Genomic DNA, 57,671 nt, shown 5'->3' with positions numbered 1-57,671 from the left:
GAGCGCGCCCGAATGCAGCCCGTTCAACACCTGCTGGAAGAAATAGAGCATGCAAAACCTCGAAGCATGCCGCCCAAAGTGTGAAGCGGTCCTGGCCAACGACATGCTCAAAACAAAGGCAACGGAGTCCGCGCCTGTAGAGAAACTGCATCGCTGAATCTAACTTGTCAAATACGATTTATCGGTTAGATTTTCGGAATGACGGTATCCTGGACCCTGCACCGCTTCACCGGCGGCCTGCTTGCGCTCGACACGGCGAACACCGTCGTGCTGCGCGGCGATCCGGAGCGAACCTTCGACCGCTTCGACGATCCGGCCGAGATTGCCCGCTTCGCCGACGCGGCGAGCCGCTTTCGCGCCGCCGAACTTGGCGACAGGCCGCTGGCGGTATCCTCGGCGGCGGCGATCGCGCCCGTCGTGCTGTCGATCCGCGAGGCGACGGACCGGCTGTTTCGTGGAGCGGCCTCGAAGGGTGCGGTCGCCACCACTGATCTGCCCGGGTTCCTGAGAGCCTGCGCCGTTGGCCTTGCCGGCAGCCGGACCGAGATCGGTGCGCCGGGAAGGCCGTTCGGTGATCCCCTGACGCCGATCGCCTTCGAGGCGGCGCTGGCGGTTTCGGCGCTATCGCTTCTGCGCGACGACACCGTCGCAAGGCTGAGGATCTGTCCCAACTGCACCTGGCTATTCGTCGACAGAAGCCGCAATTCCAGCCGCCTTTGGTGCGACATGGCGGTGTGCGGCAACCGTCAGAAGGCAAGCCGTCACTATCGCCGCCGTCGCATGGCGGAAAATGAGGTCAGGAATGCGTAGCGGCCTTTCCCGTTCGATCCTTGTTGGCGCGGCGCTCATCGTGGCCGTTGCGCTCGGCGCCTGCCGCGATACCGGCAATGACGAAGGCAAGCTGTTCGAGATTTCTGGCAAGATATTCGTCTTCAACTATCGCCTCGCGAGGGCGACTTATGTGGTGACCCTGCGGCCGCTGAAGCCGATGGGAGAGGGCCAGGTGGCGGTCGCCAGCTTCCAGGATCCCGCCGGCGGCGCACCTCTGCTGGTCGAGCAGAAGGTCTGGCCGAAGCTCGACAAGGTGACGCTGGAGAGCCCGGCACTGACCTGCGTCGTCAAGAACAAACCCTACGCGATTGCCATCAGCATCAAGGGCGCCGACGGCGCGGTCCTGCAGAAGATCGACACCACGCTGATGTCGACGGAAGACCAGTCGATCCTGCCCGACCGGCCGCTGGTTATCGACCAGCTCTACACCGCCAATCCCGATCTCGTCGGCCATCCCGACGGCAAGCTGCCGGGCGAACCGAAGCCGGATTGCTCGAAGGGCGGCTGACGCGTCGCGGCCATCCGGGCCGCAGCTGGAATTTTCGTGCGCCGGGCAATGTGCGCCGATCGGTTTCATACCCGATTCAGGATGGCCGCGGACTGTTCGTTGCGCGTTGCCTGGCATCTGCGATTTTGTTTGACCTGCCTTGCAAGGGGAGAAAGGATGCGTCATCCGACCCCGACGTTGGCTGCCTGCCCCGCGTGGCCTCCGCAGAGGAAATGCCTGATGACGCTGCACGACGTCGCGCTAGACGACAAGTTCGATCTCGCAAAGGAGCGCATCTTCCTGTCCGGCGCGCAGGCGGTCATTCGCATGCTGCTGATGCAGCGCGAGCGCGACCGTCGCGCCGGCTTGAACACGGCCGGCTTCGTCTCCGGCTATCGCGGTTCGCCGCTCGGCGGCCTCGACATGCAGCTGTGGAAGGCGAAGAAACAGCTCGCCCAAGCTGACATCGTCTTCCAGCCGGGTCTCAACGAGGAGCTTGCCGCCACCGCTTGCTGGGGGTCGCAGCAGACGGAACTGCTGGGCGAGGGCACCCATGACGGCGTCTTTTCGGTCTGGTATGGCAAAGGGCCGGGCGTCGATCGTTCCGGCGACGTGTTCCGCCATGCCAACCTCGCCGGCTCGTCGAAGCATGGCGGTGTGCTCGCCTTGATGGGCGACGACCATATGGCCGAATCCTCGACCAATGCGCACGCCACCGAATTCCTGTTCGTCGACACGATGGTGCCGATCCTCAACCCGGCTGGTGTCCAGGAGATCATCGACTACGGGCTCTACGGTTTTGCCATGTCGCGCTTTGCCGGTACCTGGGCGGCGATCAAATGCGTCAAGGACAACATCGAATCGACCGCCTCGGTCGATGCCGCGCTCGAGCGGCTGAATATCGTCGTGCCGGAGTTCGATATGCCGCCCGGCGGCCTCAACATCCGCCACGAGATCGACATGCTCGGCCAGGAGGAGCGGCTGCATGAGCACAAGCGCGCCGCGGCCTCCGCCTTCATCCTTGCCAACGGGCTGAACCGCATTGTCTATTCGGGCGGCCGCAACCCGAAGATAGGCATCATCACGCTCGGCAAGAGCTACCTCGATGTCCGCCAGGCGCTGGAGGATATCGGCATCGACGAGGCGGCCGCCAACCGCATCGGCGTGCGGCTGTTCAAGGTCGGCTGTCCCTGGCCGCTCGACCTGCATCACCTCGCCGATTTCGCCCGCGGCCTCGACACCATCGTGGTCGTCGAGGAGAAGCGCTCGCTGATCGAAGTGCAGCTGCGCGAAAGCCTTTATGGCACTGCCACCCAACCGGTCATTATCGGCAAGAAGGACGAGCGCGGCGACTGGCTGTTTCCGGCCAAGGGCGCGCTCGATCCCAACGAGATCGCCATCGCGCTTGGCGAGAGGATCGTCAGGACCATCGGTCCGTCCGAAGAGATTTCGGCGCGGGTGGCAAAACTGCGCCAGTTCCAGGCAATGCTCACCGAGGCCACCGACATCGGCTCGCGCACGCCGTTCTTCTGTTCCGGCTGCCCGCACAATTCGTCCACCAAGGTGCCGGACGGCTCGATCGCCGCGGCCGGCATCGGCTGCCACTTCATGGCGCTGTGGATGGACCGCAACACCGTCGGCTTCACGGCCATGGGCGGCGAGGGCGCGCAATGGGTCGGCCAGGCGCCGTTCTCCAAGCGCGAGCACATCTTCCAGAATCTTGGCGACGGCACCTACAACCATTCCGGTACGCTGGCGATCCGCTTCGCGCTGTCGAGCGATGCCAACATCACCTACAAGATCCTCTACAATGACGCCGTCGCCATGACCGGCGGCCAGCCGCACGAAGGCGGCCTGACCGTCGACATGATCGCCAGGCAGGTGCGCGCCGAAGGCGTAGACCGCATCGCCATCGTCACCGATGAGCCCGGCAAATATGCCGGCAAGGCCGAATTCCCGGCCGGCGCCACCATCCACCACCGCGACGACCTCGATCTCGTTCAGCGCGAGCTGCGCGACGTCAAGGGCGTTTCGGTGCTGCTCTACGACCAGACCTGCGCCGCCGAAAAGCGCCGCCGCCGCAAGCGCGGCACCTTCCCCGATCCCGACAAGCGGGTCTTCATCAACGAACTGGTCTGCGAAGGCTGCGGCGATTGCGGCGTACAGTCGAACTGCGTCTCGATCCAGCCGGTCGAGACCGAATTCGGCCGCAAGCGCAAGATCGACCAGTCGAGCTGCAACAAGGATTTCTCCTGCGTCGACGGCTTCTGCCCGTCCTTCGTCACCGTGCACGGCGCCAAGATCCGCAAGGCCGAGGGCCTGGCCGGCAAAGCCGATCCGCTGGAAGGCGTGCCCGTGCCGGCGCAATTCCCGCTCAGCGACCAGGGCTGGGCGGCGATCATCGACGGCGTCGGCGGCACCGGCGTCGTCACCGTCGGTGCGGTGCTCGGCATGGCGGCGCATCTGGAGGACAAGGGCTGCGGCATGATCGACATGGCCGGCCTCGCCCAGAAGGGCGGCTCGGTGTTCACGCATGTCCGCATCGCCCGCACCCCGGACGACATCCATGCCATCCGCGTTTCGGCCGGCAAGGCCGATCTGGTGCTTGGCTGCGATCTCGTCGTGTCGGGCGCCAAGAAGGTGCTGACCGCGGTGCGCGAGGGCCACACCATCTTTGTCGCCAATACCGCCGAGATCATGCCCGGCGAATTCGCCCGCTCGGCCGATTTTTCGTTGCCGATAGAGCGGCTGAAAAAGGCGATCCGCGCGGCGGCGGGCGACGACAAGGCGCATTTCTTCGACGCCACCCGCACCGCCACGGCGCTTTTCGGCAATTCGCTCGGCGCCAACATGTTCATGCTCGGCTTTGCCTTCCAGCATGGCGGCCTGCCATTGTCGGCCGAGGCCGTCGAGAAGGCGATCGAGCTCAATGGCGAAGCCGTGGCGATGAACATCGCCGCTTTCCGCTGGGGACGTCGCGCTGCCCATCAGCCGGATTTCGTGCGCGGGCTCGTTGCCCAGCCGGGTCCGGCCGTGGCTGGAAAGGCCGGCCAGGCCACGGATGTCGCCGAGACACTGGACGACATCGTCGCCCGCCGCGTCGCCTTCCTGACCGCCTATCAGAACGCCGCCTATGGCAGGCGTTATGCCGGAAAACTGGCCGTTTTGCGCGCCGCCGAAGCGAAGGCCGTGCCTGGGTCGACCGCGGTGTCGGAAGCTGCCGCCAGGAACCTGTTCAAGCTGATGGCGATCAAGGACGAATATGAGGTGGCGCGTCTTTACACAGACGGCTCTTTCGCCGCCGAACTCGGAAAACAGTTTCAGAGCTATGACAAACTTGAATTCCACCTCGCTCCGCCGATCATGGGCCGTCGTGGCAATGACGGCAGCCCGAGGAAATCGAGCTTCGGCCCGTGGATGATGAAGGGTTTTCGCCTGTTGACGGCGATGAAAGGTCTGCGTGGCACCGCCTTCGACCTGTTCGGCTACACCGCCGAGCGGCGCATGGAGCGGCAGCTGCTGGCGCGGTACGAGGCGGATCTGGAGCTCATCGCCGGATCGCTGGCCCCGGCCAAGGTCGATGCGGCGGTTGCGCTGGCCTCGGTGCCGGCCCTTATTCGCGGCTATGGCCACGTCCGCCAAGCCAGCGCGCAAAAGGCCGCCGGCGAACGCCAAAGGCTGCTCGAACGCCTGTCGGGCACGCCGGCGCGGCCGGAACTTCAGGCCGCCGAATGATCGATACGCCTTGTTTACCTGAACGACAGTTTCCTCACTTTCCGCTGCGTCACCCGGTTTGACGGCTGGAGCGCGAGCGGCTCTCTAAATCTTTCTTAAGGCGGATGTGACACTGCTTGGCTCCCCAGGGTTGGGATTCAGGCGTTGAATCTGAGAAAAAAGAACGAGGTTCCGGTCGACGTCTACATTCCGTTCGTGGAAACCCTGTTTCGCGACGGGCTGACGCTTTCGATAGGCATTCTCGCGCAGACTTTCCTGATCGGCCTTGTCTGGTGGAAGAACGGCGATCCGCGGTATTTGCTGGTCGCGATCTCGATGGTTCTCGTCGGCATTTTCCGCATGAGGAACTTTCGAAAATACAACAGCATGCCTTCGCCGACGACCTGGGAAGAAGCGCACAAGCGTGAGAATGACTACATTCTCTATGGCTCCCTGCATGGCTTGACACTTGGCGCCTTCTGCCTGCTCGGCATCTATTTCGCGCGCGACGGGTTCGCCGAAATCGCCTCCGTTTGCCTGACGCTGGCGACGGCGACCTCCATCGCCGGCCGCAACTACGGCTCGCCGCGCATGGTCACCATCCTGACCATTGCCTTGACCTGGCCGATCTCGGTGGGCTTCCTGCTGCGCGGCGACATCTACCATGTCCTTCTCGGGCTCCTGTCGGCGCCGTTCCTGTTCGCGATCCGGAAATTCGCCAACACCGTACGCGATGTGCTTTTTGCGGCCGTCTCGGAAGAGAAGAAGGCCAACCGCATTGCCCAGCGCTTCAACCGGGCGCTCAACACCATGTCGCATGGCCTTGTCATGCTCGGCCCGGACGGCCGAGTCGCGGTGGCCAATGCCGAGGCCGCGCATCTGATGTCGCTCAAGTCGCCCGATGCGCTGCTCGGGCGGTCGATCCATGGTCTGTTGATGCGCGGTGTCGCCGGCGGCATGCTGGCGCCCAAGGATTGCCGCTACATCGAGGCGCAGCTGACGCGTGCCCTGAGGGAGGGCCGCGACCGCAAGGTGCTGGTTTCCCTCGCCAACGGCCAGCATTACGAGTTCTCGGCTCGCGAAGGCAGCCAGGAACTGGGCGTCATCACCTTCGAGGACGTCACCGCCCGTGTCGAGGCGGAAGACAAGATCCGCTTCATGGCACGCTACGACAATCTCACCGGCCTGCCCAACCGCGCCTATTTCCATGAATTGGTGGGCGAGGCCATGGCGTCAGGCGATCGCGATCGTCTCTGCGGCCTGGCGGTGCTCGACCTCGACGATTTCAAGAGCGTCAATGACACGCTTGGCCATCCGATCGGCGACGGCTTGATCTATGCCGTTGCCGAGCGGCTTGCCGCCATTGCCAGGCAAGATATCACGGTCAGCCGTTTCGGTGGCGACGAGTTCATGATCTTCTTCGACCGCGTCGAGGATGAAAGCCATCTGACCAGCCAGCTCGACGAGATTTTCGCAGGCCTGCAGGGGGAAGTCGACGTTGCCGGTCACGGGCTGCGCATCCAGGCCAGCGGCGGCGCGGTACTGTCGCGGGTCAAGGATACCGATGTCGACGCCATGATCGTCAAGGCGGACCTGGCGCTCTACAAGGCCAAGGAGCTCGGCAAGAACGGTTGGCGGCTGTTCGAAGCCTCGATGGATGCCGCTTTCCGCAACCGTCAGCTGATGAAGGCGGATCTGCGCACAGCGGTGGAAAGCAAGAGCCTGCGGGTGGTCTATCAGCCGATCGTGGCGATGAGCACAATGCGCATCGCCAGCTGCGAGGCGCTGTGCCGGTGGGATCATCCCGATCTCGGGCCGATCTCGCCCAGCATCTTCATTCCACTGGCCGAGGAAATGGGCATCATTTCCGAGATCAGCACCTTCGTGCTGCAGGCAGCCTGCGCCGAATGCGCCAAATGGCCCGACCAGACCAGCGTCTCGGTCAATCTCTCCGCCAAGGATTTCCGCAGCCGCGACGTGATCCAGAAGGTTCGCGATGCGTTGGCCGGCACCGGCCTCGCCGCCTCCCGGCTCGAGATCGAGGTCACCGAAACGGCGCTGCTCGACGACAAGTCGCTGACGCGCCAGTATATCGAGGAGTTGAAGCAGCTTGGCGTGCGCATCGCGCTCGACGATTTCGGCACCGGCTATTCGAGCCTGAGCTACCTGCACAAGCTGCCGCTCGACAAGATCAAGATCGACCGCTCTTTCCTGATGGACGTCACCCAGAATCCCCGTTCGCTCGAGCTGCTCAAGGGCATCGTCAACCTGTCGCGGCCGCTGGGGCTTTCGGTGACCGTCGAAGGGGTCGAGACCTTCGAGCAGCTCAAGATCCTGGCGCTGCAGGTCAAGCCTGATCTTGTCCAGGGGTTCCTGTTCGGTTCGGCGCTCAGCGCTTCCGGCATCGAGACGATGTCGAACACGGTATGGCCCTTCGCCAAGGATATCAGGACCGCCAAAAAGGCGGTACGTCGCTGATTTGCGGCGCCTGGCGCATGGTGCCCAGGCACTGAGAGCCCATCCCTGTTTCCATCAGGATTGAGCAGGCTCCGAGGTTTCCTTGCTCGTCGCGGGCCATGCCAAAATTTCCGCCGCTTCCCGTCATGTTCGCGATACGCTCTTTCCCCGTTGCGGCGCAGAAAACGAAGAAAAGCACCAATTTTAGTTTTATTTTAGCAATTGTTAACCTTAACGGCTGGTAAACGGGCTGCTTCCGATTTTCATCTTTTACATCCCAGGGCCCTGTCGTAGTGTCGGATCGCGGCGGCAATGTACGGGGATTGAGTTGATGATTGTGCAGTTGAGTTCGCTTCGTCCGGTGACGGGCGAGGACGGCAAGGATGCCGCCGACACCATGTCCAGCTTCGCCCGCAACGTCTCGGCGATGCTTGAGCGGACAGAGTACCGCCGCTGCGACAAGGGCGAAGATCTCGAGGACATCTACCGCCTGCGCTACAAGTCATATCGCTCGAACGATATGGTGCCCGACAACGAAAACCATACCATTCACGATGAGCTCGACGAGGCACCGAATGTGTACCGCTTCGGGGTCTATATCGACCAGGAACTCGTCAGCACGCTGCGTATCCATCACGTCACCTTGGCGACGCCGATGTCGCCTTCCACCAAGGCCTTTGGCGACATCGTCATGCCGATGCTTCGTGACGGGCTGAGCTTCATCTGCCCCAGCCGGTTTGCGTCCGATCCCGAATGGTCGCGGGTCTACCCGCAGATTCCTTACCTGACGCTGCGGCTGGCCGGCATGGCGTGCTTCCATTTCAACGCGCCCTACTGCCTGTCGACCATTCGCGAGGATCACGCCGGCTTCTACAAGCGTATCTACTACTCGGAGAAGATCAGCGAGTCGCGCGCCTATCCGGGCGTTTTCAACAAGGTCGTGCTCTACCGCGCCGACGTCAACGCCATCCGCGAGCGGTCCTTCTCACGGTTCCCGTTCTTCCGCTCGACGCCAATGGAACAGCGCATGCTGTTCGACACGCCGCATGTCGGAGAACTCGCGCCGCTGACCATCCTGCCTACGGCAAAGTACTATCACGAGGCCGCCTGATACGGCAGGATTCGCATGATTTTGCAGGGCCGGCAGGGAGCCTTTTGGCGACTTCGGCGTTCTGGCTGAGGCCACGCGCAGCGCTTTGGGTCGATTCTGACCTCTTTGAGGGAACCCGCCATGACCATTTCCACACTTGCGCTAACCCCGCTCATCTCGCTGATCGCCGGCGTGCTGATCCTGGTCATGCCAAGGCTGTTGAACTACATCGTCGCTCTCTATCTGATCGTCGTCGGGTTGCTCGGGCTGTTTCCGCATCTGGCCGGCTGAGGGCGCCGGCTTAGGCCACGCAAAGCGTCCGCCTTCGGAGCATCTTTCCGCGTCAAGCATCATAATCCAGCGATCGGACTCCGTCGCGCGTCGGCAGCCGGCTTCAACCTTTCTTTGAGGCTGTTGTCGGTTGTTGTGCGGCAATAGCGCCATTGCTCTCGGCCCGGCTTTTCGCTATGTGCCTGAAAGATGTCTTCGAAGGGGTATTCCTATGGCTGATCACTCGCCGACCGGTCCTGTCGAACTGGGCGCGAAGATGGACTATGCCGAGCATGACCGCACCTATGCGGGCTTCCTCGCGCTGGCCAAGTACGGCTCGCTGTTTTGCGGCGCCCTGCTCGTGGCGATGGCCTTCGGCTTCTTCGCGGGCGGCTTCTTCTCGGCGACCATTCTGTTCGTGCTGATTCTGGCCGTCGGCGCCTTTATCCTCCGATAGATTTTTCCGACACCTTGTCCACGGCGCCGCCGCGAGGCCGGCCGGCGTCTTGCGGGAAATAGCTTCCGGCCGAAAGGATCATGCGGTGGGACAGACGGTTTTCATCCCTCGTGAGCTCGATGCCAACGAGCCGCGCGTCGCGGCCTCGCCCGATACGGTGAAACGGCTGGCGGCACTGGGCTTCGACGTCGTCGTCGAGGCCGGTGCCGGTCTGAAATCGCGCATCATCGATGCCGACTATGCGAGCGCCGGCGCCGACATAGGCAAGGCTTCCGATGTCGCCAAGGCCGATGTCGTGCTGAAGGTGCGTCGGCCCGGCGATGCCGAGCTGAAGAGCTACAAGCCCGGCGCGGCTGTGATCGCCATCATGGACCCCTACGGCAATGATGCCGCCGTGGCAGCCCTTGCCAAGGCCGGCGTCACCGCTTTCTCGATGGAATTCATGCCGCGCATCACCCGCGCGCAGTCGATGGACGTCTTGTCCTCGCAGGCCAATTTGGCCGGCTATCAGGCGGTGATCGACGGGGCTTCGGAATATGACCGCGCCTTGCCGATGATGATGACGGCGGCCGGCACGGTGCCGGCGGCAAAGGTCTTCATCATGGGCGTCGGCGTTGCCGGCCTGCAGGCGATCGCCACCGCGCGCCGCCTTGGTGCGGTTGTCACCGCCACCGACGTTCGCCCCGCCGCCAAGGAGCAGGTCGCCTCGCTCGGCGCCAAGTTCCTCGCGGTCGAGGACGAGGAATTCAAGGCGGCCGAAACGGCCGGCGGCTACGCCAAGGAAATGTCGAAGGAATATCAGGCCAAGCAGGCGGCACTCACATCAGAGCATATCGCCAAGCAGGACATCGTCATCACCACGGCGCTGATCCCCGGCCGGCCGGCGCCCAAGCTGGTATCTGAGGCCATGGTCGCCTCTATGAAGCCGGGTTCGGTTCTCGTCGATCTGGCGGTCGAGCGCGGCGGCAATGTCGAGGGCGCTGTACCGGGTCAAGTGGTGACAACGGCCAATGGGGTAAAAATCGTCGGCCATCTCAATGTGCCAGGCCGCATCGCGGCGTCGGCCTCGCTGCTTTATGCCAGGAACCTGTTCGCCTTTCTCGAGACGCTGGTCGACAAGACGACCAAGACGCTTGCCATCAACCGCGACGACGATCTGGTCAAGGCGACGATGCTGACCGATGGCGGCAAGGTGGTTCATCCAGCTTTCGTGAAGGCCGACCAGCAGCCGCCAAAGGGCCAATATGTCGAGCCGGCCGCGATCCCGGCCAAGACCATGGTCGCCGACGCTTCGCCCAAGAAAGCCGCGCCCAAGAAGGCGGCCGCGCCCAAGTCGCCCTCGTCGAAGCCGAAAGGGATCGCGTGATGGACCAGACCCTGCAGAAAGCACTCGACCAGCTCGACCAGGCCTCCGCCGCCGTCCGGCTGGCAGTGCACAATATGGCGACCGCACCCGGTGGTGCCGATGCCGCGGGTGATGCGGCGCACGCGCTCTCCGGCGGCGCCATCGATCCCTTCGTCTTCCGCTTCGCCATCTTCATCCTGGCGATCTTCGTCGGCTACTACGTCGTCTGGTCGGTGACCCCGGCGCTGCATACGCCGCTGATGGCCGTCACCAACGCCATCTCCTCGGTCATCGTCGTCGGCGCGCTGCTTGCCGTCGGCATCGCCGCCTCCGGCATTGCCGCGGGCTTCGGCTTCGTCGCGCTGATGCTGGTTTCGGTCAACATTTTCGGTGGCTTCCTCGTCACCCAGCGCATGCTGGCGATGTACAAGAAGAAGGACAAGTAGAGCGCCATGAACGCCAACTTCGCGTCCTTCCTCTACCTCGTCTCCGGCGTCCTGTTCATTATGGCGCTGCGCGGCCTGTCGCATCCGACCACCAGCCGCCAGGGCAATCTCTACGGCATGATCGGCATGGGCATTGCGATTGCCACCACGCTGGCGCTGGCAACCCCTTCGGCTGGCCGCTTCGGTCTCATCGTGCTCGGCCTTGCCATTGGCGGCGGCGTCGGCGCCGTCACCGCGCGCCGCATCGCCATGACCTCGATGCCGCAGCTGGTCGCCGCCTTCCACTCGCTGGTCGGCCTCGCCGCCGTCATGGTGGCGGCAGCCGCCATCTATGCGCCGGAAAGCTTCGGCATCGGCACGGATGGCGACATTCATGCCCAGGCGCTGATCGAGATGAGCCTTGGCGTCGCCATCGGCGCCATCACCTTCACCGGCTCGGTCATCGCCTTCCTCAAGCTCGATGGCCGCATGTCCGGCAAGCCGATCATGATCGGCGGACGCCACTTCATCAACGCGGCACTTGCCATCGCGCTCGTCGTGCTGATCGTGCTGCTGGTCACCACCGAGTCCAAGCTGGTCTTCTGGCTGATCGTTGCCGCCTCGCTGGTGCTCGGTATCCTGCTGATCATCCCGATCGGCGGCGCCGACATGCCGGTCGTCGTCTCGATGCTCAACTCCTATTCGGGCTGGGCGGCGGCGGCGCTGGGCTTCACGCTCGGCAATCTGGCGCTGATCATCACCGGTGCGCTGGTCGGCTCATCCGGCGCGATCCTGTCCTACATCATGTGCAAGGGCATGAACCGCAGCTTCATCTCGGTCATTCTGGGCGGCTTTGGCGGCGAGACGGCGGCAGCGGCAGACGACGGCGTCGAACGCACGGTCAAGCAGGGTTCTGCCGACGATGCCGCCTACCTCATGATGAACGCCCAGAAAGTCATCATCGTGCCGGGCTACGGCATGGCGGTTGCCCAGGCGCAGCACGCGCTGCGCGAAATGGCCGACAAGCTCAAAGCCAATGGCGTCGACGTGAAGTACGCCATTCACCCGGTCGCCGGCCGCATGCCCGGCCACATGAATGTGCTGCTCGCCGAAGCCAATGTGCCCTACGACGAAGTGTTCGAACTCGAGGACATCAACTCGGAGTTCGCGCAAGCCGATGTCGCCTATGTCATCGGTGCCAACGACGTCACCAATCCGTCCGCGCGGGACGACAAGTCGTCGCCGATCTACGGCATGCCGATCCTCGATGTCGACAAGGCCCGCACCTGCCTGTTCGTCAAGCGCTCGCTCGGTTCCGGCTATGCCGGCATCGACAACACGCTGTTCTACAAGGACGGCACCATGATGCTGCTCGGCGACGCCAAGAAGATGACCGAAGAGATCGTCAAAGCCATGGATCACTGATCCCGCCACGGCGCGACTGACCCAAACACAAAAAGCCCGGCGCAAGGCCGGGCTTTTGCTTTTCAATGGCGGAGCCGATTCAGCGGCTGGCGATAAAAACCGCCTCCTCATCGTCGCGCTGCCTGCCTCCAAGGGCCGCGGCAGCACTGGCGATGAAAGCGCCGATGGCCAGTGAGAGCGCACCAAGCAGGGCAAACGTCGCACTGGCCTTCCTGGCGGTATCGGCGGCCTGCTGCGCCTTGACTTTGGCGTCCTGAGCCCTGGCGATGATCGCATCCACCCGCGCCTTGGCATCTGCTTCTGAAAGCCCGGTGCGGGCGGCGACGAGTTGCGACAGATAGGTCTTGTCGTCTGCCGAAACCTCGCCTGCCGCCGCACCGGCGATCAGGATGCGCGAGGCCTGCCCGGTCGCGGCGGTATCGCTGTCCGGATTGGCGCCGGCCAGCCTGCCCGGATCGGCCGGACGGAACAGCGAATCCACAAGGTAGGATGTCGCATTGTCGACTGATGCGCTGCCGACATTGGCCGAAGTCCCTGCCGATGCGCCCATAGCAGCGCCAGAGGCGATGGTGGACACCGCCTGCACGCCTGAACCGATCGCTGCGGAAAGCGCGGAGCCAAGCACGCCGACGACGAGTAACGTTGCCAACGCCCAGGCAAGAAAACCGTGGGCGGTGTCACGGAAATACACCTCGTCGGTGTGAATGCCGACCCATTTGGTGCGCAGCCGCCCGGCAAGATAGCCTCCGACACCGGAGGACAGCCATTGCACGATGACAAGCCAGATCGCGGTGGACGCCGCGAAAGTGGTGACAGATGCGCCGGATCCCGACCATGGCGACACCATGGTCAATCCCAGCCCCGAACCGAGCAACATGAGGATGAAGGTCAACGTGGAAGCCGCGAAGGCACCGGCGATGATCGGTCCCCAACTGACGGCGGTGGTGGAAGACTCAGTTGAGGCGGAAACATCGACCGCCGATAGGGTGGACTGCATGGAAGCCCCCTACCTTACGAACAGCATGATCAGAATGATGATCGGGATCGGAATACCGAGCAACCAGAGCAAAATGCCGCGTCCCATGAAGGCCTCCTGTAAGAAATTGTGATCGATGTTGTCACAATGTCTCGCAGGGACTTCCGTTCCGGCGCGTTGTAAAATGATTTTGTTGCCACCGGTGGAGCAATTGGCGCGCCGCAGCGCGCCAATTCAGATTTAACGTCCAGATCAGATGTCCAGATTGGCGACCGACAGCGCGTTGTCCTGGATGAACTCGCGCCTGGGTTCGACCTCGTCACCCATCAGCCGCGAGAACAGCGAGTCCGCGTCGGTGGCGTCATTGACCTTGACCTGCAGCAGCGAGCGCACATTCGGGTCGAGCGTGGTTTCCCACAGCTGTTCGGCGTTCATCTCGCCGAGACCCTTGTAGCGCTGCATGGTCAGGCCCTTGCGGCCGGTCGCAAAGACCGCATTGAGCATCGCCAGGGGCCCCGAGATGGTTTCGGAGACATCCTTGCGGCGCAGCACCGGCGGCGACCCGTAGACCTCGCTGAGGCGCTGTGCGTAGCGGTCGAGCTGGCGTGCGTCGGCGGAATTGATCAGCGCCAGATCGAGATGCGCGTATTCCTTGACGCTGCGCACCGTGCGCTCGAACACATAGCCGCCGACACCCTCGTTCGAGGTCGACATGCGGCCGGTCCAGCCGCGCTCGGTGTCCTCGGCAATGATGTCGAGGCGTTTTGCAATCCGCTCCGCCATGTCGTTGGCGCGGCCGAGATCGGTGAACACGTCCGGGTTGAGCCCGCCGGCGATCGCCGCCTGCTCGACCACGCCTCTGTTGTAGCGCGTGTGCAGGCCGTTGATCAGCTGGCGCACCGCCAGTGCGTCGTCGATGGCTCCGCGCAGGTCCTGTCCGATGCGAACCTCGCCCGAGCCAAGCGTAAGCGATGCTTCCTCCAGTCCCGAGCCGATCAGGAACTCTTCGAACGCGCTCTCGTCCTTGATGTATTGCGAGCTCTTGCCGCGCGTCACCTTGTAGAGCGGCGGCTGGGCGATGTAGAGATGGCCGCGCTCGATCAGCTCCGGCATCTGCCGGAAGAAGAAGGTCAGCAGCAAGGTTCTGATATGGGCGCCGTCGACGTCGGCGTCGGTCATCAGGATGATCTTGTGGTAGCGCAGCTTGTCGGCGTTGAACTCGTCCTTGCCGATCGAGGTGCCGAGCGCCGTGATCAACGTGCCGATCATGTCGGAGCCGAGCATGCGGTCGAAGCGCGCCCGCTCGACATTGAGGATCTTGCCGCGCAACGGCAGGATCGCCTGGTTTTGGCGCGAACGCCCACCTTTGGCCGAGCCGCCGGCGGAATCACCCTCGACGATGAAGATTTCGGATTTCGCCGGGTCGCGTTCCTGGCAGTCAGCCAGCTTGCCGGGCAGGGAAGTGACGCCGAGCGAGCTCTTGCGGGTGATATCGCGCGCCTTGCGCGCCGCTTCGCGCGCCGCAGCCGCCTGGATCACCTTGTCGACGACCACCTTGCCTTCGCTCGGGTGTTCTTCCAGCCAGGTGCCGAGCGCTTCGTTGACGAGGCCTTCGACGACAGGACGGACTTCCGACGAAACCAGCTTGTCCTTGGTCTGCGAGGAGAATTTCGGATCTGGAACCTTGACCGACAGCACCGCCGTCAGACCTTCGCGGCAATCGTCGCCGATCAGCGAGACCTTTTCCTTCTTGGTCAGCCCGGAGGATTCGCCATAGCCGGTGATCTGACGCGTCAGCGCGCCGCGAAAGCCGGCCAGATGCGTGCCGCCATCGCGCTGCGGGATGTTGTTGGTGAAGGCCAGCACGTTCTCGTGGTAGCTGTCGTTCCACCACATCGCCACTTCGACGGTGATCCCATCGCGCTCCGCCCGGATGGCGATCGGCTTGTCGATCAGCGGTTTCTTGACCCGGTCGAGATATTTGACGAATTCTTCGAGGCCCCCATCATAGTGCAGTTCATGGCGCACGACATCGGCGTGACGGGCATCGGTCAAAATGATGCGCACGCCGGAATTGAGGAAGGCAAGCTCGCGCAGCCGGTGTTCCAGCGTGCCGAAGTCGAACTCGACCATGGTGAAGGTCTCAGACGACGGGAAGAAGGTGATCTGGCTGCCGCTGCGGCCCTCATAGGTGCCCGGCTGCTTGTCCTGCTCATAGCTGCCGGTCGCCTTCAGCGGTGCGTCGGCATTGCCATGCGTGAAACTCATCTCGAAGATCTGGCCGTTGCGGCGGATTTTCAGCTTCAGCCACGCCGACAGCGCGTTGACCACCGACACGCCGACGCCATGCAGGCCGCCCGAGACCTTGTAGGAATTCTGGTCGAACTTGCCGCCGGCATGCAGCTGCGTCATGATCACTTCGGCCGCCGAAATGCCTTCTCCGGTGTGGATATCGGTCGGAATTCCGCGGCCATTGTCGATCACAGTGACCGAACCGTCGGGGTTGAGCGTCACGGTAACGAGGTCGGCGTGACCGGCAAGCGCCTCATCGATGGCGTTGTCGACCACCTCATAGACCATGTGATGCAGGCCCGAACCGTCGTCGGTATCGCCGATGTACATTCCGGGGCGTTTGCGGACAGCGTCCAACCCCTTCAAAACCTTGATGGAATCGGCGCCGTATTCGGCTTCAGCGCCGTTGTTGTTGTCGATCTGATCGCTCATGAAAACCTGTTGTCTGGATGCCGCTTGCACAGCGCAAAAAATCCGCGCCGAATCGCGCCTCTGATATCGACTAGATATAGGCGCAAAAGGCGGTTTTTCCAAGGTTTGCGGGCATTTCACGGGAATGAGCCGTCTGTCCATGACGGGCTCTCGCCAAGCCCTATTTCACATTGGCCAGCCGGTCCTTGAGAAACTTGATCATGAACTTGTATCGCGGCGCCAGCCGCCCGCTGCGGTCGAGCTCCAGCGTCATGTCGAGCGCTTGCGAAAGCACAGCCTTGGGGTTCCTGGCGACCTGAGCGTAGTCGATCATGGCAACTACCAGGTCGCGCTGCCAGGTGGCGTTGTCCGGATCTGCCTCGGCAAGCCGCTGGCGGATATCCAGGCTGTCCTGGAAAGCCTGCCGCGCGCCTTTGACGTCGCGCTGCCTGGCCTTGAGCATGCCGATCTCGGACAGCGTGATCGACAGGTCGCGTTGCCAGTCGGCATTGGCTGGATCGAGCTTGGCCAGTCGGTCGGCGATAGCGAAACTGTCTGTATAGGCGTTGAGCGCTCCAGCACGGTCGCCCTGTATCGCCAGAATGCCGGCGACCTTCTCCAGGCTGACCGAAAGGTCGCGTTGCCAGTCGGTGTTGGCGGGGTCACCGGCCGCCAGCACGCGGGCTATCGAGAGCGCTTGCCTGTAGGCGGCGAGGGCTGCCGGCCAGTCCTCCTGGTCGCCCAGCGCATTGCCGATTTTTGCGTTGCCGACCGACAGGTCGCGCTTCAGCTCACTGTTGTCGGGGTCGCGGCCCACCAGCCGCTCGACGATCGCATGGCCCGCTTTATAGGACGCGAGTGCGCCCGCCGCATCGCCGCGCTCGCGCTTGAGGTCGCCGATCGTATCATGGCTGACCGACACATCGCGCTGCCGTTCGGCATCCTGCGGCTTCCTTTCGGCCAATGCCAATCGGATCTTCAGGCTCTCCTCGTAGGCCACCTGGGCGTTGTCCAGTTGCCCCATGACCCGGGCAAGGCCGCCGATCTCGTCATAGCTGATGGTCAGGTCACGCTGCAGCTCGGCGCGCTCCGGTTCGTTGTCGGCAAGCTGCTTCTTGATCGACAGGCTTTCCTGGTAGACCTGTGCGGCACCGGCCAGATCGCCTTGCGTCACCAGCACATTGCCGATCTTGTCGTCGGCCATAGCGAAGTCGCCGAACCATGGCAGATGATCGGGCTCGGCCGTGGTGAGATCTCGGAGCATGGTCCTGGCGGCCTGATAGTTTTCCAGCGCTTGCGGCAGGTCGCCCTGCGCCAGCTTGATGTTGCCGAGCTTGATGTGGCTGACGGCAAAATCGCGCTTGACGCTCGGGTCGGTTTCCCGGGCCGAACGCAGCTCGAGATTGGACACCAGCGCTGCAAAGGCGCGGCCTGCCGCATCGGTGTTGCCGACAAGGGTGTAGAGCTTGCCGAGCTCGTCCAGCGTTCGGATCTGGCGATCGGCCTGGTCCAGGGTCAGATCGGTTTGCCCGGCCTCGCCGTAAAGGGCCAGGACCGATTCATAATCCTTGATGGCCGTGGCATAGTCGAGGTCGGCACGCGCCGCACCGCCCGACAGGAAACGCGTCGCCGCCTCGGACAGCGTGCGGTTGACGAAATTGGCCATCAAGGCGTTGCGCGAAACATTGTCGATGTCGGCGGCTCTGGCGAGGATGGCGCGGGCGCCATCGAAGGCGCCGAGCGAAAGCTGCTCCTCGGCCTGCCGGCGCAATTCCGTCACCTGCGGATCATCGGAGGCCAGCGTCCTCATCTCGCCGCGCACCTTGACGAAAGCGTCGGCCGCCTCTCGCAGCCTGGCATTCAGGCTGTCCGCCGAAAGGTGGCTGGCGTCGGAGCTGATCAGCGCGCCATAGAGCGGCGCCAGCGGCATGTCGGCATCGCTGGCAACCTGCTCGACCTCACCGCGCATTTCCAGCGTCACATCGGCCATGGCAAGCAACAGGCGCTCGCGCTCGGGCAAGTCCTGCCTCGCCTTCGCGGCAAAGAACAGCTTCGGCAGGCCGCTCTCGACATAGGGCAGCTGCTTGCCCCGCGACAAATCGTAGACCTCCTGCTGCACCAGCGTCAGCACCGAGCGGATCTCGAGCCCGTCGGTGCCGAGATATCTGGTCAGCGCTGTGGTGAATGGCGAGTTCCGGCCGGTTCCGTCGGCGGCCGTCTCACCCGGTGCAGCGGAAAAGGCGAACAGGATGTTTTCGGCGCGGCCAGTGCGGCCGAGACCCGGCCGGGCTTTTTCCGCGACATCCTTTGCCAGCGAGGTCGCGCCGCGCCCTTCACCGCTGCTTCCCGAGAAAGGATCGCTGCGGCAAGCGTCTAGCATGATCAGGCCGACCTTGGCAGTGGCGGCCACGCTGTCACGCACCTCCTCCAGCGGCAGGCTGGTCTTCTCCAGCGCATCGAGCGAGGAGGCGTCGGCATCGACCGGCAGCAGTCGGTTGTCGCCCGAGATTTCGACACCGTGGCCGGAGAAATAGACCAGCGCCACGTCGGCGCCTTTGGCATCCTGGCGAAAATCGTCGAGGGCGCGGCGCATGCGCCGCAGGTCGCGATTGGTTTCGAGGACGACCTCGAAGCCGAGCTTCTTCAGCACCGCTGCCATCGCCTCGCCGTCATGGACCGGATTGGCAAGCGGCCGGATCAGGCGGTAGTCGTCAGCGGCGATGACCAGTGCCACGCGTCGCTCAGCCACCGCGGCAGCGGTGCTCATGAGCATCAGCAGCAAGGCAAAAAGCAAACGCAAGTCGAACCGCCCCCCCGGCTTGTCCATTTGCGCGAACATTCCACCTCTTTATGCCATGAGCAAGCCGGGCTTTTTGCTGAAGACCAGCGTCTTCAGGCAGCCCGCATCGGCTTCAAAGCCTCGCTCCAGCGCAACAGCTCGTCGAGCATGGCTTTGGCTCCGCCCTGCACCTGTTCGCCGGCGTTGAAAGCGCCGTTCTCATCGAGCAGTTTCTGGTACATCGGCAGCGCGACGCCTTCCGGGATCGGCATGACACCCACCGAGGTCAGCAGCGGCTTCAGCGCTTGCGCCGCGCGCAGGCCGCCGGAGACGCCGCCATAGCTGAAAATGGCGGCAGGCTTGTACTTCCATTCACGCGAGAGATAATCGATCGCGTTGACGATCGCCGGCGCCACGAAATAATTGTATTCCGGCGCCACGAAGACGAAGGCGTCGGCGGCATCGATCGCTTTCGACCAGGCCTTGGTATGGTCGTTCTGGTAATTGCCGAGCCTTGGATGGTGCGGTTCGTCCAGCACCGGAAGCTTGAACGCATCGATGTCGGTCAGCACAGGCTCGAATTTCCCGTGCTCGCGCGCGAACGTCTCCAGCCACTCGGCAAAAACCGGTCCTGCGCGGCCTGGCCGCGTGCTGCCGATGATGATGTTCAACTGGTGCTTCAAGCTGGGCTCCTGCGGTGGCGGTATCCATTGGTGACTGCCACCTAAGGCATGCCGCCCGGGGCAACAAGAAGGCACCTCTCGGTAACCGGTCACATTCCGGAGAGCAGGGCCTTGCCGTTCGGTCACATGGACGCCTGCTTTGCGGCCCACTACATTGGGGTATCAGCGGAGCACAGCATGGACATCCAGCCCGCCCCCTTCATTCCCCCGGCGCCGAAGCCGCGCACGACGCCGCCCTCGACGCTGGAGATGATCCGCATCGTCTACCGCAACCCGCTCGAATTGTGGGGTGAGCATACCTATAACGAGCCGTGGATCTCGGCGAGCGGCGTTGGTGGACATTTGATCGTCGCCAATGATCCGGGCCTGATCCGCCATGTGCTGGTCGACAACGCCAGGAACTACAAGATGGCGACGGTGCGCCAGAAGATCCTGCGGCCGATCCTGCGCGACGGCCTGCTGACCGCCGAGGGCGAGGTCTGGAAGCGGTCGCGCAAGGCGATGGCGCCGGTGTTCACGCCGCGCCACATCTTCGGCTTCGCCCAGCCGATGCTGAGACGCACGCTGGACTTCGTCACCCGCTATGAAGACGGCGGCACGTCCGACATCGCTCATGACATGACGCTGCTCACCTACGACATCCTGGCCGAGACGCTATTTTCCGGCGAGATATCGGGCGAGCCGGGCAGTTTCGCCAACGAGATCGACCGCCTGTTCGAGACCATGGGCCGCGTCGATCCGCTCGATCTGTTGCGCGCGCCCGACTGGCTGCCGAGGCTGACCCGCATCCGCGGCCGCAAGACCATGGCCTATTTCCGCAAGATCGTCACCGATACGGTCAAGATGCGTGAAGCGAAATTCAAACGCGATCCCGATGCCGTGCCGCAGGATTTCCTGACACTGCTGCTCAAGGCCGAGGGACCCGACGGGCTGACGCGGGCCGAGGTCGAGGACAACATCATCACCTTCATCGGCGCCGGCCATGAGACGACCGCGCGGGCTCTGGGCTGGACGCTCTATTGCCTGGCTGAATCACCGTGGGAGCGCGACCGGGTCGAGCAGGAGATCGACCAGGTGCTGGCGCGCGAGCCCGATCCGACGAAATGGCTCGATGCCATGCCGTTCACGCGTGCGGCTTTCGACGAAGCGCTCAGGCTCTATCCGCCGGCGCCATCGATCAACCGCGAGCCGATCGAACCGGAAATGTGGAAGGATCTTCATATCCCCAAGCACGCCGCGGTGCTGGTGATGCCTTGGGTCGTCCACCGCCATAGGAAGCTTTGGGACCGGCCGGGTGCCTTCCTGCCGGAGCGTTTCCACCCGGGAAATCGTGAAAAGATCGACCGCTTCCAGTATCTGCCGTTTGGCGCCGGCCCGCGTGTCTGCATCGGCGCCAGCTTCGCCATGCAGGAGGCGATCATCGCGCTGGCGATCATGCTGTCGCGCTTCCGCTTCGACACCACCGCCGAAACGAAACCCTGGCCGGTGCAGAAACTCACCACCCAGCCGCAAGGTGGCTTGCCGATGCGGGTCACGCCCCGTTAGGCGTGACACCTTCGGTCAACCGTGCTGTACTATGCTGCAGGCTTGCGCTGCTGGAACTGCCCGGCGGCGCGGTAGCGCCAGAGGTAGCTGGGCAGGATCGTCGCGATCGATTGCGGCTGGATGCCGAGCCCCGCAAGCGTCCTGTTGGTCTTGTTGGCGGCGTCCGAAACGACGTTGTGCTCGCGCAACTGCATCACCTGGTCCTTGGTCAGTAGCGGATTGGGTAAGAGGCCGAGGATCGAGGCCTGGATGTTGGCCACCCACCACGGCACCGGCACCAGCAGGCGCTTGCGCTCGATCACCTCGAGCAGCTCTTCCATGCACTCCTTGAAGGTGAGCACCTTCGGCCCGCCGAGTTCATAGATCTGGCCGCCATCGATCTTGCCGTCGACCGAGCGCGCCACCGCCTCGGCCACGTCGCCGACATAGACCGGCTGGAACTTGGTCTGGCCGCCGCCGATCAGCGGCAGCACCGGCGAATAGCGCGCCATGTTGGCGAAGCGGTTGAAGAAGCTGTCCTCAGGGCCGAAATTGATCGACGGCCGCAAGATCACGGCGTCTTTGATCGTCTCCAGCACAGCCTTTTCGCCAAGCGCCTTGGTTCGCGCGTAGTCTGATTCGGAGTCCAGATCGGCGCCAAGCGCAGAAATGTGGGTCAGGCCGGCGCCGACCGAGCGCGCGGCCTCGGCCACTGCGCGGGCGCCGAACTCGTGCACGGCGGAGAATTTCTGCCGGCCGCTCTCATGCAGGATGGCGACCAGATTGACGACATGGTCGGCGCCTTGCACGGCGCGGTCTACCGACCAGCGCACGCGCACATTGGCCTGCACCGGCTGGATCTGGCCGACATTGCCGAGCGGCTGCAGATGGCCGGCAAGATCGGGCCGCCGGCAGGCGACCCGGATGCGATAGCCGCGCTTAGCCAACGCGCGCACGACATGGCGGCCAACAAAGCCTGACCCGCCAAAGACGACGACGAGCTTTGGGGTCTGCAGGATTTCGGTCATGGCTGGCTCCGGCGCTCGCAAGCTTGGCTGAAGCCGTTTCATAATCCGTTTCGTGCCAAAGGCAAAGGGCGACGCGTCGTCGCTATCAACCTGTCAGAACGCTTTGCCGATACGGCCGTCGACCGAATGGCGGTTGCCGCCGCGAATGACGAAGAAGAGCAGGATCGCCGCCCACAGCAGCGATTTTTCCGCGCCCGAATAACCTTGGCCCATCGTGACCCAGTGGAACCAGACCGTGACCAGCAGCACGAACAGGCCGGCAAAGGCGGCCGGCCGCGTCAAAAACCCGATGGCGATGAAGATGCCGCCGAAGAATTCAGTGCAGGCCAGAAGCAACGACCACAACGCGCCCGGATAGAAGCCGAGACCCTCGACCATCTCGGCAGCGCCGAAGGGATTGGTGATCTTCTGCGAACCGTGGATGGCGAGAAACCCACCGGCGACGACGCGAAGAACGGTTTCGGCACCATCGTGCAGAGCCGCGTAAAGCCTGCCAAGGACCGGGATGACAAGGGCGTTGCGGGGATTGTCCGTGCTTGCCGACATTATAGCTCCTCTGTTTTGCTCAATTAGCGCAAACGGCCGGTCGGGTCGGCCGAAGTCAAATGAACAAAAGTTGACCAGAATAAGAATGTTTTACCATTGTTCGATCAAAACGCAGAAAACCCCGCCGAAGCGGGGTTTTCCGGGTGACATCCATGCGAAGTCAGGGGGCCTGACCTGAGACGGTATCAGGAGGGCGTGAAGCAAGTACGCCCACCCCAGCCCTGAACATCCGACATGGTGCCACCAACCTTCTTGCAGGCGGCGACGAAATCGGCGCTGCAATTGGCGAATTTTGCATGGCCGTTCTTGCAGTAGTGGTCTTCGGTGGCGCCGCCGCTCGGGGCAGTGATGACACCCGGGCTGGACGGCTTGACCGGCGCGGCCTTCAGGGTGGCTGCCTGTGTGGCACCCATGAACGAGCCGAGCAGAAGGACGGCGGTCAGCATGGTGATCTTAGTGTTGGTCATGACAATTTCCTCTGATTTGGGTTGAGTTTTCCGAGGCGCGAAGGACCGGCCTTCGCGTGATGCAGGCTTTCGATTTGGTTTGCTGCTTCCCCCCGGTGTGGATCAGGCAAGCTCGCCTTGCCCTGGACAAAGCTGGGTCGCAGCAAGGCGCGGAAAGGTTCAGCAGCGCGCAAAGAAAATCGCGCCGCGCCACGCTTAGGCGGGCAGACTTCAGATAACTATTTGAAATTCAATAGCTATTTAGGAGGAATAGCGTGCGGCGAATTCGGAAATGCGCTGCACCACCGCCTTGGATGCGGTGATGCCCCGCGCTTGCGCCTTCTCGGCCGCCTCTGCGCGGGCACGACCGGGCACATGCACGCCGAAGCGCCGCCGCAGCCGATCGAGCTGGTCCTTCATTCGTTGCTCGAAATCCGGATCGAGCAGCTTGGGTTCGATAGCAAGCACGAACAGTCCCGTGCCGGGGCTGTCCGGCCCGCCGCTGAACCATGGCGCGTCGAGCGACCAGTTGGCGCCCGACAGGCCCGCCGCCAGCACCTCGACCATCAGCGCGATGTTGGCGCCGCGCTGGCCGCCGAAGGCAAGCATGGCGCCTTTCATGGCGGCGGCCGGATCGGTGGTCGGGTTGCCGCTGGCGTCCAGCGCCCAGCCTTCGGGGATTGTCTTGCCGTCTTCGGCCGCCTTGCGGATGTTGACGAAAGCGGTGGCGCTCGACGATTGGTCGATGACCAGCGGCGCCCCGTCGGCGGCAGGCGCGGCAAACGACATCGGGTTGGTGCAGTAGACCGGCTTGACCGAGCCCGAGCCGGCAAGCACGGCCGGGCCGTTGGTGGCTGCGAACGATACCAGCCCAAGTGCTGCCAGCCTTCCGGTGAAATAGCCGAGCGCGCCGCATGTATAGGCGTTCTTCTGCGAGAAGATGGCGACGCCGAACAGCTTTGCCGCCTTGGCGAGGTCGTCGATGGTGCGGTCGAAGCCGGTATGCGCCAGCCCGCCGCGTGCATCGGAGAGATAGACCGCAAGCGCCGGCCGAGTGATCACCGGGTCGGCATTGCCGTCGATGCGTCCGGCTTCCAGCGCCTCGAGGTAATCGATGAAATGCGACAGTCCGACGGAGGAAAGCCCTTCCGCCTCGGCAGCGATGATCGAAGCGGTGAGCGATTGTGCCGCTTCCTCATTGGCGCCGGCGCCAAGTGCCGCCATCCGGCACAGTCCTTTTGCCTGGTCGAGACTGAGTTGCATCATGGCCGTCCTAGGGGAGTAAGGGAATAGTGGAGTACGGGAGTAGGGGACAGTGGGCAGTGAATAGCGAATGGGGATGGAAATGTGAATGTGGATAGTAACCTGATACTCCCCTACTCCCCTACTCCCCTACTCCCCTACTCCCCTACTCCCCTACTCCCCTACTCCCCTCTAACCAATCTTGTTCGGGATCCGCGCCTCGATCCTGCTGAAGGCGAAGACCAGAATACCGGTGATCGTCATGTAGATCAGCGCCAGCAGCAGCAGGGGCTCATAGGTGAGGTAGGTGTCCTGCCGCACCTTGGACGAAACGGCGAAGATGTCGATGACGCTGATCGTCGCCACCAGCGGCGTCGATTTCAACTGCAGCACGGTCTCGCCGGTCAGCGTCGGCAGCGCCCGGTAGATGGCTTGCGGCAGCCAGATGCGCCGGAACGCCTTCCAGCGGCTCATGCCGAAGGCACGCGCCGCTTCCAGTTGTCCCTTGGGCACGCCGGCGAAGGCGCCGCGCATCACCTCGCCCTCATAGCCGGCGAAAGACAGGGTCAATGCCAGCACGCCATAGGGCCAGGCTTGCCTGAGATATGGCCACATCCAGGATTCGCGGATCCAGGGATATTGCGGGAACAGCGAACCCAGGCCGTAATAGAGCAGCCAGAGCTGGATCAGCAGCGGCGTGCCCCGGATCACCGTGCAGAACACCTTGGCGGGTGCGGCGAACCAGAAGGAGCCGGCGGCTTGCGCCAGCCCGAGCGGCACGGCCAGCAGGAAGCCCAGCACGCAGGTGACGGCCAGGATCCACAGCGACCGCCAGATGCCGATCAAGCCCATTTCATAATATTGCGGCAGCCAGTCCCAGCGCATGAAAAAGGCGGCCGACAGAACAAGGCCCAGTGCGATCAGGATCAGCACGATGCGGTGCGGCTGCAGCCACAGCGAGGTTCGCGCGACGACGTTGATGATGGCAGCCTCGTTGGCCATCAGCGCGCCTCCTTGAGCGAAGGCATGCCGCGCCGCGACCAGGTCTCGACCCGGCCGATGACGAGGTTGGAGAACAGCGACAAAAGCAGATAGAGCACGCCCGCCGCGAAAAAGAAGGTGAAATAGGCTTTGGTGACACCCGCCGCCTGCCGCGTCGCCAGCGCCAGCTCGTAGAAGCCGACGACCGCCAATAGCGCGGTGTCCTTGGTGGCGATCAGCCAGAGATTGGCGAGGCCCGGTATGGCGAAGGGCAGCATTGACGGCAAGGTGATGCGCCGCAACATCAGGCCCGGAGACATTCCATAGGCGCGGGCGGCCTCGATCTGGCCCTGCGGAATGGCCAGGATCGCGCCACGTATCACCTCTGTCGAATAGGCGCCCTGGACGAAGCCGAGCACGGCGATGCCGGCGGCAAGGCCGCTCACATCGACGCGCTGATAGCCCATGGCCGTCAGCGCCTGGTTGATCAGGTCGGTTCCGGCATAATAGAGCAGCAGGATCAGCACCAGCTCGGGCACTGCGCGCACGATGGTGGTGTAGACTGCCAGGAGATCGCGCACCACCGGCCCGCCATAAAGCTTGCCATAGGCGCCGCCGGTGCCGATCAGAAGGCCGAGGCACGTGGCGCCCAGCGCGATCTCGATCGAATGCAGCAGGCCGACCAGAAGCGTCCCGCCCCAGCCTGGCGGGTAGGGTGAGAGAAGCTCGGTGATGCCGGCCGCGGAGGCCGAAAGAAGTGCGTCGATCAGCGTCGCCCCCGAAGTGCTGGCCAACCGCCGACGGCTGCGTCGGCGGCAAACATGCCTGGGAAAGATCGGGCAGGTGGGGCATGGCGTTGAAGCCATACCCCACCGCTCATACGAGGATCGTCAGTTCGACTGCGCGCCGCCGCCGCCGTAAATGTCGAAATCGAAGTATTTCTTCGAGATTTCGTCATATTTGCCGTTGGCGCGGATCGCCTTGATGCCGGCGTTGATTTTGCCCTTCAGTTCGGTGTCTTCCTTGCGCACGCCGGCGCCGACGCCCGGTCCGAGCACTTCGTCATCCGCAGCCACCATGCCTTTCAGGTCGCAGCAGGCTTTGCCCTGGTCAGACTTCAAGAACTCGCCAAGCGCGATGGAATCGGCCTGCACCGCGTCGAGACGGCCGGCGGCCAGATCGTTGTTGGCCTCGTCCTGAGTCTGGTATTCCTTGATCTCGGAGGCTGTGCTGCCAAAGTGCTTCTTGGCGTAGACAGCGTGCACCGTCGACACTTGCACGCCGACGATCTTGCCCTTGAGGTCGTCCGGAGCGGAGCCGAATTTCTGGTCCTTCGGGCCGATGATCGCGGTCGGGGTGTTATAGTACTTGTCCGAAAAGTCGATCGTCTTCGCGCGTTCGGCGGTGATCGACATCGAGGAGACGATGAGGTCGATCTTCTTGGTCGTCAGTGCCGGGATGATGCCGTCCCAGGCAACCGGGGTGATGACGCAATCGAGCTTCTCCTCGGCGCAGACGGCGTCGATGAAGTCGATCTCCCAGCCGACCCATTTGCCCGAAGCATCGGGCGAGGTGAAGGGCGGATAGGGTTCGGCGGCGACGCCGATCTTGACCGGATCGGCCTTGGCCACGCCCATGGCGGCGACGCCGAGCAGCAGCGCTGAGGCGAATGTCTTCAGAACAGTCTTCATGTCACGACTCCCAGTTTGTTGTTGGTTCCCGGTTTTCTTCCGTCCCGGCCTGTCCTAGCCGATGTTGCGGATGAACTGCTTCAGCCTTTCGGATTTGGGCGCGCCGAAAATCTGCTCGGGCGGTCCTTCTTCCTCGACCAATCCATTGTAGAGATAGACGACATGCGTCGCGACCTCGCGGGCGAACTTCATCTCGTGGGTGACCAGCACCATGGTGCGGCCTTCGCGCGCCAGGTCGCCGATCACCTTCAGCACCTCGCCGACCAGCTCGGGATCGAGTGCGGAGGTGGGCTCGTCGAACAGCATGACGCGCGGATTGATGGCCAGCGCCCGGGCGATCGCGGCGCGCTGCTGCTGGCCGCCCGACAGATAGGCCGGATAGACGTCGCGCTTTTCGGCCAGACCGACACGGGCGAGCAGCTTCTCGGCCTCGCCGATCGCCACATCGCGCTTGACGCCAAGCACATGCACGGGGACCTCGATGACGTTTTCGATCAGCGTCATGTGGCTCCACAGATTGAAGTTCTGGAACACCATGCCGAGCTTGGAGCGGATGCGCTCGATCTGCTTGCGGTCGGCCGGAATGGTGTGGCCGTGGCTGTCGGCCTTGAGCTTGATCTCCTCGCCATTGACGCGAATGATGCCGCTGGTCGGGTTTTCCAGGCAGTTGATGCAGCGCAGCAGGGTCGATTTGCCCGAGCCCGAGCCGCCGATGATGGCGATGACCTCGCCGTCGCGCGCCGACAGCGATACGCCCTTCAGCACGTGCAGCTCACCGAACTTCTTGTGCAGGTTCTCGACATGGATGGCTTCGGCGGCGCCGTCCTGCGCCGTATGTTTCAATGCCGGTGCTGCGCTTTGCGCTGTCATCCCGGATGCGGCGCTTGTGGCCGTCATTCCTTCGACGCTCCGCAGAGCGTTCGAGCTAGTCGCTGCTGGTATCTTTTACCCATTACCCGTCACTGGACAGAGTTCCCATGCTCAGGATGGACCGTTCCACTTGCCTCCGTCAACCATGGTTTTTGGACTATTGATCACAGCTTGCTGTAGTGGTTAGTGGCGGCAACGGACGTTTCGGGAGAATTTAGTGGGCAAATCATACGGGTCGCAGTCCATGGCCGGACCCCTGAAACGCGTGCTGATGCGGTCCGCCGCCAGCGCCATGCGTCATGCCAAGGCCCCCGAATGGCACTACGGCCCGGGCTTCGATCCGCAAAAGGCCGCGGCCCAGCATGAGCGGCTGACCAGCATGGTCGCTGCTTCCGGCGCCGAGATCGAATGGCTGACGGACGCCGATGACGGGCTGGCTGATTCCGTCTTCACCCATGATCCGTCGCTGATGACCGATCATGGCGCGATTATCCTCTCGATGGGCAAGGCGCTGCGCCGTGCCGAGCCCGGTCTGCACGAGGCAGCTTACAAGCGCATGGGGATCCCCATTCTCGGCCGGATCGATGATCCGGGCCAGGTGGAAGGCGGCGACTGCGTCTGGGTCGATGCAACCACGCTGGCCGTCGGTCGTGGCGTGCGCACCAACCAGGACGGCATCCAGCAACTGTCGAACCTGCTTTCAGCCAAGGGCATTTCGGTCTTGGGTTTCGACCTGCCGCTCTGGCACGGCGAGGAAGCCTGTCTGCATCTGATGTCGGTGATCAGCCCGCTCGCCGACGATCTGGCGCTGGTCTACGCGCCTTTGCTGCCGGCCGCCTTCTACCAGATGCTGCGGGCGCGCGGCATCGAGCTGGTCGAGGGCGATGCCGACGAGTTCTTCGCCTCCAGCGGGCTTAGCCTCAATGTGCTGCCGACCGCGCCGCGCCAGATCATTGCCGTTGCCGGCTTTCCCAGGACGGCGGCCGCCATGGAAGCGGCCGGCTGCACGGTCGCCACCTTCGACGCGGATGCGCTCTGCATCGCCTGCGAGGGCGGTCCGACCTGCCTGACGCGCCCGGTGCTGCGCCAATGATCGCCACTGGGACCATCACTGGGACGACGGTCGGCGAGGCGTTGATTTCGCTGCTCGAAGCGCATGGCGTCGACACCGTTTTCGGGATTCCGGGTGTCCACACGGTCGAACTCTACCGCGGGCTGGCGCGATCGAAGATCCGCCACGTCACGCCGCGCCACGAACAGGGCGCCGGCTTCATGGCCGATGGCTACGCACGCGCCAGCGGCAGGCCGGGCGTCGCCTTCGTCATCACCGGACCGGGGCTCACCAACACCATCACCGCCATGGGGCAGGCACGCGCCGATTCGGTGCCGATGCTGGTGATCTCCGGCGTCAACGCAACGCCGACGCTGGGCAAAGGGCTGGGCCATCTGCACGAACTGCCGGATCAGCGCGGCATGATGGAGAAGGTGGCGCTGTTTTCACGGCGCGTCACCGAGGCCGGCGAATTGCCCGGTGCCCTGGCGCAGGCCTTCGCCCTGTTTTCATCGGCGCGGCCCGGCCCGGTGCATATCGAGATCCCGACCGACGTCATGGTCAAGCCGGCGGATGGCATCGCTGCCCTGCTGAGCAATGCGGCACCGCCCGCGCCGGAAGGTGCTGCAATTGCCAGCGCGGCCAAACTCATCGGTGCCGCTCGCCGCCCGCTGATCCTGGTCGGCGGCGGCGCCAAACGCGCCGAAGCGCCACTGCGGCGTCTGGCCGAGCGGCTGGGAGCGCCGGTCGTGCAGACCACCAATGCACGCGGCCTGCTGCATGGTCATCCGCTCTGCGTCCCGGCCAGTCCCAGCCTGAAGGCGGTACGGGCGCTGATGGCCGACGCCGATCTGGTCATTGCCGCCGGCACCGAATTCGGCCCGACCGACTATGACGGCTACAGCGATGGCGGCTTCGTCCTGCCCGCCAATCTGATCCGCATCGATATCGGCGCGGACCAGCTTGCCCGCCGCCCGGCGACGGTTTCGATCCAGGCCGATTGCGCCGAGGCGCTCGACGCGCTGCTTCTGGAAACGGGCCATGTCCGGGCAAGCGAGGACGGTTCGTCGCGCGCCGCTGCTACACGAAAAGCAGCTTTTGCCGAGCTCAATCCGACACTGCAGGGGCAGGTGCGCGCGGTCGAGATGATCCGCGACGCCTTGCCGGGCGCGCTCATCGTCGGCGATTCGACGCAGCCGATCTATGCGGCCAACCTCTATTACGACCATGACCGGCCAGGCGGCTGGTTCAATGCCGCCACCGGTTTCGGCGCGCTTGGCTATGGCCCGCCGGCGGCGATTGGCGCGGCCCTTGCGATACCCGATGCGCCGGTCGTTTGCCTCACGGGTGACGGCGGCTTCCAGTTCACGCTGCCGGAAATGGGCGCCGCGCTCGATGCCGCAGCACCCGTCATCTTCGTCGTCTGGAACAACAGAGGCTACCGCGAGATCGAAACCTCGATGCTCGATGTCGGTGTCGAGCCGGTCGGCGTATCGCCGGCGCCGCCGGATTTCTGCAAGCTGGCCGAGGCCTATGGCATCGGTGCCGAACGTCTTGCCAACATCGACGCTCTCGCGGACGCGTTGAAGCGCGCCCGGGCCACCGGACTGCCGCGCGTCATCGAAATCACAGTTGACTGAAGCGCGTGTTTCCCGTCTTGGCGGGCCACGGCTGAAGTGTCGGACGCATGCAAAGACGCGACAACTGCCATGTCGAGATGTCAATTGAGTGATGGCGCAAAAGGCGCGACGCTTCGCGTCGGCGGCACAGAAACGACCTAACGATAAAAAATGACAGGAGCGTCCAAGATGACGGAAACACTTGAAGGCAAGCATATCGTCGTGACCGGTGGGACCGGTGCGCTCGGCGGTGCGGTTGTCGGCAAACTGCTGAGCGACGGCGCGATCTGCCATGTGCCCAACGCTCATGCTGCCGCCCCTACGCATTTCCCCTTTACCACGCATGACCGTGTCCAGCTGGTGCACAACGTCGATCTCTCGGACCCCGCCAAGGTCGAAGCGTTCTACAGCCAGGTTCCGGGCCTGTGGGGCTCGATCCACCTGGCCGGCGGCTTCACCGCCGCACCGGTGGAAAAGATCGAGTCGGCCTCCTTTGCCGAGATGATGGACACCAATGCGCGCACCGCCTTCCTGTGCTGCCGCGCCGCGATCCGCTCGATGCTGTCGTCGGACACGGCGGGCCGCATCGTCAACGTCACGGCGCGCGCCGGGCTCGATCCGCGGCGCGGCGCTGGCATGGTCGCTTACGTCGCCAGCAAGGCGGCGGTGGCAGCCATGACGGTGGCGATGGCCGAAGAGCTGAAGCACAGGGGCATCCTGGTCAATGCGGTGGCGCCGTCGACGCTCGATACGCCGGCAAACCGCGCCGACATGCCGGATGCCGATGTCACCAGATGGGTCAGCCTCGAAGCCGCCGCCGAAGCCATCGCCTATCTGGCATCGCCGGCCAATCTGGCGATGAGTGGTACGCTGGTGCCGCTTTACGGCAGGGCGTAACCTTCCAACCTTTACCTCGGTCAAAGAAAAACCCCGCCGGATCGCTCCGGCGGGGTTTTGTTTTCGAGCCTGTGCGAAGACTTCGCTTCGCGAAGGACTTCGCGGTGCGAAGGGCTTAGCTGCCCTGCTTCTTCAGCGCGGCACCCAGGATGTCGCCCAGCGAAGCGCCGGAGTCGGTCGACCCGTACTGAGCGACGGCTTCCTTCTCTTCGGCGATTTCCAGCGCCTTGATCGAGACCTGCAGCTTGCGGGTCTTCTTGTCGAAGGCGATGACGCGGGCATCGACCTTCTGGCCGACGGTGAAGCGCTCGGGGCGCTGCTCGTCGCGGTCACGGCTCAGATCGGAGCGCTTGATGAAGGTCTCGATGCCGCTGTCGACCAGCCGCACTTCCAGACCGCCATCCTTGACGCCGATGACCTCGCAGGTGACGACCGCGTTCTTGCGCAGTTCGCCTGAAGTCGCCGCTTCGCCGACCGTATCCTTGGCCAACTGCTTGATGCCGAGCGAGATGCGCTCCTTGTCGATGTCGACGTCGAGCACCTGCGCCTTGACCATGTCGCCGCGATTGTACTCTTCGATGACCTGCTCGCCCGGACGGGTCCAGTCGAGGTCGGAAAGGTGCACCATGCCGTCCACGTCGCCTTCGAGGCCGATGAACAGGCCGAACTCGGTCTTGTTCTTGACCTCGCCCTCGACCTGGCTGCCGACCGGATGGCTCGATGCGAAAGCCTGCCACGGATTCTCGAGCGTCTGCTTGAGGCCGAGCGAGATGCGGCGCTTGGCCGGATCGACCTCGAGCACCACCACGTCGACTTCCTGGGTCGTCGACAGGATCTTGCCGGGATGCACGTTCTTCTTCGTCCACGACATTTCCGAAACGTGGATGAGACCCTCGATGCCCGGCTCCAGCTCGACGAACGCGCCGTAGTCGGTGATGTTGGTGACGGTGCCCTTGATCTTCTTGCCGATCGGGAACTTGGTGCCGATCTCGGACCACGGATCGCTCTCGAGCTGCTTCATGCCGAGTGAGATGCGGTGGGTTTCCTGGTTGATGCGGATGATCTGCACCTTGACCGTCTGACCGATGTTGAGGATTTCGGTCGGATGGTTGACGCGGCGCCATGCCATGTCGGTGACATGCAGCAGGCCGTCGATGCCGCCGAGGTCGACGAACGCACCGTAATCGGTGATGTTCTTGACGACGCCTTCGACAACCTGGCCTTCTTCGAGGTTCTGCACGATTTCCGAACGCTGTTCGGCGCGGCTCTCCTCGAGCACCGTACGACGCGACACCACGATGTTGCCGCGGCGGCGATCCATCTTGAGGATCTCGAAGGGCTGCGGGTTGTGCATCAGCGGGGAGACATCGCGGATCGGGCGGATATCGACCTGGCTGCGCGGCAGGAAGGCCACGGCGCCGTCGAGGTCGACAGTGAAGCCGCCCTTGACCTGGTTGAAGATGACGCCTTCGACGCGCTCACCCTTGGTGAACTTCTCTTCGAGACGGACCCAGCTCTCTTCGCGGCGGGCCTTCTCACGCGAAAGCATCGCTTCGCCAAGCGCGTTTTCGATGCGCTCGACATAGACTTCGACGGTGTCACCAACCTTGAGGGTGGTGTCCTTGCCCTTGACGCCGAATTCCTTCAGCGGCACGCGGCCTTCGACCTTGAGGCCGACGTCGATGATGGCCATGTCCTTTTCGATCGCGGTGATCGTGCCCTTGACGACCTGGCCTTCGCCGGAATGGCCGGCGGTAAAAGATTCTTCGAGCAGGCTCGCGAAATCATCGCGAGTGGGATTTGCAGCTGACATTGTTTCTCCTGGAGTGCCCCGCATCTAGAAGCGGGACGGGCGCCGTGGGTTAGCGTTTCGTTGGCCTGCCGGCGTTCCGGGCTACAAAAGCCCTGGGCCGCTCTTTAAGCGGCAATTCCGGCGCATGAAGAATGCTGGCAGGCTGGTTCATGCCCGATATGGGTATTTTCTTCGCCTCCGACAACGGAAACACGAGGGAAAACCCGGATCAGGCCTTGTCTCTCTTGGCCAGCACGTCGTCGATGATCGCCATGGCTGCAAGAAACGCGGCTTCTATAGCCATTTCGCTGGTATCAAGCAAGTGCGCGTCGGCGGCCGGCTTCAAAGGTGAGTCCGCACGGCCCATGTCGCGCTCGTCGCGGCGCACGATATCGGCGAGGATCTCGATGAAATCAGCGGTCCCGCCGATGCTTTCGATCTCAGCCAGCCGGCGCTGTGCCCGCACCTCGGCGCTCGCTGTCACATAGAGTTTGATGTCGGCGTCGGGGCACACCACGGTGCCGATATCACGGCCGTCGAGCACCGCACCCGGCGGGGTCTTGGCGAAGTCACGCTGCTTTTCGACGAGGATGCGCCGCACCGTCGGATAAACCGCGACCTTAGAGGCAGCCTCGCCGACGGCATGCGCGGACAAGACCGCCCGGTCGAGCTTTGCCAGATCGACCTGACGGGCAGCGGTTTCGGCCGCCGAGACATTGTCGAGCGGCAGCGCGTGCTGGATGAGCGTATAGGCCACCGCACGGTAGGTGAGGCCGGTGTCCAGCAGGTTCAGCCGGTAGTGGTCGGCCAGCCGGCGGGCGAGGGTGCCCTTGCCGGCGCCGGCCGGACCGTCGATGGCGATGGTGAAGACATGTGTCATTTGCAGGGCACCAAAAGGGTTGGGCGCCGCGATCCTTCACGCCCCCCTCTGTCCTGCCGGACATCTCCCCCACAAGGGGGGAGATCGGCCGTTATCGCGGCCTCCGCCAATTGTCTACGTTGCAGAATTGAGCGAGGCGCAAAGCGGGCCAATCTCCCCCCTTGTGGGGGAGATGTCCGGCAGGACAGAGGGGGGCGCTGTCCCGCCAACGTACCAAGGCTATTGGTTGCCACGACCGTCACCCAATCTCCGCGCCCAGCCCCACCATCAGCCCCATGAATTCCGGAAAGCTCGTCGCGATCATCGCCTGATCGTCGATGGTCACAGGCTTTTCGGTCGCCAGCCCCATCACCAGAAAGCTCATGGCGATGCGGTGGTCGAGATGGGTCTGCACGGTCGTGTCCTGGCCGTTGGGATGACCGCCAAGGCCCTTGCCGCCCGGTTTGCCGCGCACGGCGAGCGACGCCTCGCCCTCGGTGCAATCGACGCCGTTGAGCTTCAGCCCGTTGGCGACGGCCGACAGCCGGTCGGACTCTTTCACGCGCAGTTCTTCCAGCCCCTGCATCAGCGTTTCGCCCTCGGCGAAGCTGGCGGCGACGGCGAGCACAGGATACTCATCGATCATCGATGGCGCCCGCTCGGGCGGCACGATGACGCCTTTCAGTTCGGAGTAACGCACGCGCAGATCGGCGACGTCTTCGCCGCCGGCGTTGCGCGGGTTGAGGATGTCGATCTTGCCGCCCATTTCCTGCAGCGTCAAAAGCAGGCCGGTGCGGGTCGGATTCATCAGCACGTTCTCGATGACAATGTCCGAACCCGGCACGATCAATGCCGCCACCAGTGGGAAGCCGGCCGAGGACGGGTCGCCCGGCACGGCGATCGTCTGGCCGGTCAGCTTGCCCTGGCCTTCGATGAAGATGTGGCGCACGCCGCGTTCGTCGGTTTCGACCGACAGATTGGCGCCAAACCCCTTCAGCATCTTTTCCGTGTGGTCACGTGTCATCACCGGCTCGATCACCGTGGTGATGCCGGGCGTGTTGAGGCCGGCGAGCAGCACTGCGGACTTCACCTGCGCCGAGGCCATCGGCACGCGATAGGTGATCGGGGCGGCATGCTTTGGTCCATGCAGCGTGATCGGCATGCGGTCGCCCGGCGTCGCCTTCAGCACCTGCACGCCCATCTGCCGCAAGGGTTCCAGCACGCGCCCCATCGGCCGGCCCGATAGCGAAGCGTCGCCGATGAAGGTCGTCTCCATGTCATAGGTGCCGACAAGGCCCATGGTCAGCCGCGAGCCGGTGCCGGCATTGCCGAAATCGAGCGGGCCTTCCGGCTGCAGCAGCGCCCCATTGCCGGTGCCGCGGATCACCCACTCGTCGCCGTTCTTCTCGATATGCGCGCCCATTGCCTTCATGGCCGCACCCGTGCGCATCACGTCCTCGCCTTCGAGCAGGCCGGTGATGCGGGTCTCCCCGGAGGCGAGGCCGCCGAACATGAAGGAACGGTGCGAGATCGACTTGTCGCCCGGCACGCGCGCGATGCCGGAAAGGGCTGGGGATTGGCGGGCGGTGGCCGGCTTGGGGGCGGCGGCGTGAGACATGGAATTTCCCTGGACGGAATGCCGGCAGGCCGGCGCTTTTCATTTGTTGCGGCGGTCTCGTATCACGGTGGGGCGAAATGGTCATCCCCATGGTCGTCACTTGACGCGAGGCCTTTCAATGCATGGTTTTGTGACGCCGGCTTTTCGCTTTGACAGCGCTGCAAACTGTGGTTAAGGGGACCACTCTTTTATTGACGAGGCTTGCCGTGGCAAAAACCGAACTTGGCACAAAACGTATCGACCCGGAGACGGGCCGAAAATTCTACGACCTGAACAAGGACCCGATCGTCTCGCCCTACACCGGCAAGACCTATCCGCGTTCCTATTTCGAGGAAGGCAAGATTGCCGCTCTCGAGGAGGAAGAGGAAGTGGCCGAGAAGGAAGTGGACGCCGAGGAAGAAGAAGGCGTTGAGGTCGTCTCGCTCGAAGAGGCTGATGAGGACGTCAAGGGCGACGACCTGCCGGATCTCGGCGACGATGAGGACGATGTCGATCTCGGCGACGACGAAGATGACACTTTCCTTGCCGACGAAGAGGAAGAAGACGACGATGTCGCCGACATGATCGGCGTCGGCGACGACGACGACGAGGTCTGATCGGCCTTGAAAGCGGGCGTTTGCGGGCTTTCGAGGCCTGTGAAGAAAAAGCGGCTCTCGAAGGCTTGATATCTGAGAAGGGCGGGGTTAGAAGCCGCCTGCACTAACGGCGCGGTCTCCAACCCGCGCCGGATCTCTTCGCCGGAAACGGCGCCGGTTGACTGCCGGAAGTGGGGCCATAGCTCAGTTGGGAGAGCGCTTGAATGGCATTCAAGAGGTCGTCGGTTCGATCCCGATTGGCTCCACCAAACAGTCCCTCTGCAATTCGCAGCCGTGAATGTGCCGCACTGCGGTCATCTGCGTTGGCGGCCAGTTCAGGCACCGCTGCTGAGAGCCTCTCCATCAAACGGAACGAACGAGCCATTTCTCGAGAGCAACTGCTCGCCGGACAAAGTCTTCACTGTTCCTGGAGCGCTTAGAGACTGAAAGCCAGCCCCATCACCACTCGGCGAAGGAGCCGTCCTTGTGGCGCCAGATCGGGTTGCGCCAGCGGTGGCCTTCCCTAGCGCGTTCCCTCACATACTCCTCGTCGATCTCGACACCCAGGCCCGGGCCATCGGGAATGGCCACATAGCCATCTTCGTAGCGGAAGACGTCCTTGTTGGCGGCATAATCGAGCAGGTCGTTGGCGGCGTTATAGTGGATGCCGAGGCTCTGCTCCTGGATGAAGCAGTTGTAGCTGACCGCGTCGAGCTGCAGGCAGGCTGCAAGCGCGATCGGCCCGAGCGGGCAGTGCGGCGCCACGGCCACATCATAGGCTTCGGCCATCGCCGCGATCTTGCGGCATTCTGTGATGCCGCCGGCATGCGACAGGTCGGGCTGGATGATATCGACGACGCCTTCCTCGAACACCGACTTGAAGTCCCAGCGGCTGTAGAGCCGCTCGCCGAGCGCAATCGGCGTCGAGCCAAGCGCGGCGATCTCCTTCAGCGCCTCGCGGTTTTCGCTGAGCACCGGCTCCTCGATGAACATCAGCCTGTACGGTTCCAGCTCCTTGACCAGGGCGCGCGCCATCGGCCGGTGCACGCGGCCATGAAAATCGACGGCGATGCCGATGTTGGGCCCGACGGCCTCGCGCACCACGGCGACGCGTTCGACAGCGGCGTCGATCTTGTCGTGGCTGTCGACGATCTGCAGTTCTTCCGTGCCGTTCATCTTCAACGCCAGGAAGCCGCGCGCCACCATTTCCTTGGCACCCGCCGCGACTTCCGCCGGCCGGTCGCCGCCGATCCAGGAATAGACCTTGATCGTGTCGCGCAATTTGCCGCCGAGCAGTTCATGCACCGGCACGCCGAGCGCCTTGCCCTTGATGTCCCACAGCGCCTGGTCGATGCCGGCAATGGCGCTCATCAGGATCGGCCCGCCACGGTAGAAACCGCCGCGGTGCATCACCGTCCAGTGGTCCTCGATCAGGCGGGGATCCTTGCCGATGAGGTAATCGCCAAGCTCCTTGACCGCTGCCTCGACGGTCAGTGCCCGGCCCTCGACGACCGGCTCGCCCCAGCCGGTGACGCCGGCATCGGTCTCGATCTTCAGGAACAGCCAGCGCGGCGGAACGATGTAGGTGGTGAGCGAGATGATTTTCATGCGCGGTCTCAGTTGCTCTTGAGTTTCTTGGCGCTGACGAGGTCGCGCGCCGCGAGGTCGAGGATCTTGTTTGCGGCCCCACGCGCCGCCTCGGCATTGCGCATGCGCAGCGCCTCGACCACCTCGCGGTGCGCCGCCACGGCCTCCATGCGCCGGTCGAGCGAAATCACCGCCGTCGCCTCGAGCGAGAATTTCAGCCCTGTGTCGATAAGATTGCCGATCTGGCGAAAGATCGGATTGTGGCTCGCGGCATAGACGATCTGGTGGAAAGCGATGTCGCTGCGCGAGAAGGCGGCGAGATCCTCGCCGGCGCCGGCCATACCGCGCCATGCCGCTTCGAGATCGGCGATCTCCTGCAGTGTGGCGCGGGTGGCGGCGAGTTCTGCGACCAGTGGCTCGATGGCGCGGCGCGTTTCAAGAATGGCATCGAAGAGCTTGTCGTCCAGTGCATGCGGCGCGTGCCAGGCGAGCACCTGCGGGTCGATGATGTTCCAGTCGTCCTCGTTGCAGACGATCGTGCCGATGCGTGGCCGCGACAGCACCAGCCCTTTGGCGGCCAGCACCTTCAGGGCTTCGCGGATCACGGTGCGGCTGACGCCATACTCGAGGCCAAGTTCATTTTCGGTCGGCAGTGAGGAACCAGCCGGGTAGCGCCCGGAGAAGATGTCCGAGGCTATCGCCTTGGTCACATCGGGCATCACGCGCGGGCGGCGAGTGGTCGTATCTCCCGGGGCTTTCTTCAGAATCTCGGTCACCTCAGCCCTCCTCCAAGGCGGCGAACCGCTGGTTTCGCACAACCGGTCCGCCCTTAACGGATGCGGATCGATTGCGCCAGCGATCGCTGGTCAGAGCATGTACATTAATTATCATACCAGATCAATTGACGAGTATGATAAAAGCGATTAGAGACTCCGGCATCCGGGCTGAGCGCCCGGCCTATCGCTGGGAGGTAATCATGCGACTTTTGAAGACCGCGCTCGTCGCGGGCGCGCTTGCCGTGCTGTCCGTCACGACCATCGCTGCATATGCTCAGGACACCAAGATCGGTTTCATCGTCAAACAGCCCGAGGAGCCGTGGTTCCAGGACGAATGGAAATTCGCCGACCAGGCCGCCAAGGAAAAAGGTTTTACCTTGGTCAAGATCGGCGCCGAGGACGGTGAGAAGCTGATGTCGGCGATCGACAATCTCGGTGCCCAGGGCGCCCAGGGCTTTATCGTCTGCACGCCCGACGTGAAGCTCGGACCTGGCATCGTCGCCAAGGCCGCCGCCAACAATCTCAAGCTGATGACCGTCGACGACCGTCTGGTCGGCGCCGACGGCAAGGCGCTGGAAGACGTGCCGCATATGGGCATCTCGGCCACCAAGATCGGTGAGGCTGTCGGCCAGGCGATCGTAGACGAGATGAAGGCGCGCGGCTGGAAGGCCGACGAGGTCGGCGCCATCCGCGTCTCCTACGACCAGCTGCCGACCGCGGTCGATCGCGTCGAAGGCGCCATCTCGGTGCTCAAGGCGAACGGCTTCAAGGCCGAGAACATCTTCGACGCGCCACAGGCCAAGACCGACACCGAAGCCGCCCTCAACGCCGCGACGGTCGTGCTCAACGCCCATGCCGACATCAAGAAGTGGGTCTCCTTCGGCCTCAACGACGAAGCGGTGCTGGGTGCGGTGCGTGCTTCCGAAAGCGTCGGCATCCCCGCCGATAGCGTGATCGGCGTCGGCATTGGCGGCGCGGATTCGGCGATCAACGAGTTCAAGAAGCCGACCGCCACCGGCTTCGTCGGCACCGTGATCATCTCGCCGAAGCGTCATGGCTACGAGACGGCGCTCAACATGTATGACTGGGTTGCCAACAACAAGGAACCGGAGAAGCTGATCCTGACTTCGGGTGCACTCGCCAAGCGCGACGACTACCAGAAGGTCCGCCAGGGCCTCGGCATCGAATAATCCTCCCTGTACAAACAGGCGGCGCTCATCCCGCCGCCTGTTTGTCATGGCTCAAAAGGATCGGCTCGTGTCCTTTCTCGACTTCTCGCACATCACCAAGACCTATCCGGGCGTCAAGGCGCTGTCGGACGTCTCGTTCGGCGTCGACAAGGGCGCCGTGCATGGCCTGATGGGCGAGAACGGCGCCGGCAAATCCACCCTGATCAAGATCCTCTCCGGCGACCAGCATGCCGATCAGGGCGAGATCCGCATTGACGGCAGGGTTCAGGCCTATACCTCGACCCGGGATGCCTTCGACAATGGCGTCATTGTCATTCATCAGGAACTGCAACTCGTTCCTGAACTCACCGTTGCCGAAAATCTCAGCCTCGGTCGTTTCCCCGCCAACGTCGGCATCATCGCCGGCCGCCGGATGCTGGGCGACGTCGGCGCCAAGCTGAAATCGGCCGGTATCGACATCGACATGCGCCGCAAGGTCAAGACGCTGTCGATCGGCGAACGCCAGATGGTCGAGATCGCCAAGGCGGTCATGCTCGACGCACGCGTTATTGCGCTGGACGAACCGACCTCGTCACTGTCCTCGCGCGAAAGCGAAATCCTGTTTGCCCTGATCAATCGCCTGCGCGGCGAAGGCAAGGTCATTATCTACGTCTCACACCGGCTCGACGAGGTGTTCCGTCTTTGCGACAGCCTGACCGTGCTGCGCGACGGCAAGCTCGCGGCGCACCACGCGTCGCTGAAAGGCGTCACCCGCGATCAGGTCGTCGCCGAGATGGTCGGCCGCGAGATTTCGGATATCTGGGGTTTTCGCGCACGAAAAACAGGCGATGTCCGCCTGAAGGTCGACGCTCTCAGCGGCTCCAAACTGCAGACACCGGCCAGTTTCGAGGCAAGGGCAGGCGAGATCGTCGGCTTCTTCGGCCTGATCGGCGCCGGACGCTCGGAATTGATGCGGCTGGTCTATGGCGCCGATCCGCGCTCGGGCGGCACCATCACCGTCGACGGCAAGCTGGTTCGCGCCACCGATCCGCGTGGCACGATCCGGGCCGGCATCGTGCTGTGCTCGGAGGATCGCAAGCATGACGGCATCATCCAGGGGCGCTCGGTCGAGGAGAACATCAACATCTCGTCGCGGCGCCATCACACACGCTTCGGCGTGCTCAACCGCGCCAGCGAGATCGCCACGGCCGAGACCTTTATCAAGAAGCTGAAGGTGCGCACGCCGTCGCGCAAGCAGGACATCATCAACCTCTCCGGCGGCAACCAGCAGAAGGTCATTCTTGGCCGCTGGCTGTCGGAACAGGGCGTGCGGGTGCTCATCGTCGACGAGCCGACGCGCGGCATCGATGTCGGTGCCAAGTCGGAAATCTACGAATTGCTCTACCAGCTTGCGCAGGACGGCATGGCGATCGTCGTCGTCTCGTCCGAACTGCCGGAGGTGATGGGCATCTGCGACCGTATCCTGGTGATGTGCGGCGGCCGCGTCAGCGCCGAGCTCACCCGCGACCAGTTCGCCGAAAGGGCGATCCTGGCCGCCGCTCTCCCCGATCAGAAAACTCCCGACGCGATCGCATCCTGAGGACTTTGGCATGACCGACCAGTTGAAAAAAATCCTGCTCGGCGAACAGGGCCTCGTCGTTATCTTTGTCGTCGCCTTCGCGCTGGTGTCGGCTCTGGTGCCGAACTTCCTCACCGACCGCAACATGCTCGGCCTGCTGCAGTCGGTGGTCACCGTCGGCATCGTCGCCTGCACCATGATGTTCTGCCTCGCCGCGCGCGATTTCGACCTGTCGGTCGGCTCTATCGTCGCCTTTGCCGGCATGGTCGCTGTGATGGCGTCGAATTACACCGGCTCGATCCTGCTCGGCCTGCTGGCGGCAATCGCCTGCGGCGCTTTCGTCGGCTTCATCAACGGCGTCGTCATCGCCAAATTTCGCATCAACGCGCTGATCACGACGCTGGCCACCATGCAGATCGTGCGCGGGTTTGCGCTGATCGCGTCCGACGGCCGCGCCGTCGGCATCAACAGCCCGGATTTCTATCAACTCGCGCTGTCGAAACTGCTCGGCATACCGACGCCGGTCTGGGTGCTCGCCATCCTGTTTTGCATCTTCGGCTTCGTCCTCAACCGCACCGTCTTCGGGAAGAACACGCTGGCCATCGGCGGCAATCCGGAGGCTTCGCGCCTTGCCGGCGTCAATGTCGACCGGACGCGCATCTGGATTTTTGCGCTGCAAGGCGTCGTCTGCGGCATCGCCGGCATCCTGCTGGCGTCGCGCATCACCTCGGGCCAGCCCAACGCGGCGGTCGGACTTGAACTTTCGGTCATCTCGGCCTGCGTGCTCGGCGGCGTCTCGCTCGCCGGCGGCCGCGCCACCATGTCGGGCGTCATCGTCGGCGTGCTGATCATGGGTATCGCCGAAAACGCCATGAACCTGCTCAACATCCCGGCCTTCTACCAGTACATCGTGCGCGGCGTGATCCTGCTGCTCGCCGTGCTGCTCGACAATCTGCGCTCGTCGGCACTGGGTCGGCGTTAAGCTGGAGGGACAAAAATGGCTGAGCGCCTTTCCGGCAAACGCATCTTCCTGACCGGTGCCGCGCAAGGCATCGGGCTCGCCATCGCCGAGGCCTGCCTAGCCGAGGGCGCAAGGCTGTTCCTGGTCGACCGCGACGGCGCGTTGCTGCACAAGACCGTTGCCGATCTCGCCGCACCGCAAGGCCATGTCGGACATGTAGCGGCCGACATAAGCGACAGCGCCGCGATTGCGGCTGCCGTCAGCCAAGCGGCTGCCGAGATCGGCCCGATCAACGCGCTGATCAACAATGCCGGGGTCAATGTGTTCTCGACGCCGCTCGAGGCGACCGAGGAAGAATGGAACCGCAACTTCGACGTCAACGTCAAGGGCGCCTGGAACTGCAGCAAGGCGGTGCTGCCGGGCATGATCGCGAGCGGCGGTGGCGCCATCCTCAACATCGCCTCGACGCACAGCTTCACCATCATCCCGCACACCTTCCCCTATCCGGTCGCCAAGCACGCGCTGCTTGGCCTGACCAAATCGCTGGCGCTCGAATATGCGGCGCAAGGCGTGCGCGTGAACGCGCTGGCGCCCGGCTATGTCGAGACCCAGAAGGCCATTGACTACTGGAACAGCTTTGCCGATCCGGCCGCAGCACGCGCCAACACCATGGCGCTGCATCCCGGCGGCCGCATCGCCACGGCGCACGAGATCGCGCTTGCCGCGGTGTTCATGATTTCCGACGAGTGCCCGTTGATGAACGCGGCCACGCTCGTCGTCGATGGCGGGCTGAGCCAGCTCCAGCATCCCGCCTGAACGCCGGAAAGACCATGACCAAGAGACGATCGCAGCACTGGTTCGGCGGGCAGGGCAAGGATGCCTTCATCCACCGCAGCTGGATGAAGAACAACGGCCTGCCCGACGATGCCTTCGACGGCCGCCCGGTGATCGGCATCTGCAACACATTCTCCGAATTCACGCCTTGCCACGTTCATTTCCGCGGCCTGATCGAGCACATCAAGGCGGGCGTGCTGGAAGCCGGCGGCCTGCCGCTGGAATTCCCGGTCTTCTCCTGCGGCGAGTCCAATCTGCGACCGACGGCGATGCTGTTTCGCAACCTCGCCTCGATGGATGTCGAGGAGGCGATCCGCGGCAACCCGATGGATGGCGTCGTGCTGATGGCGGGCTGCGACAAGACCACGCCGTCGCTGGTCATGGGCGCGGCCTCCTGCGACCTGCCGTCGATCGTCATCTCCGGCGGGCCGATGCTCAATGGCCGCTTTCAGGGCCGGGAGATCGGTTCCGGCACCGATGTGTGGAAGTTTTCGGAAGATGTCCGCGCCGGCGTGATGAGCGAGCAGGATTTCGCCGATGCCGAGAGCGCCATGTCGCGCTCGCCCGGACATTGCATGACCATGGGCACGGCCTCGACCATGGCCTCGATGGTCGAAGCGCTTGGCCTGGCGCTGCCGGGCAATGCCGCCTATCCGGCGGTCGATGCGCGCCGCAACCGCATCGCCCGCCTGACCGGACGGCGCATCGTCGAGATAGTCAACGAGGATCTGCGCCCGTCGGCCATCCTCAAGAAAGAAGCTTTCGCCAACGCTATCCGCGTCAATGGCGCCATCGGCGGCTCGACCAATGCGGTCGTGCATCTGCTGGCGATTGCCGGCCGCGTCGGCACCGAGCTGACGCTGGACGATTGGGACAGATATGGCCGCGATGTGCCGACCATCCTCGACCTGATGCCGTCAGGCCGCTTCCTCATGGAGGATTTCTGCTACGCTGGCGGCATTCCGGCTGTCATGAAGGAGATAGCCGATCTGCTCGATCTCGACGCGCTGACCGTCACCGGCAAGACCGTGCGCGACAACATCGCTGATGCCCAAAACTACAATCGCGAGGTGATCCGCCCGCGCGACAAAGCGCTCACGCCGCAGGGCGGCATTGCGGTGCTACGCGGCAATCTGGCGCCCGACGGCGCCATCATCAAGCCGTCAGCCGCGTCACCAGCCCTGATGAAGCATCGCGGCCGCGCCGTCGTCTTCGAGGACATCGACGACTACAAGGCGCGCATCGACGATCCCGCGCTCGACGTCGACGAAGCGTCGATCATGGTGCTGAAGAATTGCGGCCCAAAAGGTTATCCGGGGATGGCCGAGGTCGGCAACATGGCGTTGCCCCGGAAGCTGCTCAAGCAAGGCGTCCGCGACATGATCCGCATCTCCGATGCCCGCATGTCCGGCACCGCCTTCGGCACCGTCGTGCTGCACGCCGCGCCCGAAGCCGCTATCGGCGGTCCGTTGGCGCTGGTCCGCAGCGGCGACTTCATCGAGCTCGACGTCGAAGCAAGGAAGCTGCATCTCGACGTGTCGGAACAGGAATTAACGCGGCGTCGTGAAACCTGGCTACCGCCCGTCCCGGCGATGCGCGGCGGCTATCAGGGCCTCTACGTCGACCATGTCCTGCAGGCGGATCGCGGCGCCGATCTCGATTTTCTCGTCGGATGCCGTGGCCACGCCATTCCACGCGAAAGCCATTGAGGCCGACCAGCATGCCCAATTTCCAGCCTGATGATTTCCACGGCATTCACGCCATTCTCTACGCGCTCTTTGATGAGAACGAAAAACTCGACCGCGCGGCGATGCGCAGGCAGGTCCAGATCTGCCTGGCCAGCGGCGTGCACGGAATGGCCGCGCTCGGCCTAGCAACGGAAGTCGCCAAGCTGACAGAGGCCGAGCGTCGGACGATCATGGACTGGACGGCGGAAGACACCGCCGGAAAAGTGCCGCTCGCCTTCACCATCTTCGGTTCTTCGGTGGGTGAGCAGGTGGCACAGCTTCGCCATGCCGAAAGCGTGGGAGCGGATTGGGTGATCCTGCAGCCGCCGCCGGTCGGATCCTATGGTGCGCCGGAATACATCAAGTTCTTCGGCCGCGTCGCCGAAGCGACCGACCTGCCGGTGGCGATTCAGAACGCGCCGGCCTTTTTCGGGCGCGGCCTGTCATCGGACGAAATCCGCGAGCTCGTCACGCTTCATCCCAACATCAGGCTGATCAAGGGCGAAGGCCCGGTCACCGACATCGCGGGGCTGATCGAGCGCACCGAAGACCGTATACCGGTTTTCAACGGACGCGGCGGCCTGGAACTGATCGACAATTTCCGCATCGGTTGCCGCGGCATGATCCTGGCGCCGGATTGCGCCGACCATGCCGTGCGCGCCTATCATGCGTTCGGCGCCGGAGACGAAGCCACGGCTGAGGCAGAATATGCAAGAATGCTGCCGGTAGCGGTCTTCGTCATGCAAGGCATCGAAAACCTGATCTGCTATGGCAAGCGGCTGTTCGGCGCCCGCGCCGGCATCCCGGTACACGACCGGGCTCCGGCGATGCGGCCAAGCGAGCCTGGCCTCGCAATGGTGGAGCGCTTTGCGGCTGGCCTCGGCCGGTTGCCGGGCTAAACGGTAACTGAGCGGTCCGTTCGCACGCCCGACAATGTCGAGGCCGTGGTGAAGCTCCTTGAGATCGGCCATGCGACCATGGCGGCGGACCCTGGCGGCTTCAGCCGAGAAGGTCGGCTGCGACTTCCAGCGTGTTGCGCAACGACGTCTCGAGATGGCGTTCCATCGCTTGCGCGGCGCCTTCGGCGTCGTGATGCCTCAAAGCCTCGAAGATGGCTTCATGCTGCTCGATCGTCTGTTCGCCATAGCCGGGCTTCGGAATGACGAGGTGGCGGCCGCGATCCATCTGCGCCTTGGAGATGTCTACGGCTCTCCAGATCATCGGCAGGCCGCAGATTTCGGCGATGGTGCGGTGAAAGACATCGTCGAGTTGTATCGCGGTGGCATATCTGCCCTGCGATATGGCAAGCCGGTGCGCCGCCATATTGTCTTCCAGCAATTCGCCGGCTGCCGGTGAGAATTTGGCGGCCGCGCGTCGGGCGCTTTCCATCTCCAGGGCCCGGCGGATGACGTAGGCTTCTTCCAGGTCGGCCCGGCTGATCGGCGCGACATAAATGCCGGTCTGCGCCAGGATGTTGACCAGACCCTCGTCGCTGATGCGCTTGACCGCTTCGCGCACTGGGGTACGCGAAACACCGAGCGCTTCCGCGATGGCTACCTCGTTGATCACTTCCCCGGGCCTCATCTGTCCGACGACGATCAGGTTGCGAATCTGATGATAGATCTGATCGCGGAGCGGAAGAGCCCTATTGAGCGCCGAAGGATCCAGGTCCATGGGAAATCCGTGGCTTAAGTCGCCGGAAATGGTCAGTTTAGAATGAAAATCAGAAAGCCTCTAATACGAGGGGCGGCTCGGGCGTGCAACTCGCCCATGGCTTCCGGAATCCGATGCCGAGGACAACAGGCCAGCCGCCGGGGGAGGGACCTGGCCGCCCGAGGGAAGGCGTGGCAGCCAGTGAATTCGGATTTGGGCGGATGGAGAGAATTTCTAATTCCGTCAGCGGATTTGGAATAAACTAACTCTACAGAGTTTGTGGAATAAGCAATCTGCACTGGCGATCTGGTTTCCACCCGGACAGGACCACGCCATGCCCACTCTTTCGCATCAGCCACCCACCAAAGCAGGCATATCCGGCCACCTTCGGCAGGCAGCGGGAGAAAGGCCATGAGCCGGGTCGTGCCAGACCGCATCAAGGTGCTCTGGTTTCTGCCGACGCATGGCGACAGCCGCTATCTCGGCACGGCCGAGGGCGGCAGGTCGGTCGATCTGCCGTATCTGACGCAAGTGGCGAAGGCGGCCGACACGCTCGGCTACTATGGCGTGCTGTTGCCGACCGGCCGCTCGTGCGAGGATTCCTGGGTGATCGCATCGGCGCTCGTACCGATGACCGAACGCTTGCGTTTCCTTGTCGCCGTGCGGCCCGGTTTGCAGTCGCCGACGCTGGCCGCGCGCATGACTGCGACGCTGGATCGCATCTCCAATGGCCGCCTGCTGATCAACGTCGTCACCGGCGGCGATCCGCTGGAGAACAAGGGCGACGGCATTTTCCTGTCGCATGCCGAGCGCTACGAGGTGACGCAGGAATTTCTTCGCATCTACAAGCGGGTGCTGAGCGGCGAGACGGTCGAGCATCAGGGCAAGCATTTCCGCATCGAGGATGGAAGGCTGCTGTTTCCGCCGGTTCAGACGCCCTATCCGCCGCTCTATTTCGGCGGGTCGTCCGACGCTGGGTCCGTGGTGGCGGCGCAGGAGATCGACAAATACCTGACCTGGGGAGAGCCGCCAGCCGATGTCGAGCGCAAGCTGGACGGCATGCGTGAACTGGCGCAGAAGGCCGGCCGCGATCTCTCCTTCGGCATTAGGCTGCATGTCATCGCCCGCGAAACCACCGAGGAGGCCTGGGCCGCCGCCGACAGGCTGATCAGCCGGCTCGACGATGCGACGATCGCCTCGGCGCAGAAGGTCTTTGCCCGCATGGATTCGGTCGGCCAGGCACGGATGAGCGCACTGCATGGCGGCAATCGCGCCAAGCTCGAGATCGCGCCCAATCTGTGGGCCGGCGTCGGCCTGGTGCGCGGCGGCGCAGGGACCGCACTTGTCGGCGATCCCGACACGATCGCCGAGCGCATCGACGAGTACCGGCGCCTCGGCATCGATACCTTCATCCTTTCCGGCTATCCGCATCTCGAAGAAGCCTATCGCTTCGGCGAACTGGTGCTGCCGAAACTGCCGACCGACCATCCGGTCAAGGCAGCCGGCTCTTCCGTCAACACCGGTCCGTTCGGCGAAACCATCGCCGGCGACCACCGGCCGAAGTCGCTCGCCAGCGCCTCGTGAACTTGCTTCCTGCGTCCTCGCGGTTGCGCGTCGCCATCATTGGCGGCGGCTTTTCCGGTGCCGCGGTGGCGTGGCACCTGGCGCAACTGCATCGGCCGGACCGCATTTCCATTTCCGTGATCGAGCCGCGACCCTTGCTTGGCGGCGGCCTCGCCTACTCCAGCGAGGAACCGTCTCATCGGGTCAATGTCCCTGCGGTCAGGATGAGCATGGCTCCCGACGACCCGCAGCATTTTGCACGCTGGTTGACTGGCAGTGGAGAACTCGAACACGACCCGGATGCCATCTGGACGAACGGCGACGCTTTTCCGCGCCGGCGCGTGTTCGGCCGCTATGTTGCCGAGCATCTGGCGCCGCATCTCGGTTCCGGCGTTGTCCATCATGTCGAAGGTTCCGCCACACGCGTGACGCGCGATGCCAGTGGCGCGGGCTGGACCGTGCATACGTCCAGTGGGTTGGTCGCTGCCGATATCGTCGTCCTGGCAGCAACGCATCCGCAGCCTGCAATTCCAGCGGCGCTGATCCATCTGTCGGAAGCACCGGGTTTCGTCGCCGATCCGTACGCTTCCGCCGCGCTTTCAGGGATCGGGCCGGAGGCGTCGGTGCTGATCGTCGGCTCCGGGCTGACATCTGCCGACATGGTCGCCGAACTCGACCGTCGTGGCCATCGTGGCCGTATTCTCACGCTGTCGCGCCGCGGCTTACGCTCGCGCGGACACCCCGATGTCAGGGGCGAGCCTTTTGGCGATTTTGCATCCGCGCCGGCGACGACGGCGCTCGGCCTGCTCAGGGCCATTCGCGCGACGCTGACAGCTGCGAGAGCGGCCAATGTCAACTGGCAGTCGGTCTTCGACCAGCTACGCCTGCAGGGCCCGGTGCTGTGGGCCGCACTTGCCCCGCCGGAGCGGGCAAGGCTGGTCCGCCAGTTGCGCGTGTTCTGGGACGTGCATCGTTTCAGGATCGCGCCGCAGGTCGCCGCCGTGCTCGACCGGCGTCATGCCGCCGGCACAGTCGACACCATTGCCGCCAGGCTTGTCGCGTCGAACGATGAGGACGGCAGCCTGGCTGTCAGCTTTCAACGGCGCGGGCAGACCCGGATCGAGACGGCGCGCTTCGCTGCCGTCATCAACACCACTGGTCCGGCCCATGGGCGGGCGCTGCAGCAGAGCCCGGCGCTAAGCTCGCTGGCGGAAGCCGGCTTGATCAGGACGGACCAACATGGGCTTGGCATCGAGACAGGTCTCGACAGCCGCGCGATCGGCCGGGACGGCGCGGCAGTCGCGACACTCCTGGTCGCCGGCCCGCTGGCACGAGGGACTTTCGGCGAGCTCATGGGTCTGCCGGAAGTCGCCCGCCATGCCCAGACGGTCGCGGTGGAAATCGCCAAGCTGCTGGTTACGCTGCCGTCAGCGCAGGCGGTCGGCGCCCATGCCGCGCACCGCCCATTCGTGAGCTGATACCTGCGGGCCGGGTTCGGCAGCTAAAATTGGTATTTCCGTCCCAAGAGTGCCCCAAAAACGGAAAATCCTTCTTTGTATATAGATTCTATAAACATAATAAATATTGGCGAAGTCCGGCTACGGCTGGATCGATCAATGACACGGCCTGAATGGGAGACAGTTCATGGCACACGCAGAGACCGACGCGATCAAGTTTGCCTACTGGGTGCCGAATGTTTCGGGCGGCCTGGTGATTTCCAACATCGAGCAGCGCACCAACCATTCGGCCGAGTATAACCGCAAGCTGGCGCAGATCGCCGAGAAGTCCGGCTTCGATTACGCGCTCAGCCAGATCCGTTTCACCGCCGGCTACGGCGCCGACGAACAGCATGAATCGGTGGCGTTCAGCCATGATCTGCTGGCGGCGACCACCACGCTCAAGGTCATCGCGGCGATCCTGCCCGGACCATGGAACCCGGCGCTGGCGGCCAAGCAGATCGCCACCATCAGCTATCTCACCAACGGCCGTGTCGCGATCAACCTCGTCTCCGGCTGGTTCCGTGGCGAGTTCCATGCCATCGGCGAGCATTGGCTCGATCATGACGAGCGCTATCGCCGCTCGGAGGAATTCATCCGTGCGCTGCGCGGAATCTGGACTGAAGACAGCTTCACCTTCCGTGGCGATTTCTACCGTTTCAACGAATATTCGCTGAAGCCGAAGCCGCCGCAGCCGCTGCCCGAAATCTTCCAGGGCGGTTCGTCGCGGGCCGCGCGCGACATGGCATCGCGGGTTTCGGACTGGTACTTCACCAACGGCAACACGCCGGCCGAAATCGCCAAGCAGGTCGACGACCTCAGGGCCAAGGCGAAGGCCAACAACCATTCCGTCAAGGTCGGCGTCAACGCTTTCGCCGTCGTTCGCGAGACCGAGGACGAGGCGAGGGCAGTGCTCGCCGAAATCATCGCCAAAGCCAATCCCGAGGCGGTCAACGCATTTGGCCACGAGGTCAAGAATGCCGGCAAGGCCTCGCCGGAAGGCGAGGGCAATTGGGCGAAATCGTCCTTCGACGATCTAATTCAGTACAATGACGGCTTCCGCTCGAACCTGATCGGCACACCGAGGCAAGTCGCCGAGCGCGTCGTCGACCTGAAGCGCGCGGGTGCGGATCTCATCCTGCTCGGTTTCCTGCACTTCCAGGAAGAGGTCGAGTATTTCGGCAAGCATGTCATCCCGCTCGTTCGCGAACTGGAAGACGCCGAGGCGGCGGCGTCGCTGGCGGCGGAGTAGTCACCCCATAGGCACGCCGGACACGCGCCGGCCTGCACACATGAAGCTTGCCCGGCGCGCTGATCCGTCGGGCGGCAATAGGATTTTGCGCGCCTAATCGAGGACGATTGGAATGCCGTTGCCCAATTATACGCTCGGAGTGATGGACGCTTCGGTCTATGCGCCGGAAGTCTTTGCACGCGGCTTGCCGTCAGACCAGCGGCCGGAGCAGTCGTTCGAATATGCCGCCAAGCCGGCGGGGTCCATTGCCGATGCCGCCTCTCCCTTGCTCGCGCTTCAGGGCATCAGCTTGTCGTTCGGCGGCGTCGTCGCACTGGCCGATATCGACCTGTCGGTTCTGTCAGGCGAGATCCGCGCCATCATCGGACCGAACGGCGCCGGCAAGAGCTCGCTGATCAACGTCATCAGCGGCGTCTACCGACCGGATCGTGGCCATGTCCATCTCGACGGTACCTCCTATGCCCAGGTCCCGACGCAGCGGCTGGCCCATCTCGGCGTCGCCAGAACCTTCCAGAACCTTGCGCTGTTCAAGGGCCTCAGCGTCCTCGACAATGTCGCCTCTGGCCTTGCCTACAAGGTCCGCTCCAACTTTGCCGGCCAGGTGCTCGGCATCGGCCGCTCGCGTGGCGAACAGCGCGATTCACGCAGCCGTGCCGAACAGATCCTCGAATTCCTCCATCTCACCGCCATTCGCGACCGTCTTGTCGGCACCTTGCCTTACGGGCTGCAGAAGCGTGTCGAACTGGCCCGCGCGCTGGTCGCCGAGCCGCGCCTGCTTTTGCTCGACGAACCGATGGCCGGCATGACAGCGAGCGAAAAGAGCGAGATGGCGGCTTTCGTCCGTGCCGCGCGCGATCGTTTCGGCACCACCGTGGTGTTGATCGAGCACGATGTCGGCGTCGTCATGGGTCTGTCCGATCGCATCGCCGTTCTCGACTACGGCCGCAAGATCGCCGACGCCACGCCCGATGAAGTCAGGAACGACCAGCGCGTCATCGATGCCTATCTCGGCGTCGCCTCGGACAATGAGGACGGGGCAGGCATATGATCGCCGATTTCGACTACCAATTCTTCATCGAAGTGCTCGTCGGCGGCCTGCTCTCAGGTGTCATGTATTCGCTTGTCGCGATCGGCTTCGTGCTCATCTACAAGACCTCGGGCGTGCTCAATTTCGCGCAAGGGGCGATGCTGCTGTTTGCGGCACTCACCTTCGTCAGCCTTGTCGAGCGCGGCATTCCCTTCGCGCTGGCGCTGGTGGTCACCTTCGCCATCATGGTGGCGATGGGCATCGCCATCGAGCGCACGGTGCTCAGGCCACTGACCAACAAGCCGCCGATCACCCTGTTCATGGCGACGCTTGGCCTGTCCTACATCATCGAAGGCGCTGCCCAACTGATCTGGGGCACGCAGGTCCACGGCCTCGATCTCGGTATCGAGGACGTGCCGCTGGAAATCGGCGGCGTGCTGATCAGCCAGTTCGACATTTTTGCCGCGGTGGTTGCCGCCGGCATGGTTCTCCTGCTGTCGCTGTTCTTCCGCTACACCCGCATCGGCCTCTCCTTTCGGGCCGTCGCCGACGATCAGTTCGCGGCCCTTGCGGTCGGCCTCAGGCTGCCCTTGATCTGGGCCACCGTCTGGGCTGCCGCCGGCCTTGTAGCCCTGGTGGCCGGACTGCTCTGGGGCGCACGCCTCGGCGTGCAGTTCTCGCTGTCGCTGGTCGTGCTGAAGGCGCTGCCCGTGCTGGTGCTTGGCGGTTTCGATTCCATCCTCGGCGCCATCGTCGGCGGGCTGTTGATCGGCGCCAGCGAGAAGCTCGCCGAGGTCTATATCGGCGACTATTTCGGCGGCGGCATCGAGAGCTGGTTCGCCTATGTCGTCGCGCTCGTCTTCCTGCTGATCCGCCCTTCCGGCCTGTTCGGCCAGAAGCTCGTCGAGAGGATCTGAACGATGACCGCGATAACAGGCGATTTCGCCTCCGTGCCGGTGCTGCCGAAATGGCTCGCGCCCGTGCTGTTGCTCGCCTTTGCCTATGGCGTCGTGCCGTTGATCGGCTCGAGCTATCTGTTCGAAGCCATCCTGCTGCCTTTCCTGGCGCTCAGCCTCGCCGGCGTGGGCTTGAACATCCTCACCGGCTATGCCGGCCAGGTGTCGCTTGGCAGTGCCGCCTTCATGGCGGCCGGCGCCTTCGCCGCCTACAATTTCAACCTGCGCGTCGAAGGTCTGCCACTGATCGGCAGCATCTTCCTGGCCGGCATAGTGGCGGCCGCGATAGGCGTCGTTTTCGGCCTGCCCAGCCTGCGGCTGAAGGGTTTCTATCTCGCGGTCTCGACACTGGCCGCGCAATTTTTCGTGCAATGGGCGCTGACCAAATTCAGCTGGTTTTCCAACAACTCGGCGTCCGGCGTCATCGACGCGCCGAGACTGTCGATTTCAGGTTTCGCGCTCGACGGCGCCATCGGCCGCTATTTGTTCGCGCTGACCATCGTCACGGTGCTGACCTTCCTTGCCTATAGGCTGGTCTCGTCGCAGACCGGGCGCAACTTCATCGCCATCCGCGACAATGAAACCGCCGCCCGCATCATCGGCATTCCGGTCCTGAAGACCAAGCTGCTGGCCTTCGCCATCTCGTCCTTCATCATCGGCGTTGCCGGCGTCATCTGGGCCTTCGCCTATCTCAGGACGGTCGAGCCGGACGGCTTCGATCTCGACCGGTCGTTCCAGATCCTGTTCATCATCATCATCGGTGGTCTGGCTTCGATCCGCGGCGCGTTTTTCGGCGCTGCCCTCATCGTTGTCTTTCCACTCGCTCTGTCGCGCCTCGGCGGCTTCCTGCTTGGCGATCTCTTCGACTCGGGCGTGCTCGACATGAGCCAGCGCATCGTGCTGGGCGCGCTCATCATCCTGTTTCTGATCCTTGAACCCGACGGGCTGGTGGCGCTGTGGGACAGGGTCCGAAGACGGCTCCTGTTCGCCTGGCAGTCGACCTGAGCTGATGCGCCCGAAATTGAACCACATCCGAAAATGAACAAGGGCCTCAACGCGGCCCATACCGGGAGTACCCTAACCATGTCTTTCCTCAGCACAATCAAGGCGGCGGCGCTGTCCGTGGCGATGATCGTGTCGGTGGCCTTGCCCGCCGCGCACGCCGACGAACAATATTTCCCGCTGCAAAGCTATCGTGTCGGACCTTACGCTGCCGGCGGCACCGGCTTCTTCGGCGGCTTCATCGATTATCTCAACCTCATCAACATCCGCGACGGCGGCGTCAACGGCGTCAAGCTGACCTGGGACGAATGCGAGACCCAATACGAGGTTGAGCGCGGCGTTGAATGCTACGAGCGGCAGAAGAGCCATGCGGGTGCTGCCGCCTGGAACCCGCTCTCGGTCGGAATCGCCTATGCCATGATCGACCGCATCACCGCCGACAAGGTGCCGCTGATCACCGTCAACCACGGCCGCACCGACTCCACCGACGGGCGTGTCTTCCCCTACGTCTTCCCGCTGCTGCTCAATCCCTACAGCGAGACATCAGGCATCGTGAACTACATCGCCTCCAAGGAAGGCGGCATCGACAGACTGAAGGGCAAGAAGATCGTCGTGCTCTATCACGGCTCGCCCTACGGCAAGGAGACCATCCCGATCTATGAGCTGCTGGCGCAGAAATACGGCTTTACCGTGCAGCAGATCGAGGTGCCGCATCCCGGCAACGAGCAGCAGTCGCAATGGCTGACCATCCGCCGCGCCAAGCCGGACTTCGTCGTCCTGCGCGGCTGGGGGGTGATGAACCCGGTGGCGCTGAAGACGGCGGTGAAAGTCGGCTTCCCCGTCGACCATATCGTCGGCAATGTCTGGTCGAATTCCGAAGAGGACGTGATCCCCGCCGGCGACGCCGCCAAGGGCTACACCGCCATCACCACGCAGGCTTCCGGCAACTCCTACCCGGTGGTGCAGGAGATCGTGAAGACGGTCTACGGCGCCGGCAAGGGTAACCTTGGAGACAAGGCGCGCATCGGCTCGGTCTACCACAATCTCGGCATCGTCAACGGCATCCTCAATGTCGAGGCGATCCGGGTCGCGCAAGAGAAGTTCGGCCATCGCACGCTGACCGGTGACGAGGTCCGCTGGGGCTTCGAGCATCTCAAGCTCGATCCGGCCAAGGTGGAGGCACTTGGGGCCAAGGACCTGTTCCACTCGATCAATGTCAGCTGGGACAATCACGAAGGCGAAGGCTACGTGACCTTCCAGCAGTGGGACGGCAAGAAGTGGAACGTCGTCTCCGACTGGATCGCGCCGGACTGGGCGCTGCTGCGGCCGATCATCGAGAAGTCCGCCGAGGCTTATGCCACCGAGAAGGGCATCAAGCTGCGTACCGCCGACGATGCCAATGCTGTGACCACCAACTGATCAGTCAGTGCCGGGCGTCGCGGACCAGGTTTCCGTGGCGCCCGACCTGTTCGGTTTTCGAACCGCGAAAGAACAGCCTATGCCGAACGATGACGTCATTCTTGCCGTGGACGCGGTCCATGCCACCTACAACCACGCCATCACAGCGTTGCACGGCGTCAGCTTCCAGCTCAGGCGCGGCCAGATACTGGCATTGCTCGGTGCCAATGGCGCCGGCAAGACCACGACGCTGAAGGCCGTCTCCAACCTGCTGCCGGCCGAACGTGGTCAGGTCAATGCCGGCACCATTCGCTATGACGGCACGGATGTCTCGCGCCGCAAACCGGGCGATCTGGTGCGCGCCGGCCTCGTTCAGGTGCTGGAAGGCCGCCACTACTTCAAAAGCCTCACCGTCGAGGAGAATCTGATCGCCGGCGGCATCGGCCGCAGCGGCAGCCGCGCCGAGATCAATCAAGACCTCGAGCGGATCTACGGCTATTTCCCGAGGCTCAGGGAAAAGCGCCGGACATTGTCCGGCCTGACTTCGGGCGGCGAACAGCAGATGACGGCGATCGGCCGGGCGCTGATGTCGCGGCCGCGGCTGCTGGTCCTGGACGAACCGTCGATGGGGCTGGCGCCAATCATCGTCCAGGACATTTTCCAGAGCTTGAGAAAACTCAACCGCGAGACCGGCCTGTCGATTCTGGTCGCCGAGCAGAACTCGGCGGTGGCGCTGCGATATGCCGACCATGCCACGGTGCTGGAGAACGGCGTTTCCGTTCTCGCCGGCGCGGCCGCCGAGCTTCGCCAGCGCGAGGACATCAGGGCCTTCTATCTCGGTCAATCGAACCCCGGGCAACAGGCATCACCCGCCACCAGGCCCGCCCATCTCCACGCCGTTGCCTGAATCGAAATCCCAAGGAGCAGTGAAATGACCGTTTCGACCGTCAAAACCGACAAGGCTTCCGCCGCCGTGCCGCCAGTCGCAAGGCCGACCGCCCCGGCGCACATCATCAAGGACGACGCCGAGGCGATCGCGATTGCCCACGCGTTGGCCGCCGAATTCGTCAAGGACTCCTCCAAGCGCGACCGCGAGCGGATCTGGCCGGTTGCCGAGCTCGATGCCTTTTCGCAAAGCGGCCTGTGGTCGATCAATGTGCCCAAGGCATTCGGCGGGCCGGAGGTCTCCTATGCGACGCTGGCGAAGGTGATCGAAATCATCTCGGCCGCGGATTCCTCGATCGGCCAGGTCGCCCAGAACCATCTCGGTGTTGTAGCCGCCATCCGCACCGTGTCCGACGCCGATCAGCAGAAGCTGCTGTTCGCCGAAGCGCTGAAGGGCACGCGGTTCGGCAACGCCTTCTCCGAGTTCGGTTCCAAGCGCGCCGCCGATTTCGAAACCCGCTTCACCGACGCCGGCGATCATGTGGTTGTCAACGGCCGGAAATTCTATTCGTCCGGCGCGCTGCTTGCCCATCTCGTGCCGATCGTGGCGCTCGATGACGAGGGCCGCGCCTGGTATGCGATCGCCGACCGTGCCGCACCCGGGCTGACGGTCATCGACGACTGGTCGAGCTTTGGCCAGCGCACGACCCTGTCCGGCACCGTCATCATCGACAACGTCAAGGTGCCGAAGACCCATCTGGTACCCGGCTACAAGGGCTACGACAGACCGACCGCCGACGGCGCCATCTTCCAGATCATCCAGGTGGCGGTCGACACCGGCATCGCCCAGGCGGCGATCGACGAGACCGTCGAGTTCGTCAGGACCAAAAGCCGCGCCTGGATCGACAGCGGCGTCGACAACGCCTGGGACGATCCTTACACCATTCAGGCCATAGGCGACCTGACGCTGCGCCTGCACGCGGCGCAGGCGCTGCTCGAGAAGGCCGGTCATGCGATCGACCGGGCGCTGATCGATCCGACCGCCGAGACCGTCGCGCATGCCCAGATCGTTACTGCCGAGGCAAAAATCCTGTCGACCGAGATCGCCATTGCCGCAACCAACAGGCTGTTCGAACTTGCGGGAACCCGCTCAACGCTGGCCGAACACAATCTCGACCGGCATTGGCGCAATGCCCGCACGCACACGCTGCACGATCCGGTGCGCTGGAAATATTCCATCCTCGGCAAATATTTCCTCAACGGCGAGAATCCGCCGCTGCACGCCTGGAGCTGATTCCCACCGGCGGGCGGGCGGCCCGCCACGTCAAACCTTCGACCATCCAAGAGGCCCACTGCCATGTCAAATCCAACAGTCGTCGGCTTTTCCGGCAACATCACCCGGCCGTCAAAGACGCGCGCCTTCGT

General features: G+C 63.6%; 50 protein-coding genes and 1 tRNA gene (2 of these 51 only partly in view). 32 read left to right on the top strand and 19 right to left on the bottom strand.

What is annotated here, in order from left to right; all coding sequences use genetic code 11:
* Positions 1-51: the beginning of a branched-chain amino acid ABC transporter permease gene (locus MESCI2_RS0130885; protein WP_027039849.1), read on the bottom strand. Its footprint begins 855 nt before the window's first position; only the first 51 of its 906 coding nucleotides appear in the window; it begins with the start codon at positions 49-51; the stop codon falls past the left edge of the window.
* A 147-nt stretch (positions 52-198) separates the two neighbouring features.
* On the opposite strand from MESCI2_RS0130885, the gene MESCI2_RS0130880 reads away from it, so the two are divergent.
* The 10 genes from MESCI2_RS0130880 to MESCI2_RS0130835 all read left to right on the top strand — a co-directional run bounded on the left by MESCI2_RS0130880 (position 199) and on the right by MESCI2_RS0130835 (position 12,501).
* Positions 199-810: a CGNR zinc finger domain-containing protein gene (locus MESCI2_RS0130880; protein ID WP_027039848.1), complete on the top strand. Its 612-nt coding sequence runs from the start codon at positions 199-201 to the stop codon at positions 808-810.
* Complete coding sequence (locus tag MESCI2_RS1000000138635; RefSeq protein ID WP_027039847.1) at positions 803-1,339, top strand: hypothetical protein; 537 nt, start codon at positions 803-805, stop codon at positions 1,337-1,339. The genes MESCI2_RS0130880 and MESCI2_RS1000000138635 overlap by 8 nt, the downstream gene beginning before the upstream one ends.
* A gap of 219 nt (positions 1,340-1,558) precedes the next feature.
* Positions 1,559-5,053, top strand: a complete 3,495-nt coding sequence (locus MESCI2_RS0130870; protein WP_027039846.1) for an indolepyruvate ferredoxin oxidoreductase family protein — start codon at positions 1,559-1,561, stop codon at positions 5,051-5,053.
* 144 nt (positions 5,054-5,197) lie between these two features.
* Complete coding sequence (locus MESCI2_RS0130865) at positions 5,198-7,510, top strand: putative bifunctional diguanylate cyclase/phosphodiesterase (RefSeq protein WP_027039845.1); 2,313 nt, start codon at positions 5,198-5,200, stop codon at positions 7,508-7,510.
* A 310-nt stretch (positions 7,511-7,820) separates the two neighbouring features.
* Positions 7,821-8,600: an N-acyl amino acid synthase FeeM domain-containing protein gene (locus MESCI2_RS0130860; protein WP_013528206.1), complete on the top strand. Its 780-nt coding sequence runs from the start codon at positions 7,821-7,823 to the stop codon at positions 8,598-8,600.
* A gap of 120 nt (positions 8,601-8,720) precedes the next feature.
* Entirely contained in the window at positions 8,721-8,870 is a 150-nt protein-coding gene (locus MESCI2_RS1000000137650; RefSeq protein ID WP_013528205.1) for a DUF3096 domain-containing protein, read from the top strand.
* A 211-nt stretch (positions 8,871-9,081) separates the two neighbouring features.
* Positions 9,082-9,306, top strand: a complete 225-nt coding sequence (locus tag MESCI2_RS0130850) for an aa3-type cytochrome c oxidase subunit IV (protein ID WP_027039844.1) — start codon at positions 9,082-9,084, stop codon at positions 9,304-9,306.
* Positions 9,307-9,391: 85 nt separating this feature from the next.
* A complete protein-coding gene (locus MESCI2_RS0130845) occupies positions 9,392-10,672 on the top strand; it encodes a Re/Si-specific NAD(P)(+) transhydrogenase subunit alpha (RefSeq protein ID WP_027039843.1) in 1,281 nt (426 codons plus the stop codon).
* Positions 10,672-11,097, top strand: coding sequence for a proton-translocating transhydrogenase family protein (locus tag MESCI2_RS0130840; protein WP_032901432.1), 426 nt, complete (start codon positions 10,672-10,674; stop codon positions 11,095-11,097). The genes MESCI2_RS0130845 and MESCI2_RS0130840 overlap by 1 nt, the downstream gene beginning before the upstream one ends.
* Before the next feature lie 6 nt (positions 11,098-11,103).
* Positions 11,104-12,501, top strand: a complete 1,398-nt coding sequence (locus MESCI2_RS0130835) for an NAD(P)(+) transhydrogenase (Re/Si-specific) subunit beta (protein WP_027039841.1) — start codon at positions 11,104-11,106, stop codon at positions 12,499-12,501.
* A gap of 79 nt (positions 12,502-12,580) precedes the next feature.
* Here MESCI2_RS0130835 and MESCI2_RS0130830 read toward each other — a convergent pair whose 3' ends face one another.
* The 4 genes from MESCI2_RS0130830 to MESCI2_RS0130810 form a co-directional block, all read right to left on the bottom strand.
* Positions 12,581-13,498 carry a hypothetical protein gene (locus tag MESCI2_RS0130830; RefSeq protein WP_027039840.1) on the bottom strand — a complete coding sequence of 306 codons (918 nt, stop codon included), beginning with the start codon at positions 13,496-13,498 and terminating at the stop codon, positions 12,581-12,583.
* Between the two features lie 231 nt (positions 13,499-13,729).
* Positions 13,730-16,201: a DNA topoisomerase (ATP-hydrolyzing) subunit B gene (gene gyrB / locus MESCI2_RS0130820; protein ID WP_027039839.1), complete on the bottom strand. Its 2,472-nt coding sequence runs from the start codon at positions 16,199-16,201 to the stop codon at positions 13,730-13,732.
* Between the two features lie 160 nt (positions 16,202-16,361).
* Entirely contained in the window at positions 16,362-18,980 is a 2,619-nt protein-coding gene (locus MESCI2_RS0130815) for a caspase family protein (RefSeq protein WP_027039838.1), read from the bottom strand.
* 92 nt (positions 18,981-19,072) lie between these two features.
* Positions 19,073-19,642, bottom strand: a complete 570-nt coding sequence (locus tag MESCI2_RS0130810; RefSeq protein WP_027039837.1) for an NADPH-dependent FMN reductase — start codon at positions 19,640-19,642, stop codon at positions 19,073-19,075.
* A 177-nt stretch (positions 19,643-19,819) separates the two neighbouring features.
* Between MESCI2_RS0130810 and MESCI2_RS0130805 the strand changes: the two genes are divergently transcribed.
* Positions 19,820-21,187, top strand: a complete 1,368-nt coding sequence (locus MESCI2_RS0130805) for a cytochrome P450 (protein ID WP_027039836.1) — start codon at positions 19,820-19,822, stop codon at positions 21,185-21,187.
* Positions 21,188-21,216: 29 nt separating this feature from the next.
* On the opposite strand, the gene MESCI2_RS0130800 is transcribed toward MESCI2_RS0130805, so the two are convergent.
* From MESCI2_RS0130800 to MESCI2_RS0130765, 8 genes are all read right to left on the bottom strand, one after another.
* Positions 21,217-22,194, bottom strand: coding sequence for a complex I NDUFA9 subunit family protein (locus tag MESCI2_RS0130800; RefSeq protein WP_027039835.1), 978 nt, complete (start codon positions 22,192-22,194; stop codon positions 21,217-21,219).
* Between the two features lie 93 nt (positions 22,195-22,287).
* A complete protein-coding gene (locus MESCI2_RS0130795; protein WP_027039834.1) occupies positions 22,288-22,740 on the bottom strand; it encodes a DoxX family protein in 453 nt (150 codons plus the stop codon).
* Positions 22,741-22,925: 185 nt separating this feature from the next.
* Positions 22,926-23,207 (bottom strand): hypothetical protein, encoded by a 282-nt coding sequence (locus MESCI2_RS0130790; protein ID WP_027039833.1) that lies wholly within the window; start codon positions 23,205-23,207, stop codon positions 22,926-22,928.
* Between the two features lie 240 nt (positions 23,208-23,447).
* Positions 23,448-24,449, bottom strand: a complete 1,002-nt coding sequence (locus MESCI2_RS0130785; protein WP_027039832.1) for an Ldh family oxidoreductase — start codon at positions 24,447-24,449, stop codon at positions 23,448-23,450.
* Positions 24,450-24,620: 171 nt separating this feature from the next.
* Positions 24,621-25,430 (bottom strand): ABC transporter permease, encoded by an 810-nt coding sequence (locus MESCI2_RS0130780; RefSeq protein ID WP_027039831.1) that lies wholly within the window; start codon positions 25,428-25,430, stop codon positions 24,621-24,623.
* Positions 25,430-26,095, bottom strand: a complete 666-nt coding sequence (locus MESCI2_RS0130775) for an ABC transporter permease (protein ID WP_024501900.1) — start codon at positions 26,093-26,095, stop codon at positions 25,430-25,432. Before MESCI2_RS0130775 ends, MESCI2_RS0130780 begins: the two co-directional genes overlap by 1 nt.
* A gap of 204 nt (positions 26,096-26,299) precedes the next feature.
* On the bottom strand, positions 26,300-27,100 hold the full coding sequence (locus MESCI2_RS0130770) for a transporter substrate-binding domain-containing protein (RefSeq protein WP_027039829.1): 801 nt from the start codon (positions 27,098-27,100) through the stop codon (positions 26,300-26,302).
* A 54-nt stretch (positions 27,101-27,154) separates the two neighbouring features.
* Entirely contained in the window at positions 27,155-27,970 is an 816-nt protein-coding gene (locus MESCI2_RS0130765) for an ABC transporter ATP-binding protein (protein ID WP_027039828.1), read from the bottom strand.
* 244 nt (positions 27,971-28,214) lie between these two features.
* Here MESCI2_RS0130765 and MESCI2_RS0130760 point away from each other — a divergent pair, with 244 nt between their 5' ends.
* The 3 genes from MESCI2_RS0130760 (at position 28,215) to MESCI2_RS0130750 (ending at position 31,537) form a co-directional block, all read left to right on the top strand.
* A complete protein-coding gene (locus MESCI2_RS0130760; protein WP_027039827.1) occupies positions 28,215-29,063 on the top strand; it encodes a dimethylarginine dimethylaminohydrolase family protein in 849 nt (282 codons plus the stop codon).
* Entirely contained in the window at positions 29,060-30,661 is a 1,602-nt protein-coding gene (locus MESCI2_RS0130755; protein ID WP_027039826.1) for a 5-guanidino-2-oxopentanoate decarboxylase, read from the top strand. The genes MESCI2_RS0130760 and MESCI2_RS0130755 overlap by 4 nt, the downstream gene beginning before the upstream one ends.
* 168 nt (positions 30,662-30,829) lie before the next feature.
* The gene (locus MESCI2_RS0130750; RefSeq protein WP_027039825.1) at positions 30,830-31,537 is read left to right on the top strand and encodes an SDR family NAD(P)-dependent oxidoreductase; all 708 of its coding nucleotides are present in this window, start codon (positions 30,830-30,832) and stop codon (positions 31,535-31,537) included.
* 115 nt (positions 31,538-31,652) lie between these two features.
* Here the strand turns inward: MESCI2_RS0130750 and rpsA are convergent, their stop codons facing one another.
* The 3 genes from rpsA to aroA all read right to left on the bottom strand — a co-directional run bounded on the left by rpsA (position 31,653) and on the right by aroA (position 35,806).
* Complete coding sequence (gene rpsA / locus MESCI2_RS0130745) at positions 31,653-33,350, bottom strand: 30S ribosomal protein S1 (protein ID WP_008872513.1); 1,698 nt, start codon at positions 33,348-33,350, stop codon at positions 31,653-31,655.
* A 208-nt stretch (positions 33,351-33,558) separates the two neighbouring features.
* Positions 33,559-34,209, bottom strand: coding sequence for a (d)CMP kinase (gene cmk, locus MESCI2_RS0130740; protein ID WP_027039824.1), 651 nt, complete (start codon positions 34,207-34,209; stop codon positions 33,559-33,561).
* Positions 34,210-34,447: 238 nt separating this feature from the next.
* Complete coding sequence (gene aroA / locus MESCI2_RS0130735; RefSeq protein WP_027039823.1) at positions 34,448-35,806, bottom strand: 3-phosphoshikimate 1-carboxyvinyltransferase; 1,359 nt, start codon at positions 35,804-35,806, stop codon at positions 34,448-34,450.
* A gap of 206 nt (positions 35,807-36,012) precedes the next feature.
* On the opposite strand from aroA, the gene MESCI2_RS0130730 reads away from it, so the two are divergent.
* Together MESCI2_RS0130730 and MESCI2_RS0130725 are read left to right on the top strand one after the other, a co-directional pair.
* On the top strand, positions 36,013-36,402 hold the full coding sequence (locus tag MESCI2_RS0130730) for a TIGR02300 family protein (protein ID WP_013528180.1): 390 nt from the start codon (positions 36,013-36,015) through the stop codon (positions 36,400-36,402).
* Between the two features lie 172 nt (positions 36,403-36,574).
* A tRNA-Ala gene (locus MESCI2_RS0130725) sits at positions 36,575-36,650 on the top strand.
* Between the two features lie 190 nt (positions 36,651-36,840).
* Here the strand turns inward: MESCI2_RS0130725 and dgoD are convergent.
* Positions 36,841-37,989 (bottom strand): galactonate dehydratase, encoded by a 1,149-nt coding sequence (gene dgoD, locus MESCI2_RS0130720; protein ID WP_027039822.1) that lies wholly within the window; start codon positions 37,987-37,989, stop codon positions 36,841-36,843.
* 8 nt (positions 37,990-37,997) lie between these two features.
* On the bottom strand, positions 37,998-38,744 hold the full coding sequence (locus MESCI2_RS0130715) for a FadR/GntR family transcriptional regulator (protein ID WP_050596722.1): 747 nt from the start codon (positions 38,742-38,744) through the stop codon (positions 37,998-38,000).
* A gap of 200 nt (positions 38,745-38,944) precedes the next feature.
* Between MESCI2_RS0130715 and MESCI2_RS0130710 the strand changes: the two genes are divergently transcribed.
* The 6 genes from MESCI2_RS0130710 to MESCI2_RS0130685 all read left to right on the top strand — a co-directional run bounded on the left by MESCI2_RS0130710 (position 38,945) and on the right by MESCI2_RS0130685 (position 45,913).
* The gene (locus tag MESCI2_RS0130710) at positions 38,945-39,934 is read left to right on the top strand and encodes an arabinose ABC transporter substrate-binding protein (RefSeq protein WP_027039820.1); all 990 of its coding nucleotides are present in this window, start codon (positions 38,945-38,947) and stop codon (positions 39,932-39,934) included.
* A gap of 67 nt (positions 39,935-40,001) precedes the next feature.
* Positions 40,002-41,513 (top strand): L-arabinose ABC transporter ATP-binding protein AraG, encoded by a 1,512-nt coding sequence (gene araG / locus MESCI2_RS0130705; protein WP_027039819.1) that lies wholly within the window; start codon positions 40,002-40,004, stop codon positions 41,511-41,513.
* A gap of 10 nt (positions 41,514-41,523) precedes the next feature.
* Complete coding sequence (araH, locus tag MESCI2_RS0130700; protein WP_027039818.1) at positions 41,524-42,474, top strand: L-arabinose ABC transporter permease AraH; 951 nt, start codon at positions 41,524-41,526, stop codon at positions 42,472-42,474.
* A gap of 15 nt (positions 42,475-42,489) precedes the next feature.
* Positions 42,490-43,269: an SDR family oxidoreductase gene (locus tag MESCI2_RS0130695; RefSeq protein ID WP_027039817.1), complete on the top strand. Its 780-nt coding sequence runs from the start codon at positions 42,490-42,492 to the stop codon at positions 43,267-43,269.
* A 14-nt stretch (positions 43,270-43,283) separates the two neighbouring features.
* The gene (gene araD / locus MESCI2_RS0130690; RefSeq protein WP_027039816.1) at positions 43,284-44,996 is read left to right on the top strand and encodes an L-arabinonate dehydratase; all 1,713 of its coding nucleotides are present in this window, start codon (positions 43,284-43,286) and stop codon (positions 44,994-44,996) included.
* An 11-nt stretch (positions 44,997-45,007) separates the two neighbouring features.
* The gene (locus tag MESCI2_RS0130685; RefSeq protein ID WP_027039815.1) at positions 45,008-45,913 is read left to right on the top strand and encodes a dihydrodipicolinate synthase family protein; all 906 of its coding nucleotides are present in this window, start codon (positions 45,008-45,010) and stop codon (positions 45,911-45,913) included.
* Positions 45,914-46,013: 100 nt separating this feature from the next.
* Here the strand turns inward: MESCI2_RS0130685 and MESCI2_RS0130680 are convergent, their stop codons facing one another.
* The gene (locus MESCI2_RS0130680) at positions 46,014-46,688 is read right to left on the bottom strand and encodes a GntR family transcriptional regulator (protein ID WP_027039814.1); all 675 of its coding nucleotides are present in this window, start codon (positions 46,686-46,688) and stop codon (positions 46,014-46,016) included.
* 390 nt (positions 46,689-47,078) lie between these two features.
* Here MESCI2_RS0130680 and ssuD point away from each other — a divergent pair, with 390 nt between their 5' ends.
* From ssuD to msuE, 10 genes are all read left to right on the top strand, one after another.
* On the top strand, positions 47,079-48,251 hold the full coding sequence (gene ssuD / locus MESCI2_RS0130675) for an FMNH2-dependent alkanesulfonate monooxygenase (protein ID WP_027039813.1): 1,173 nt from the start codon (positions 47,079-47,081) through the stop codon (positions 48,249-48,251).
* Positions 48,248-49,708: an FAD/NAD(P)-binding protein gene (locus MESCI2_RS0130670; RefSeq protein ID WP_032901431.1), complete on the top strand. Its 1,461-nt coding sequence runs from the start codon at positions 48,248-48,250 to the stop codon at positions 49,706-49,708. The genes ssuD and MESCI2_RS0130670 overlap by 4 nt, the downstream gene beginning before the upstream one ends.
* A 166-nt stretch (positions 49,709-49,874) precedes the next feature.
* Positions 49,875-50,978 (top strand): dimethylsulfone monooxygenase SfnG, encoded by a 1,104-nt coding sequence (gene sfnG, locus MESCI2_RS0130665; protein ID WP_027039811.1) that lies wholly within the window; start codon positions 49,875-49,877, stop codon positions 50,976-50,978.
* 112 nt (positions 50,979-51,090) lie between these two features.
* On the top strand, positions 51,091-52,026 hold the full coding sequence (locus MESCI2_RS0130660) for an ABC transporter ATP-binding protein (RefSeq protein WP_027039810.1): 936 nt from the start codon (positions 51,091-51,093) through the stop codon (positions 52,024-52,026).
* On the top strand, positions 52,023-52,922 hold the full coding sequence (locus MESCI2_RS0130655) for a branched-chain amino acid ABC transporter permease (protein ID WP_032901430.1): 900 nt from the start codon (positions 52,023-52,025) through the stop codon (positions 52,920-52,922). The genes MESCI2_RS0130660 and MESCI2_RS0130655 overlap by 4 nt, the downstream gene beginning before the upstream one ends.
* 3 nt (positions 52,923-52,925) lie before the next feature.
* Positions 52,926-53,966 (top strand): branched-chain amino acid ABC transporter permease, encoded by a 1,041-nt coding sequence (locus MESCI2_RS0130650; protein WP_027039808.1) that lies wholly within the window; start codon positions 52,926-52,928, stop codon positions 53,964-53,966.
* 78 nt (positions 53,967-54,044) lie between these two features.
* Positions 54,045-55,382: an ABC transporter substrate-binding protein gene (locus MESCI2_RS0130645; protein WP_027039807.1), complete on the top strand. Its 1,338-nt coding sequence runs from the start codon at positions 54,045-54,047 to the stop codon at positions 55,380-55,382.
* 79 nt (positions 55,383-55,461) lie between these two features.
* Positions 55,462-56,268 (top strand): ABC transporter ATP-binding protein, encoded by an 807-nt coding sequence (locus MESCI2_RS0130640; protein WP_027039806.1) that lies wholly within the window; start codon positions 55,462-55,464, stop codon positions 56,266-56,268.
* Positions 56,269-56,292: 24 nt separating this feature from the next.
* Positions 56,293-57,540 (top strand): SfnB family sulfur acquisition oxidoreductase, encoded by a 1,248-nt coding sequence (locus MESCI2_RS0130635; RefSeq protein ID WP_027039805.1) that lies wholly within the window; start codon positions 56,293-56,295, stop codon positions 57,538-57,540.
* A gap of 63 nt (positions 57,541-57,603) precedes the next feature.
* On the top strand, positions 57,604-57,671 hold the beginning of the coding sequence (msuE, locus tag MESCI2_RS0130630; protein WP_027039804.1) for an FMN reductase. 493 nt of this gene lie beyond the right edge of the window; only the first 68 of its 561 coding nucleotides appear in the window; its start codon is at positions 57,604-57,606; its stop codon lies off the right edge, out of view.

The sequence above is a fragment of the Mesorhizobium ciceri WSM4083 genome (assembly GCF_000519305.1).
GTDB classification, from domain to species: Bacteria; Pseudomonadota; Alphaproteobacteria; order Rhizobiales; family Rhizobiaceae; genus Mesorhizobium; species Mesorhizobium ciceri_B.
Note: the sequence above shows the minus strand (reverse complement) of the source record. Positions and strands in the feature narration are given on the sequence as shown.

What these genes read in the sequence shown, in the direction of transcription:
- MESCI2_RS0130880 (WP_027039848.1), top strand. Translation starts at nt 199, where the DNA reads ATGACGGTATCCTGGACCCTGCACCGCTTCACCGGCGGCCTGCTTGCG.
- MESCI2_RS1000000138635 (WP_027039847.1), top strand. Translation starts at nt 803, where the DNA reads ATGCGTAGCGGCCTTTCCCGTTCGATCCTTGTTGGCGCGGCGCTCATC.
- MESCI2_RS0130870 (WP_027039846.1), top strand. Translation starts at nt 1,559, where the DNA reads ATGACGCTGCACGACGTCGCGCTAGACGACAAGTTCGATCTCGCAAAG.
- MESCI2_RS0130860 (WP_013528206.1), top strand. Translation starts at nt 7,821, where the DNA reads ATGATTGTGCAGTTGAGTTCGCTTCGTCCGGTGACGGGCGAGGACGGC.
- MESCI2_RS1000000137650 (WP_013528205.1), top strand. Translation starts at nt 8,721, where the DNA reads ATGACCATTTCCACACTTGCGCTAACCCCGCTCATCTCGCTGATCGCC.
- MESCI2_RS0130850 (WP_027039844.1), top strand. Translation starts at nt 9,082, where the DNA reads ATGGCTGATCACTCGCCGACCGGTCCTGTCGAACTGGGCGCGAAGATG.
- MESCI2_RS0130840 (WP_032901432.1), top strand. Translation starts at nt 10,672, where the DNA reads ATGGACCAGACCCTGCAGAAAGCACTCGACCAGCTCGACCAGGCCTCC.
- MESCI2_RS0130835 (WP_027039841.1), top strand. Translation starts at nt 11,104, where the DNA reads ATGAACGCCAACTTCGCGTCCTTCCTCTACCTCGTCTCCGGCGTCCTG.
- MESCI2_RS0130830 (WP_027039840.1), bottom strand. Translation starts at nt 13,498, where the DNA reads ATGCAGTCCACCCTATCGGCGGTCGATGTTTCCGCCTCAACTGAGTCT.
- gyrB (WP_027039839.1), bottom strand. Translation starts at nt 16,201, where the DNA reads ATGAGCGATCAGATCGACAACAACAACGGCGCTGAAGCCGAATACGGC.
- MESCI2_RS0130805 (WP_027039836.1), top strand. Translation starts at nt 19,820, where the DNA reads ATGGACATCCAGCCCGCCCCCTTCATTCCCCCGGCGCCGAAGCCGCGC.
- MESCI2_RS0130800 (WP_027039835.1), bottom strand. Translation starts at nt 22,194, where the DNA reads ATGACCGAAATCCTGCAGACCCCAAAGCTCGTCGTCGTCTTTGGCGGG.
- MESCI2_RS0130795 (WP_027039834.1), bottom strand. Translation starts at nt 22,740, where the DNA reads ATGTCGGCAAGCACGGACAATCCCCGCAACGCCCTTGTCATCCCGGTC.
- MESCI2_RS0130790 (WP_027039833.1), bottom strand. Translation starts at nt 23,207, where the DNA reads ATGACCAACACTAAGATCACCATGCTGACCGCCGTCCTTCTGCTCGGC.
- MESCI2_RS0130785 (WP_027039832.1), bottom strand. Translation starts at nt 24,449, where the DNA reads ATGCAACTCAGTCTCGACCAGGCAAAAGGACTGTGCCGGATGGCGGCA.
- MESCI2_RS0130780 (WP_027039831.1), bottom strand. Translation starts at nt 25,430, where the DNA reads ATGGCCAACGAGGCTGCCATCATCAACGTCGTCGCGCGAACCTCGCTG.
- MESCI2_RS0130770 (WP_027039829.1), bottom strand. Translation starts at nt 27,100, where the DNA reads ATGAAGACTGTTCTGAAGACATTCGCCTCAGCGCTGCTGCTCGGCGTC.
- MESCI2_RS0130765 (WP_027039828.1), bottom strand. Translation starts at nt 27,970, where the DNA reads ATGACAGCGCAAAGCGCAGCACCGGCATTGAAACATACGGCGCAGGAC.
- MESCI2_RS0130760 (WP_027039827.1), top strand. Translation starts at nt 28,215, where the DNA reads ATGGCCGGACCCCTGAAACGCGTGCTGATGCGGTCCGCCGCCAGCGCC.
- MESCI2_RS0130755 (WP_027039826.1), top strand. Translation starts at nt 29,060, where the DNA reads ATGATCGCCACTGGGACCATCACTGGGACGACGGTCGGCGAGGCGTTG.
- MESCI2_RS0130750 (WP_027039825.1), top strand. Translation starts at nt 30,830, where the DNA reads ATGACGGAAACACTTGAAGGCAAGCATATCGTCGTGACCGGTGGGACC.
- rpsA (WP_008872513.1), bottom strand. Translation starts at nt 33,350, where the DNA reads ATGTCAGCTGCAAATCCCACTCGCGATGATTTCGCGAGCCTGCTCGAA.
- cmk (WP_027039824.1), bottom strand. Translation starts at nt 34,209, where the DNA reads ATGACACATGTCTTCACCATCGCCATCGACGGTCCGGCCGGCGCCGGC.
- aroA (WP_027039823.1), bottom strand. Translation starts at nt 35,806, where the DNA reads ATGTCTCACGCCGCCGCCCCCAAGCCGGCCACCGCCCGCCAATCCCCA.
- dgoD (WP_027039822.1), bottom strand. Translation starts at nt 37,989, where the DNA reads ATGAAAATCATCTCGCTCACCACCTACATCGTTCCGCCGCGCTGGCTG.
- MESCI2_RS0130710 (WP_027039820.1), top strand. Translation starts at nt 38,945, where the DNA reads ATGCGACTTTTGAAGACCGCGCTCGTCGCGGGCGCGCTTGCCGTGCTG.
- araH (WP_027039818.1), top strand. Translation starts at nt 41,524, where the DNA reads ATGACCGACCAGTTGAAAAAAATCCTGCTCGGCGAACAGGGCCTCGTC.
- MESCI2_RS0130695 (WP_027039817.1), top strand. Translation starts at nt 42,490, where the DNA reads ATGGCTGAGCGCCTTTCCGGCAAACGCATCTTCCTGACCGGTGCCGCG.
- araD (WP_027039816.1), top strand. Translation starts at nt 43,284, where the DNA reads ATGACCAAGAGACGATCGCAGCACTGGTTCGGCGGGCAGGGCAAGGAT.
- MESCI2_RS0130685 (WP_027039815.1), top strand. Translation starts at nt 45,008, where the DNA reads ATGCCCAATTTCCAGCCTGATGATTTCCACGGCATTCACGCCATTCTC.
- MESCI2_RS0130680 (WP_027039814.1), bottom strand. Translation starts at nt 46,688, where the DNA reads ATGGACCTGGATCCTTCGGCGCTCAATAGGGCTCTTCCGCTCCGCGAT.
- ssuD (WP_027039813.1), top strand. Translation starts at nt 47,079, where the DNA reads ATGAGCCGGGTCGTGCCAGACCGCATCAAGGTGCTCTGGTTTCTGCCG.
- sfnG (WP_027039811.1), top strand. Translation starts at nt 49,875, where the DNA reads ATGGCACACGCAGAGACCGACGCGATCAAGTTTGCCTACTGGGTGCCG.
- MESCI2_RS0130660 (WP_027039810.1), top strand. Translation starts at nt 51,091, where the DNA reads ATGCCGTTGCCCAATTATACGCTCGGAGTGATGGACGCTTCGGTCTAT.
- MESCI2_RS0130655 (WP_032901430.1), top strand. Translation starts at nt 52,023, where the DNA reads ATGATCGCCGATTTCGACTACCAATTCTTCATCGAAGTGCTCGTCGGC.
- MESCI2_RS0130650 (WP_027039808.1), top strand. Translation starts at nt 52,926, where the DNA reads ATGACCGCGATAACAGGCGATTTCGCCTCCGTGCCGGTGCTGCCGAAA.
- MESCI2_RS0130645 (WP_027039807.1), top strand. Translation starts at nt 54,045, where the DNA reads ATGTCTTTCCTCAGCACAATCAAGGCGGCGGCGCTGTCCGTGGCGATG.
- MESCI2_RS0130640 (WP_027039806.1), top strand. Translation starts at nt 55,462, where the DNA reads ATGCCGAACGATGACGTCATTCTTGCCGTGGACGCGGTCCATGCCACC.
- MESCI2_RS0130635 (WP_027039805.1), top strand. Translation starts at nt 56,293, where the DNA reads ATGACCGTTTCGACCGTCAAAACCGACAAGGCTTCCGCCGCCGTGCCG.